Source organism: Duganella levis, assembly GCF_009857605.1.
GTDB lineage: Bacteria > Pseudomonadota > Gammaproteobacteria > Burkholderiales > Burkholderiaceae_D > Rugamonas > Rugamonas levis.
The window spans coordinates 56,764-110,807 of the sequence record NZ_WWCT01000009.1; the positions used below are offsets into that span (position 1 = coordinate 56,764).

Consider the following 54,044-nt stretch of genomic DNA (forward strand, 5'->3'; position numbering starts at 1 on the left):
CGCCCCAGGCGCCGTTTTAACCAATTGCGGAGAAGGCTACACGCCGCGTCCGCTAATCAGGCGCAGCAGCACCATGATGATGGCAACCACCAGCAGAATGTGGATGAAGCCGCCGATGGTGTACGAAGTAACCAGGCCCAGCAGCCACAGGATAAGCAGAACTACAGCGATGGTATAAAGCATGATTAATCTCCTCGGGTTGTGTTGAATTCATTATCAACAATACAGCGCCGGTCTTCTGTACGTTGCCGTACTAAAATGCTTAGTCCAGCGGACGCAGTTGCCCTTTGACGATGCGCACGGCGTCGCCGTTGCGCCAGTCTGGCTGGTGCGAGGTGTGGATCACGCGGCGGCTGCCGTTGTCCATGCGCACGCTGACATCCCAGCTGGTGGTTTTCTTCATATTGCCTTCGATCTGGTTGCCGGCCACTGCGCCGCCGACCGCACCGGCCACCGTTGCCAGTTGACGGCCATGGCCGCTGCCGACCTGGTTGCCCAGCAAGCCGCCCAGCACTGCACCGCCGACGGCGCCGGCGCCGCTGCCCTGGGCGCGATGTTCGATGGCGCGCACCGATTCGACCACGCCACAATTGCTGCATGGGGCGTTACGCGCTTCTTGTTCCGGTACTTGGCCCTGGCCTTGTGACATGGCCGGCGCCACGGCGGACGAACCGGCTGGCGGCGCATCGTTGTATGCCAGTTGCTGCGCCTGTTGCGGCGCCGGCGGCATGCCGCTCACTTGGGTTGGCACGGTGGCGTTCGAGGTTGGCAGCCAACCCAGGATCGCGGCGCTGCCGACGCCACAGAACAGCACTACCGCCACGGCGGCGATGACCATGATCGGATGAGTCTTTGGTTTATTTTGGGTGTCCATGTGGAGTGTCCTTTGTTATTGGTTGAGGTAATGCATTGCAGTCGATATTCTGCTTGAGTGCATCTATTACTTCCGTGCGTCACCGTACATACAGAGTGATTTATTGCCTTTACTCTGGTCCCATGCATACCTCTATCTCACATTCTCCCGACGACGACCGTGGCCAGCTTCGACTGGCCAATAATCGCTTGCTGGCCAGCTTGCCAGACGACGATCAACAGCAACTCGCGGCCAAGTGCGAGACGGTGCGGGTGGATAATGGCCAGATCTTGTCCGAGCCGGGACAGGAGGTGCGCTACATCTATTTCCCCATCGATTGCCTGGTGTCCCTGCTCGGCGTCGCCGAAGGGCGCATGACGCTGGAAGTGGGTTCGATCGGCCGCGAAGGCATGCTCGGCGCGGCCGTGGTGCTGGGTCATGAGCTGGCGCAGGTCAGGGCGGTGGTGCAGCGCTCCGGCCGCACCTATCGCATGGTGGCCGGCGATTTCGTCACCGAGTTCCATCGCATGGACTCCTTGCAGCGCCTGCTTCACCGTTATACCGACGTCCAGCTGGCGCAGGCGATCCAGATCGCCGTGTGCAGCCGCTTCCATGTGCTGGAGGCGCGGCTGGCGCGTTCGCTGCTGATTACGCGCGACCGCTTGCAGTCGGAAAAATTCCACCTGACGCACGAATTCCTGGCGCATGCGCTGGGCGTGCGGCGGGTCGGCGTGACCAAGGCCGCCAGCGCCTTGCAGAACCAGCGCTTGATTACCTACAGCCGCGGCAATATCGAGATCCTCGATTCGGCCGGCCTGGAATCGGCTTCCTGCCATTGCTACGAAATGTTCAAGGACAAATAAGCGCAATATACGAAGCAGGGAGGCATAAAAAAACAGACCCGAAGGTCTGTTTTTTTATGCCGGCGTTAGATTAACGCGGTGGCTTTTGCACTTGGTTACCGATCACGCCACCGACGGCTGCACCGCCTACGGCGCCAACTGCGCTACCGCCGGTCAGTACCGAGCCAGCCACTGCGCCGACGCCGGCGCCGACTGCGGTGTTACGGTCTTGGTTGGTCATACCAGCGCAGGCGCTCAGGCCCAGGGTGGCCGCCAGGACAGCGGCGGTTGCTGCGATTCGTTTAACGTTGTTCATGATTTTCTCCTCTGGCAGGCAAGACGCGGTATTGCGCCTTCACCGATGGGTACAGATTACGAAAATCCGCAATGTGCTTCCGTTCGTCAGCACACATTAACGCTGAATCAACGCCTGGCAGCCGCTGGTCTCGCCGGGGCCGGTGCTGACCAGCGGCACGATCGCCGCTACCGGGGCCACCACTGCCAAGGCCAGCGCGCTGCCGGCGCGCAAGGCCAGCGTGCCCTTGTCGACGCTGACATCCGGATCTTTAAAGCTGCCGCGCACATAAATCGGTGCGCGCAGCGAAATCACCCGCACCGACTTGGCGTCCGGCTTCAGCGTCAGGTCCAGCTTCTCGTTGCCAAGGTTGACCGTGCCGTTGATGTCGATCCGCGCTTCCGAGGTGTCTACCACGAACAGCCGCGACTTCATCACGCCATTGCTGACGGCGAAATCGGTCACCATGCAATTCAGCTTGACCTGCTTGTCGCCAACCAGCTTGGTCAGCACCACGCTGCCAATATTCAGGCCCATGGTTTCCAGCATCAGCTTGCTGACGCTGCCCTGTGTGACCGCGCCTTTGAGTTCGCCATTGGACGACCCCAGCAAGCTGGCCACCGAGTTGCCATCGGCGGCCAGCGCCACATTCGCATTGATTTCGCCCACCGTGGCCTGCATGCCGTCGATCGACGGGAACAGCTGCTTTAACTGGAGATGGCTGGCGGCGGCCTTCAGCGTGGCGCGGATGGCGTGCGGATTGACCTTGCCGCTGCCGTCCAGTAAGACGGTGGAGGTGAAGCGGCCGCCGGCGATGTCGAAGTTCATCGGCGTCAGCGACAGCACGCCGTCCTTCAGGTGGATTTGCGTTTCCAGATTTTGGATCGGCAGGTTCTTGTCACGCGTGATTTGTGCCGCCTTGAAGTTGACGTCGGCATCAATGGCGGTCCAACGGTCGGTACGGAAGGTTTCGACCGGCAGCACCTTGTTGCCCGGCTGGCGCTCCTCGGCGCCGCGCGCCTGCTTGCTGGCATTGGAATCGGCGCCGATCAGCGGGCCGAGGTCGGACACTTGCAACAGCTTCGATTGCACCGTGCCGCTCAGGCGCGAGCGCGGCTGGCCAGTCTGGAAATCCAGCTTGCCGGCGATATCGCTCTGCCCGACCTTGCCGGTGAACTGATCGTAGACCCAGTGGCTGGCGTTGGCGCCGAGGTTGGCGGTCAGGTGGCCCTCGGTGGAGAAGGGCGGCGTTTCCGGCAGCAGCACCCCGGTCAGCGCGTACAGTCGCTCCATGCTGGAGCCGGACAACTTGAGCCGCAGGTCGAGCGCAGTCAGCGACGCCGGCTTGGTCAGCGTGCCTTCAAACACGATGTGGGTGCCGCCGAGATCGAGGTCGGCCGACAGCGGGAACGGCGCCGTCTGCTGCTGCAGGGACAGCACCGCGCCGGCCTTGCCGCTACCGCTGACGTTCTGGTTATTCCACTTGCCGCGCAGCTGCCAGGCGACGCCGTAGCGCGGATCGTTCAAGGTATCGACGTTGGCGCTGGCATCCACATGCGTCATGGCGTCGATGTAGCGCACCGTGCCTTTGGAGAACACCACGCGCTGCACGTCCAGCTTCCACGCCGACGGCTGGTCGTCGTGACCGAAGGTCCAGTTGTTCTTGCCGTCGGCGTCGCGTTGCAGCAGCAGCTTGGGACTATCGAAACGCAGTTCGGGAACCGCGATGCGCTGGCGCAGCAGCGGCAGCAGTTCGATGGCAAAGGCGAACTGGCTGACGCTGACCATCTCGCTCGGCGCGTGCATCGTGCTTGGATTGCCAATGTGGACGTCTTTCGCCACCAGGTGCGGCGTCGGCAGGATGCTGCCCTGTTGGCGCCACGCCAGCGCCACGTCGCCGCGAATCTCGAACGGCCGCTCGATGGCTGCGCTGATGCGCTCATTCAGCCACGGCCGTGCGCGGTTCCAGTCGATGCTGGCGAGGGCGATGGCCCCGATGACGGGAACGGCAACGACGACACTGCCAACGGCGATGGCGATGCGGGTGCGGCGGGGAAGGGGCATGGCGGACCTGTTGTCTTGTAGTTGCTTCATTTTACACACTCCGGCTTTTGTGCGTCACCGTACTGATGCCGGCGCGCCGCCGGTTTATAAAGTCACATCGCTTTCATATTTCGAGGAGAACAATAATGATGAACATGAATAAGCAATGGCTGATTGGTGCCGCACTGTTGGCAGGACTGGCTGGCTGCGCCAGCCAAAAAACCCCGGCGACCGCCGATGTTGCCGTGTCGCGTGAAGCGGTGTCCGCCGCGACCGCCGCCGGCGCCGCCGACCTGGCGCCAGCCGAAATGACCTCAGCCCGCGAGAAACTGATGCGCGCCAACCAGGCGCTGGCCGCCAAGGATTACAAAACCGCGCAAGACCTGGCGACCCAGGCTTCGGCCGATGCCCAGCTGGCGCAGAGCAAGGCCAACTCGGCCAAGGCGACCGCCGCCTCGGATGAGCTGCAACAGAATATCCGCCTGCTGCGCGAAGAACTGGCGCGCGCCAACGCCAACAACCAACAATAAACGGAGAACCCATCATGAAAAAATTCATTCTGTTGCCAGCCGCGTTTGCCGTGTCCGTGATGTTTGCCGCGTGCAGCAGCACGCCGACCACCACCAGCCAGCTCGATCAAGCGCGCGGCGATTTCCAGGCCGCCCAAAGCAACCCATCGGTAGCCGCCAATGCGCCGCTGGAATTCAAAGCCGCGTCTGATGCGCTGGACCGTGCCAACGCTGCCGCCGCCAAACGCGAGAGCCTGGACGAGATCGACAAGCTGGCCTATATCGCCAAGCAGAAAGTCGCCACCGCACAGGAAGCCGCCAAGGCCAAGCAGGCTGAAGGCGACGTCGCCAACGCCGCCCGTCAGCGTGACGAGATCCGCCTGCAGGCGCGCACCGCCGAAGCCAACCAGGCCCGCAACGCGGCCGACCGCGCCAAGACCCAGGCTGAGCAGGCCAAGGCTGATGCCGACGCTGCCCGTGCCCAGGCTGACGCCGCTGCCGGTTCGGCACGCGAAGAGCAAGCCAAGAACGCCGCGTTGCAACAGCAGCTGGCCGACCTGCAAGCCAAGCAAACCGAGCGTGGCCTGATCATCACCCTGAACGATGTGCTGTTCAATGTTGACCGCGCCGAACTGAGCCCGGAAGGCATGCGCACCGCGCAAAAACTGGCCGACGTGCTGATGCAGGAACCGCAAAGCGTGGTGCTGGTAGAGGGCTTTACCGATAGCACCGGTACCTCGTCGCACAACCTGGACCTGTCGCAACGCCGCGCCGAATCGGTACGCAATGCGCTGATCGGCCTGGGTGTGCCGGCCGCCAAGATCGCCAGCCGCGGCTACGGTGAAGCCTATCCGGTGGCTAGCAATAGCGATGCCGGCAGCCGCCAGCTGAACCGCCGCGTGGAAATCGTGCTGTCGCAAAACGGCGCACCGATCGCGAATCGTCGTTAATTCGCATCGCTAAATTACATCGTTTTATTTGTACCTCTTACTTAGGAAGGAAAGACTCATGGCTGAATCCAATCCCACCCAACCGGCAGGCATCGATAAAGAAGCGATTCGTGCTGCCGCCCGCAATCTGGAAGACGGCCCGGTCACCGCAGGCTACCAAGGCAACCGCGCCGAAGTCATCAAGATGCTGAACGATGCGCTGGCTACCGAGCTGGTCTGCATCGCCCGCTACAAGCGCCATTACTACACGGTGAGCGGGCGCGAGAACGCAGCCATCAAGGCCGAGTTCCTGGAGCACGCCAACGAGGAAGCGGAACACGCCGACTGGCTGGCCGAACGCATCGTTCAGCTGAATGGCGATCCTGATTTCAATCCAGCAACGTTGCTTGAGCGCAGCCATGCCGAGTATGATGCATCAGACGACGTCCAATCGATGGTGCGCGCCAACCTGATCGCGGAGCGCGTGGCGATCGAGTCGTACCGCCAGATGATTGAAAAAATCGGCGATAGCGACCCGACCACGCGTCATCTGTTGATCAAGATCATGGCGGTCGAAGAAGAGCACGCGGACGATATGCGTGACATGATGACCGAACACGGTTGACACAGTCTTTTGCAATTTGCTGTACAGTTTTCACATCGACAACCAAAACAGGAGCTTAATCATGCTGGAACAAAATATCAGTACCGTAAATAATGACGTGAAAACTCTGGTGAAAGATGCCCAGGCTCTGTTCACCGCCGCCACCGCCCTGACCGGCGAAAAGGCTGATGAACTGCGCGGCCGCGGCATGCGCGCGCTGGACACCGCACTGGCCAAGGCCCATGAAGCCCAGGTCAGCGCGCTGGCTGCCACCAAGGAAGCCGCCAAGCACGCCGATGAATACGTCAAGGAAAACCCATGGCGTTCGATCGCAGCAGCAGCCAGCATTGGCCTGCTGATCGGCGTGATCATCGGCCGCAAGTAAGCTACCGTGTCGCACGACGAAAGCAATCGTCCGCCAGGGCTGATCGCATCGCTGGGTCTGGTGACCCGCAATGCGATCGCCCTGTTGCTCAACCGGCTGGAACTGGCCGCGCTGGAGCTGGCCGAGGTGCGCAACCACCTGCTGCAACTGGTGCTGGTGTTCGCACTGGCCGTGCTGTTGGGCGGCTTTGCGTTGATTTATGCGTCGATCACCGTGGTCTACCTGGCGTGGGCGGCGATTGGCTGGGTTATCCTGCCGATCATCACCGGCGTGTTCCTGGTGGTCGCCATCGGCCTGATCCTGTATGCGCGCGCACTGATCCGTAGTGGCAAGCTGGCGTTGCCGTCCACCATGGCGGAACTCAAGTCCGACCGCGATATGCTGTTGTAAGGAGAGGCTGTGAGCAAGCACGAAGATGAGGCCGCACTGGCGGCCGAGAAGCTAAGAATCATACGTGAAGGCGAGTTGTGGCGCATTAAGCTGGTCCACTCGAAAGCGCTGGTTGGCCAGGCGCTGCAACCGGATGCCCTGATGCACGGCGCCATCGACCATGCGGTCGGCCTGGCGCAGGCACGGCTGGGCGGCTTGCTGCACTCGGATGGCGGCGGCTTCAGCCTCAAGTCCCTGGCCTCGCTGGGGACGCTGAAATCGCTGATGCCGTATGCGCTGACGGTGGGTTCGTTCATCGCCCGCCGCAAGCTGATCAAGCCAGCACTGATACTGGCCACTGCGGCCGGTGTCGGCGTCGCATGGCTGATGCGCCGCAAAACCTCACCGCAACAAGAGCAGCTTTGAGCACCGCGCCCAATCCGCTGAACCCCGCAGGCATGCGCGTAGTGCTGGTCCTGCAAGGGGGCGGCGCATTGGGGGCTTATCAGGCCGGCGTGTTCCAGGCACTGCACGAACACCAACTGGCGCCGGACTGGATCGTCGGCACCTCCATCGGCGCCATCAACGCGGCCATCCTGGCCGGCAATCCCTTTGAAGACCGCCTGACCCGGCTGCGCCAGTTCTGGCAAGGCATCGCCCATCGCGACAGCTACGACATGCGACGCGTGCCGGATGCGCAGCGCCGCTCGAATATCCTGCTGCAAACCTGGGACACGCTGCTGCGCGGCGTGCCAGGCTTCTTTACGCCGCGCCTGTTCAGCGCCTTTGCCTCCGGCGCGCCGGTCGATCCGGAACAGGCCAGCTTCTACGACACTACCGACCTGCACAACACGCTCAACGACCTGATCGACTTCGATTACCTCAACGCGCCGGGTGGCATCCGCCTGACCGTGAATGCGCTCAAGGTCACCAGCGGCACCTTGCGCAGCTTCGACAACCGCGACCTGACCATCAACGCCGACCACGTGCGCGCCAGCGGTGCGCTGCCGCCGGGCTTTCCGCCGGTGCGCATCGATGGCGATCTGTACTGGGACGGCGGGCTGTATTCGAATACGCCGCTGGAAACCGTTCTGGACGAGAGAAAGCAGGTCGATACGCTGTGTTTCATGGTCGACCTGTGGAGCGCCGACGGCGAAGAGCCGAAGACGCTGGACGAGGTGCAAACGCGCCAGAAAGACGTCACCTTCGCCTCGCGTTCGCGGCGTCACCTGGACGATTACGTCGCCACCCACCAGATGCGGCAAAAGCTGCGCGAGCTGTACGCGGCGCTGCCGGCCGACAAGCGCACGCCTGCGCAGACCGCCGAGCTGGAAGCGTTGGGCTGCGGTAGTACGCTGCACGTGGTGCGTCTGCCGTATGCCGGCCGCGACTGGAACATGGCCGCCAAGGACATCAATTTTTCGCAGGGCTCGATCGACTGGCGCTGGGACCAGGGCTATCAGGATGCGCTGCGCGCCATCAAGGCCGCGGGCTGGCTCAGCTTCGTCTCGGAAGACACGCCGCTGGTGGTGCACGAGTTGCCGCCGCTGGAGGTGGCGCCTCATGCAGAACGGGCCGCCTGAGCGACCCGTTTTGATTTACTTCTGTGCCACCAGCTGCGGCACCTTGGCCATATCGTCCTGGTAGGTCTGCTGCGCCTCCTTGAGGCAGGCGCTGCGTTCACTGGCCGGGACTTGCTTGCAGCCTTGCTTGGCTTCCGCCAGTGCGGCGCCGATTTCCTTGCGCAGGATGCGCGTGCGTTCGGCGGTGCTCTGGTCTCCTTCGGTCCAGCGGGCAGGTTCGCCGCGGGCGATTTCCTGGTGTTGCAGCTGGACGTTTTGCGGTGGCGTGGTATCGGTTTGCTGGGCGTGTGCGGCCAGCGCCACGCCCACCATCATCACGCCGGTAACGATGCGATGAATCATGATGTCCTCCTTTAGAGTCGACCGGTCAGCAGCATGATCAGCAGGATGACCACGATCAGGCCGGTGATGCCGCTAGGCGCGTAGCCCCAGTTGCGGCTGTGCGGCCAGGTTGGCAGTGCGCCGATCAGGGCCAGAACCAGAATAATCAGAATGATGGTACCCATGTAATTCTCCTTGTTTTAGTGTGTGGGGATTGCTTAATAGCGATACAGGCGGCCGTCGATAAGGCGCACGCGGTTGCCTACGCGCAGGTCGACGATGCTGTCTTGCTGGATGATACGGGTGTCGCCGTTATCCATGCGCACGCTGATCTGGTATTCCTCTTTGCCGGCATTGCGATTGCTTTCGACGTTGTTGCCCACCACTGCGCCGCCGACTGCGCCGGCCACCGTGGCGACTGCACGGCCGGAGCCGCCGCCGACCTGGTTACCCAGCAGGCCACCGATCAGGCCGCCGGTCACGGCGCCGACGCCGGAACTACGTTGGGCTTGCATGATCTGGATCGAGTCGATGGTGCCGTAAGTGGACGAGTCGTTGCTGATATAGCCGATCTGTTGCGGCTGCTGGTTGCTGGCGCAGCCGCTCAATGCAGCGACGCCGGCAAAGATAGCGGCGGCAAGCGTAGTTGAGCGTTTCATGTTGTTTCTCCTGAAAAAGTGTGAGTTCAGAATAAACAGCGGTGCGCGCCGGGTCTGTGCGCTTACGCACGATGCCGCGCCGTGCCGAGTTTAGTACGCTAACGTACAGAGGCGGCGCCGGAACCAGCGTTTAATGGTGACATCGGTAGCAGAGACGCCCTCAAACGTCCCGCTGGCTGACAAACTCATTTAATTACTCTAAGGAGAATCGCCATGAAAATCGCACATAAAATCGCTACTGCCCTGTTCACCGTATCGCTGCTGGGCGCCATGACCGGCTGCGCATCGACCTCGACCAAAGAAGGCACCGGCGAGTATGTCGACGATTCCGTGATCACCACCAAAGTCAAAGCCAGCATCTTCAACGAGCCTAGCCTGAAAACGACTGAAATCAACGTCGAAACCTTCAAAGGCACTGTGCAGTTGAGCGGCTTTGTGGCCCAGCCTGAAGATATCGCCAAAGCTGCCCAGGTGGCACGTGGCGTCAAAGGCGTGACTGCAGTGAAAAACGACCTGCACGTCAAGTAATTCCCCCGGCCGGCGCGCATCAGGCGCGCCGGCGCTTCACCCTGTGAGTCATCATGAACCAGCCTGTCGATCTTCCTCGGACTCACGCACAGGCGGGCACCGCCGAAGGCGCGATTCCTCACGAGCCTTCCCGCGAAATTCCCCGCGAACCCTCCCGAATTCCTCTGCATGTCAACGCGCGCGGCCTGGCGCTGGGCGTGATTGCGACCGTGGCCTTTGTCTGGGCGCTGCAATGGTCGCGCAATTTCCTCGTTCCTTTATTACTCGGCATACTGATCACCTATACCCTGAGTCCGCTCGTGTGTTGGCTGGAACGCATCCGCATTCCGCGCGTGATCGGCGCGACGCTGATTACCGCCGCCATTCTCGGCGGTTCGGTGGTGGTGGCGGAAAAACTGCAAGGCGAGTTCCAGGCCATTGTGGAAGAGTTGCCGACCGCCGGACACAAGCTGTCCAAACTGGTGTCGGAACATCTGCACAGCGGTGGACCGAGCGCCTTGCAGCGCATCCAGGACGTCGCTACCGAACTCCAGCAAGCCACCGCCGGCGCGCAGGAAAAACGCGCCGCCCGCCGGGCGACTTCCGCATCGCCGCCCGATACCTTGCCGGTGATGGACTGGCTGTGGGCCGGCTCGATGGGCGTGATGGGTTTCGTCAGCCAGGCCACCATGGTGATTTTCCTGGTGTTCTTCCTGCTGCTGTCGGGCGATACCTTCAAGCGCAAGCTGGTCAAGCTGACCGGGCCGTCGCTGACCAAGAAAAAAATCACTGTCCACATCCTGGAAGACATCAACAGCTCGATCCAGAAGTACATGCTGATGCTGCTGGTGACCAATGGCGCGCTGGCGCTGCTGATGTGGGTCGCCTTGCGCTGGATCGGGCTGGAGAATGCCGGCGCCTGGGCCATCGTCGCCGGACTGCTGCACCTGATGCCTTATTTCGGCCCGCTGCTGATCATGATGGCGACAGGCATCGTCGCCTTCCTGCAGTTTGAGTCCTTGCAGATGAGCTTTTTGGTGATGGGCGCTTCGCTGGCCATCGCCACGCTGATCGGCACCGTGGTGGCGACCTGGATGACCGGCCGCTTCGCCCGCATGAACGCGGCGGCGGTGTTTGTCAGCCTACTGTTCTGGGGCTGGCTGTGGGGCGTGTGGGGCTTGTTGCTCGGCGTTCCCGTGATCGTCATCATCAAGGTGGTCGCCGAGCGGGTGGAAGGCATGGAAGTGGTGGCCGAGCTACTCGGCGAGTGAGGTTTTGCGCAGGCTGCCCAGCTGTAGCGCATACTGTCTTGCAAACTCGGCGCCGAGGAAGAAAATCTGCGCCGAGTAATACACCCACAGCAGCACGGCAATCATCGACCCCGCCGCGCCGTAGCTGCTGGCCACGCCGCTGTTGCCGATGTAGGCGCCAATCGCATATTTCCCTATCGTGAACAAGGCTGCGGTGCCGACGGCGCCGATGGTGACGTCATGCCATGACAGTTTCACGCGCGGCAGCATCTTGAAGATCACGCCGAATAGCGCAGCAATCACAAGAAAGCTGATCGCCATATTGATCCCGGTGAGCGCGACGCCGGCGTCGGTCCAGTAACTGCCCCAGAATTTCTCCAGCAGCGTCAGCGCAGCGCTGACCACCAGCGACACCATCAGCAGGAAGGCCAGCACCAGCACCATGCCGAACGACAGCAGGCGGGTGCGGATGGTATCCCATACCGTACCCTTGGTCAGCGGCGGCACTTGCCAGATGGCGTCCAGGCTGGCCTTGAGTTCGGCAAACACGGTGGTCGCGCCGAACAGCAGCAGGGCGCCGGCCACCATGGTGGCGAGCCGGCCTTCTTCCTTGTTGCGCGCGCCGGCCAACACCGCCTGAATGGCTTCCGCGCCTTGCGCGCCGACCAGGCCGCGTAGTTGGGCGAATAGCTCGCCCTGGGCCGCCTGCGGGCCATAGAACCAGCCGGCCACAGCCAGTACCAGCACCAGGATCGGCGCCATGGAAAACAGCGTATAGAACGCCAGCGCGGCTCCCATGCTGCTGCCGCGATGCTCGAACCATTCCAGCACGGTGCATTTCAGCACCGAGAAGATATTTTTTTTGTTCATAAAAAAAAGCCCCGCAACTTTCATTGCGGGGCTGTTAGTTGCGGGGGTTTATTGCACGCGGCGTTCGATGGTGATCTGTTCCACCTCGACGCGGCGGTTAGGCTCCAGGCACTTGATCAGATCGGCGCGTTTCTTGTCGTTGCATTCCACGACAGGATTCGATTCGCCTTTGCCGACAGCGTTCAGACGATTGGCGGCGACGCCTTTGCCGACCAGGTATTCCTTGACCGAATTAGCGCGGCGCTCGGACAGTTTCTGGTTGTACTTGTCGCTGCCCAGACGGTCGGCGTAGCCGGTGATGACCACGTTGTCGATACTGCTGTTGTTGTTCAGCACGTTAGCGATATCGTCCAGCTTAGGCTGGTTCGAATTCAGCTTGGCGCTGTCGAACGAGAACAGTTCGGTCGCAGACATCGTCACTTTTTCGAAGCGCGCTGGCGGTGGTGGTGGCGGTGGCAGCGGTGCTGGTGGTGGCGGTGGTGGTTCCGACACTTGCGGTGCTGGCGGTGGTGCGGCCGGGGCTGGACGCGGTGGCGCGTTGAACGCGAAGTTCAGGCCGACGGTCAGCAGGTAGTTGTTGCTCTTGCTGTTCGGGAATTCGTCACCGCGGATGAAGCCATGCACGTCACGGATGTCGGCCTGGAAGGTGGTGCGGTCGTTGATGTCGGCCTGGAAGCCCAGGCCGGCGCTGACGTACGGCGAGTTTTTCTTGCGCTCGATGTAGTTAGGCAGGTTGGCCTTGTCGCGCTCGGCGCCGACACCGATCAGCAGGAACGGACGGAACGATTTACGCGAGAACATGTACAGGCCGTCTACGCCCAGCGTGTCTTGCTGGTAGCGGTTGACGCCGTCACGGGAGCGGCTGTAGGTGTAACCACCTTGCACATCCCAGTTTTCGTTGACGGCTTTGCCGAATTTCAGGCCAGCGCCGTAACCGCGCTTGCTGGTGGCGCCAAAGTCCGAGTCAGGCTTGATGCCGTTGACGCTCGGTTGGATGTACCACGAAGGGTTGATGACCGGATCTTGTTGGGCCATTGCGGAGAACGACGCGCAGAGTGCTGCTACGGCGAAGGCGATTTTCTTGGATTTATTCACAGGGTGGCTCCCGATTAGTTTAAAAGTTTCATCGTCAGCAATGTTGTTGCATCGCTGTTGGACCGAAGATTAGGCGACAAGGTGCGGTCTTTCCGTTCGCTACCGCACCAAAGTTTGCGCTGTCTCAAATTTGTCACAAATCGCAGAACTAACGCGCCTCCCGTTTGTCCCAACGTAAAGCAATAGATGCTTCGCTAATGTTCGTTGACGCACAGACTGAAACCCTACAAACCGGCATTCTTGCGTCAAAGCCGTACCAATCCAGTTTAAAGGAGCGTTCCCATGCATGCAGTCAGCAAACAACAAACCATGGTTCAAAACGAGATGAAAGCCTCGCCGGAGATGCATTCCACCACGGCGCGCTTGACCTCGTTACTGGACCGGTCGACGCCGGCACCGCTGGATCGCAAACCAAGCCTGTCGATGGCGTCCATCGAACGCGTGCGTTCGACCTCGGCCACGCTGCGCCGCATCGAAAACATGCAAAAACTGATCGGCGAACTGTCGCTGCACGAAATGCTGGCCGACGAAATCGCCTGGTTCCTGAAGTTTTCGCCGTCCGGCGCCCGCAAATACATCCGCGACCTGCGTGAAGCCGGCGTGATCGAACTGGCGCGCTATGTCGAAGGCACCGCCACCTACCTGGGCAAAGCGGTCTACCAGCTGACTCCTGATCCAGAGCGCATCGCCGCCTTCCTGGCCGCCATCGCCCAGCCGAAGCGCGAAGGCGTGGCCCCACGCAAGGAGCGTCCAGGCCTGCGCGAGCAAGCCATGGCCGGCAGCGGTCGCCACTTCCACATTCTGGCCGACGACACCCATTACGCCATTCGCGTCAACCGTGGTCCGGTGATGCGTGATCCGCTGGTCGCCGCCTTGTTCGGCAGCGCGCCGTCGCAGCAAAAAGCAGAATAAACCGCGTCGCAGCGGGAGTATGATGAACAGCCGGCGCTTGCGTCGGCTGTTTTCGTATTGAAATGTTGATATGCAGCCCCACCTAGCTGGCATCACATCTCACGGACCTGCGGCACATGGAAGCTTTGACCTGGATCGGCCTGACGGCGCTGGCGATCGCGCTGCCCTTCATTTACCCGCGCTGGCGCCTGCAGCGGGTGCTGGCCCGGCCGTTGCCGCCCGAGGCGGTTGCCGTTCTGCAACGTAATATCCCCGTCTATCGCAATATGCCGGCGGACTTGCAGCAGCAGTTGCGCAAGCTGGTCGTGCAGTTCCTGCATCAGAAGAAGTTTGTCGGCTGCGCCGGGCTGGAGGTGACCGACGAAATGGCCGTTACCATCGCCGGTCAGGCCTGCTTGCTGCTGCTGAACCGTCCCAGCAAGGTGTATCCGGCCTTGCACACCATCCTGGTTTATCCTTCCGAATTCGTGGCGCAGCGCGCCGAAGTAGGGCCGGGCGGCGTGATTACGCCGGGCCGGCAGAGCATGCTGGGCGAGTCATGGGACGATGGCCGTGTGGTGCTGTCGTGGGACGACGTGCAGCGTGGCGCCGGCGACTGGACCGACGGCCACAATGTGGTGCTGCACGAGTTTGCGCATCAGCTGGACAGCGAATCGGGCCGCGCCAACGGCGCGCCGTATCTCGGCAATCCGGCCAGCTACCGCGAATGGTCGGAAGTGTTGTCGCGTAATTTCCAGAGCCTGCGCATGCATGCCATGCACCGCATGGAGACGGTGATGGACCCGTACGGCGCCACCAATCCGGCCGAATTCTTCGCCGTGGCCACCGAAACCTTCTTTGAAAAACCGTACCAGATGGCCGAGCATCACGCCGAGCTGTACGAGGAATTCCTCAAGTATTACCGGGTCGATCCGCGTGGCTGGATGTCGCCGCCGCCACCGCCTGCACCGCCGGAGCCGCCGCCTGTATCGTTCGCCTACAGCTGGTGATCAAAGAATGATGGAGCCGTCGTCGGTGCGCTTGACGTGCAGCAGGCCCGGTTCCTCTTCCTCCAGCCGCTGTGCTTCCTGATCCGCCGCGCTCGGCGTCTTGCCGGCCTCGGCAAGCAGACGCTGGCGCTCCTCCAGCCCCTGCAAGATGTTCTGTTCCAGCTCCGACTGCTGCCACGGCTTGGAAATGAAGCGGAATACATGCGCCTCGTTGATGGCCGTCATCGCCGTCTTGAAGTCGGTGGAGGCGGTCAGCATGATGCGCACGGTGGTCGGCGCCACGTCCTTCAGCGCCTGCAGGAAGTCGCCGCCGGTCATTTCCGGCATCATGAAATCGGACACCACCAGGTCGAATTCGCACACGCAGATCCGGTTCAGGGCGTCGAACGGATTGGTGAAAGTCTCGATCTGCGCGCCGGCCAGCGCCTTGCTTTGGCGTAGCGCCCGTTGCAGCGCGCTCAGCATGTTCGGTTCGTCGTCCACCAGCAGTATGCGGCTCATGATAATTCCTCGGAATGGCGCACCGGCAGCAGCACGCGGAAGCAGGTGCCGCGGCCCAGTTCGGTATCGACTTCGATGCGGCCCTTATGTTTTTGCACGATGCCATACGCCAGCGACAGGCCCAGCCCGGTGCCTTTGCCGACTGCCTTGGTGGTGAAGAAGGGGTCGAAGATGCGTGACAGCGTGTCGGGCGCGATGCCGTTGCCGGTGTCTTCCACCTCCAGCTTGACGGTGTCGGCGTCGGCCATGCCGGTGCGCAGCGTGATGGTGCCGCGCTGCTCGCCCATGGCCTGGGCGGCGTTGACCACCAAATTCAGCACCACCTGGTTGATTTGCAGCGGCAGGCATTCGATGGCCGGGATGTCGCCGTAGGCCTTGACCACGTCGGCGTGATACTTGACCTCGTTGGCGACGATATTCAGCGTCGAATCGATGCTTTGGTGCAGGTCGGCGCGGCTCCATTCCTGGTTGTTGTCGGCACGCGAGAAATCCTTCAGGTCTTCGACGATATGCCGTACCCGCACCAGTCCCTCGCCCGACTCGCGCATCAGCGCCGGAATATCCTCGCGCAGGAAATCCAGGTCGATGCGCTCGCGCATGGCGCGCAACTTGGTGATCACGGCCGGCTGGGCGATGCTGGCTTCGGCGGCCTGGTAGGCGTCCAGCATCTCGAACAACTGCTCCAGGTAGTTCTGCAGGGTGCCGACATTGGAGAAGATATAGCCGATCGGGTTGTTGATTTCATGCGCCACGCCGGCCGCCAGCTGGCCGATCGAGGCCATTTTCTCGGCCTGCACCAGCTGCTGCTGGGCCGCCGACAGCAGATCGTTCAGTTCGGTTAGCTGGCGGATATCGTCTTCCAGCCGGTCGTTGGCTTGCGCCAGCTGGGCGGTGCGCTTCTCGACGATATGCTCCAGGCTGTCGCGCGACTGGCGCAGCGCGTTTTCCGCGACGCGGCGCTCGGTGACGTCGCGCATGGTCTCGATGGCGCCCACTATCTGGCCTTCGGCATCGCGCAGCGGCGCGGCCGTGAAGTGCAGCCAGTGGCCGCTGGCGCCGATGTTGGGGAAGAAGTCTTCCGACTCGTAGGCGCCGGGTATCAGCGTCGACGGGTGGCTGTGGCCGGGATAATGGTCGGCGATATTGTCATCGCCGGCGACGATCAGGTCGCACAGCAGCGGCCGCTCCTTGATGTAGAACGGCTGCCACTGGTTGCGGGTGCCGACCATGCAAGCGCGGGTCCAGCCCAGCAGCTGCTCGCAAGCCTTGTTCCAGTGGGTGATGACGTGGTGGCGGTTGATGGCGAAGGTGGCGACCGGATGGCCGTCAAAGAATTCGTCCAGCGCTACTTCGGCCTGGGTGGGGAGTTTCATCGTGGAGTCCTAACTTACCAGTATCTGGCACATGTCGTTGACCATCAGCGGGCATTTTTCGCTCAGCTGCTGGCGTTGCTCGTCGTCGAACGCGAGGGTGGTCCAGGCTTGCTCGCGCTGTTCCTCGCTGGCGTCGGACGGCTCGGCCAGCAGGTGCGCCATGCCGACCGCCAGCGCCAGGCCGGTGGCGTTGGCGCGGTGCTGGTGGCAGATGGCGTCCTGGATCGCCGGCGGGAATTTCCAGTGCGCCGCCAGCGCGCTGCCGGCCTGCGCATGGTCGACGCCGAATACGGCCAGCTCGGCGTCGGCCACGCTGGCGTCGGCATGCTCGGCGCGCCACAGCGGCACCGCCGCGTATTCGTCGGGAAAACGGGTGGCCAGCACCAGCGTGCCGAGGTTGTGCAGCAGGCCGGCGGTGAAGGCGGTGTCGGGACTTTGGCGCAGGTGGCGCGCCAGCGCCCGCGCCCAGACGGCGGTGGCGATGGCGTGGCGCCAGAACAGGCCGAAGTCCAGCGCCGGCCCGGCCGAGGCCGGTACGGTGCCGATCACGCCGCAGGCAGTCACCAGCGTGCGCACGCTGTGCAGGCCCAGCACCGACATCGCCTGCTGGATGCTGGTGACCTTGGACGGCATGCCGTAGAAGGAGGAATTGGCCAGCCGCAGCGTCTTGGCGGTCAGCGCCTGGTCGAGCGCGATGCGGCCGGCCAGGTAGTGCAGGTCGATATCGTCTTCTTCCATGCTGGTCAGCAACTCGGCCACCACCGCCGGCAGCGACGGCAGGTCGTGCACGCGGCGTATCACTTCATCCAGGGCGATGTGGCTCATGACGGCTCTCCCAGGCTGAGCGTGATCAGGCTGCCGCGCGAGGCCGAGTGCAAGCCCATCGGATAGGCGGTGACGGTGTAGCGCACGCCGCCGATGTCAGCCAGGTGGCCGGCCGGCGGCAAACAGCCGTCGCCGGCGAACAGCTCCGGCAACCTGGTGCAGGCTTCGTTGCCCAGCAACGCGCCGGCGTGCTGGAACACGCGGCCGGCAGCGCCGTTGACGAAGGCAATCATGCCGTTGTCATCCATGCCGATCACCGGCAGCGGCAATTGTTGCAGGATGTCGCGGGCGACGCCGAGACTGATCTCGTCGCGGTCGATCTGGCGCTGCATCTGGTGCAGCAGTTGCTCCATGCGGCGGTTGGCGCTGGCCAGCTCGTGGTTGGCGTTGCGCACTTCCATGTTGAGGCGGTGGTTGTCGTCGGCGATTTCCTTGAGGCGGAAAGCGTCGCGCAAATGGTCGCGCAGTTGCTCGTCGTTCCATGGCTTGGTGAGGAATTTGTAAATCGCGCCCTCGTTGACGGCATCGGTGACCGATTGCAGCTCGGTGTAGCCAGACAGCATGATGCGGATGGTGTCCGGCCGCAGCTTGCGTGCCTGGCGCAGGAAGTCGGCGCCGTTCAGGCCGGGCATGCGCTGGTCGGAGATGATCACGTCGACCGGCTGCTGCGCCAGCACTTCCAGTCCCTGTTCGCCGGAATTGGCGGTCAAAATTTGGTAGCCGTCCGGCCGCAGCAGGCGCTTCAGCGCCGATACGATGTTGACCTCGTCATCCACCAGCAGCAGGCTGCGGTTGCGCGCCTGTACCCGCAGCAACTGCGGCGGCAGGCGGCGGTCCTCGCGCAGCAGGGCGCCGATATCGGCCGGCAGCAGCGGTGCGGCGTACAGCTCACCCTGGATCAGGTCGCACAGATTGTCGCGCAGGAAGGCGCACTGGGCTTCGGTCTGCACGCCGTCGGCGGCGACGCGGATGCCGAGATGCAGCGCCATCGCCATCAACGCCTGGCATTGGGCGGCAGCGGCGTCGCTGTCGCTATCATTCAGCGCGCGCACCACGGCGCTGTCGAGCTTGATGTAATCGAAGGGATAGCGTTGCAGATTGCTGAGGCAGGCCGGGCCGGCGCCGAACTGGTCCAGCGTCAGGCTCACGCCCAGTTGCTTGAACCAGTCCAGCGCGGTGTCGGCGGCGGCCGGATCGAGCATCAGCACCGCTTCTTCCAGCTCCAGCGTCAGCGCCGCCGGCGCAATGTCATATTGTTCCAGCAGCGCCGCCACGCCGGCGCCGAAGCGTGGATCGTGCAGCTGGCGCGCGGTCAGGTTGAGGGCCACCTGGATATCGCTGCCATGCAGCGCGCCGCCTTGCCACAGCTGGCGATCTTCGCAACTGCGGCGCAGCAGGTCCAAAGTGTCGCCGCGCGCGGGCCATGCTTCGACGGCGGCGACGGCGCCATTGCGCAAATCGACCAGCGGTTGGTAGCGCGGCGGCGAATCATCGAACTCCATCAGGCGTTCCTATCGATATGGAAGCTTGTTGCTCGAAAATACTATCGACTGATTATTACGGATAAGCATGCGGCATTCAACCTTTTTCATGGTGCGCGCGCTAACGGAAGCCACTGGCCATGCGGGGCACACTGGGGCCACGTTAATCCAGGAGAACACCAATGAGCACGATTATTGCGGGCCATTTTCAGTTGCAGGACGAAATCGCCGATGCGCGTCTGGCGTTGCTGAGCGCCGGTTTTGCGGCGGCACGGATCAGCGCCTTCTACGTCAATCCGGCCGGGCAGCATGATGTGCACGAACTGGGCGGCGACCATGACAAGTCGCCCGGCGCCAAGGAGAGCGACGAGGGCGTGGTCAAGGGCGGCGCCACCGGCGCCATCGCCGGCGCGGTGGTGGGCAGCGCCACCATCCCGATTGCCGGGCCGGTGGGACCGGTGGTGGGCGCGCTGGTCGGCGCCCACGTCGGTTCGCTGTACAGTCTGCACAAGATGAAGGAAGCCGGCGTACCGGACGAGGACGGCAGCAACGTGCGGCCGCCGCGCAAATCCGGCATGCTGATCGCGGTGGCGGTGGACGACACGGCGCAGGAGGACAAGGCGCTGGACATCCTGCGGCGTTTGCACGCGACCGATATCGAACGCGCCGACGGCACCATCAGCGGCGGCGACTGGCGCGATTTCAATCCGAATTCCTTGCCGGTACCGGTTTGAGGAACGACCGGCTAGCGCAACAGTGTCAGCTTGTTATCTGCCATTCGGCTGGCGCTGTTGCTTATCTGAGACGATGGCGGCGCAGCAGGCAATTTTCGGTATGATAGTCTGCACAGATCAACCGAAGAGCGGAGGCTGCAATGACGCAGGCATGGCTAGTGCTCACTCGTCCGGACGGACGCGACGTTGCCGCGCCGTCCGAGGCCCAACTGGCGGCGGCCTTGTCCGACGTCTATGGCGGTAACACGATCAGTCCCGATGGCGGCCCCGGCAGCGCGGTGCTGCGCTTCGGCTACGATGACGGCCTGATGTACGAAATGGAAGTATCGAGCGGCGGCGCGGTGCGCTTTGCCGAATGGTCGGACCGCGATTGCGAAATCGCGCTGGCCTCGCCGCGCACCATGACCGTCAAGCAGCAGGCCGACGCCTTGCAGCTGTGGCGCTTGATGGCGCAGCGGCAGGTGGCCAAGATCCGCAGCCAGCCTTGGCTGAATGACGATTAACGCCTGCCGTATTGTTCCAGCCGCGTCTGGCAGTTGATGCACAGGCGCGCTTCCGGACGCGCCTCGAGCCGCGAATAGCCGATCACTTCGCCGCAGTTTTCACACAAGCCGTAGCTTTGGTCCATGAACTTGACCAGCGCGTGGCGCACGATGCCCAGTTGCAGCGACGTCAGCGTGGCGGCGTCGTGCACGGCCGCGTGCAGCAGGCGCTGGCTGGCGTTGTCGGCCGGCGAGGCTTCCGCCACATGCGGCTGCGGCAGGCGCAAGTCGGTGCTGCGGTCGAGGTCGTCCGCGAGTTGACTGAGCAGCGCGGCACTGGCGTGTTCCAGCCGCGCCTGTAAGGTCTGCCATTGGTGATCGTCCAGTCCGTTCATAGCGCGACCTCCTTACGGCTTGGACTTGTGCGGGCACGATTGGTTCTATAGCGCCTCGATGTGCTGCTTGAGTTTTTCCAGCGGCTTCAGCACTTGCTCCGGCTTGCCGGCGGCCACCGCCGCGCCGAGCGACAGCAGTTCGCCGGCCAGGTCGACCAGATCCTTGAGACGGTCGATTTTGTCGATCTTTTCCTGCGCGCGCGCGGTCAGGTCCAGCAACTGCTGCTGTTGCGAACCGAGGCCGGACGCGGCCAGCACCGCCGCCTCCAGATACAGGCCGTTGGCGCGCTGGCGCAGCGCCACCTCGTTTTCAAACAGCGCCTGCGCCACGCCTTGCGAAATGCCGGGCAGGGCGCCGTCGGCCGCCGGCTGGCGGATGGCGCGCATCAGGCGCCGGTGCAGCGCGTCGGCGTTGGCCGACAGATGATCGGCCAGCAGCTCGATCTGGGCTTGTTGGGTCGGATTTGCCATGGCCACTCCTTACTGTTTGGTCGGAAGCTGTTCGACCAGCGCGCGGTGGCGCTGTTCGATCAGGTCCAGGTTCTTGCGCGCCAGCGTGTAGCGCAGGCCGATCAGGCGATACTCGGCCTGCTTCTCCTGCTGCTGCGACTTGGCGAGCGCCAGCAGCAGGCGTTCGCGCTGGGGATCGACAAACGGGATGGCGGATTCCAGCATGCCGAGGACGATTTTCTGCTCGTTGTCATTGCTCTTATCGTACAAGCGCAACAGCGTGCGCATGGCGTCCAGTACGTCCTGCACCGGTTGCTGGCCGTCGCGCAGGATGTCGTTGACGGCGTTCTCCTGCAGTGGCCGCGTGAGGCCGCGCGCGACCAGCCGCGTCAGGCCGGCGAAGGCGTTGACGTGGCGGCTGTTCAGGCCCGAATCCGGCCATTCCTTGATGCCGCTGCCGACCACCTTGACCTGGTCCTCCAGATCGTACTGGTTGTCGCCGGCCAGCTTGCCCAGCGTTTGCATATAGGCTTGCAGGCCGTATTGCAGCTTGACGAAATCGTCGCAGGCCTGCTGGCGGTTGGCGTCGAGCTGGCGTTCGCGGGCGTCGGCTTCGGGTGACAGGTAGGGCTGCTCGCGCTGGTAGGTGTTGCGGTAGCGCTCGGTCAATTCATGGTAGGCGCCGAGCTTGGGCGAATCGGCGGCAAAGGCGCGCACCTCGGCCATGCGCGGTGTGCTGCTGGCGCAGCCGGTGAGAATGGCCAACAGGCCCAGCATCAGGAATAGACGGGACAGTTTCATAGGCACTCCGCAGTTGGTGGGACGATTGTTGCCGTTAGTGAATATCTCCGTGTTGCGCGGGCGCAGACTACGTGGTCAGCGCCTGCCGCCAGCCGAGGCCGGCGTTGGTGTCGCCGGCCGGGATATATTCGCAGCCGAGCCAGCCGTCATAGCCGAGCTGGTCGATGTGGGCGAACAGGTGGCGGTAATTGATCTCGCCGGTGCCGGGCTCGTGGCGGCCGGGCGTGTCGGCCACTTGCATGTGCTTGATGAAGGGCAGGTTGGCGGCGATGGTGTTGGACAGCTCGCCTTCCATGCGCTGCATATGATAGATGTCGTATTGCAGGAACAGATTTGGCGCGGCGACCTCGGCGATGATTTGCAGCGCCTGGCTGCTGTGGGTCAGCAGGTAGCCGGGCATATCGTAATGATTGATCGGCTCGATCAGCAGATTGATGCCGGACGGCTGCAATTGCTGGGCAGCGTAGCGCAGGTTGTCGAGATAGGTGGCGCGCGCGAGTTCGAGGGGCGTGTCGGGCGGCAGCTTGCCGGCCATGCAGTGGACCTGCGTCACGCCAAGCGCGGTGGCGTAGGCGAGGGCGCTGGCCACGCCCTGGCGGAACTCGTCAACGCGGTGCGGATCGCAGGCCATGCCGCGGTCGCCGGCGTTCCAGTCGCCTGCAGGCAGATTGAACAGCACCAGCTTGAGCTGATAGCGTTGCAGCAGCTCGGCGATGTGCGTCGCTTCGTAGGGATAGGGAAACAGGAACTCGACCGCCTCAAAGCCGGCCTGGTGGGCGAGGGCGAAACGGTCGGGGAACGGCGTGTCGGTGTACAGCATCGACAGATTGGCGGCGAATTTTGGCATGATGGAAAGCGCGTTGACAGATTCGCTATCCTAATCCAAATCCGGGGTCAGGTCCGGCAATTGGACACGGCCCCAGCCGTAGCGTGCTGCTACAGCTGGGGCCGTGTCTAAGTGCCGGACCTGACCCCGGAGTTTTAGCGGCCGCGGCCGCCGGAGCGGTGCTGGGCTGCGGAGCGTGGGGCGCCGGCATTGCCGCCGCCGTTGCCGCGCGGAGCGCCACCACCACCGTTGCCGCCACCAGCCGAACGCGGTTTGTTGCCACCGCCGTTACCGCCGCCATTGCCGGTGCCCGGCTTGCGCGCTGCGCCGCCTTGACCTTGACGGCCGCCGTTGCGATGACCTGGATTGCCGCTGCGCAGCTGAATCGGCTGTGCACGCGCAGTCGGATCCGGCTCGAAGCCTGGAATCACTTCACGCGGCAAGGTCTGCTTGATCAGCTTTTCGATGTCTTTCAACATGTCGTTCTCATCCACGCACACCAGCGATACCGCTTCGCCCGTCGCGCCGGCGCGGCCGGTACGGCCAATCCGGTGCACATAGTCTTCCGGCACATTCGGCAGGTCGTAGTTGACCACGTGCGGCAGCTGGTCGATGTCGATACCGCGCGCAGCGATGTCGGTGGCGACCAGCACCTGCAGCTTGCTGTCCTTGAACTCCGACAGCGCCTTGGTGCGCGCCGACTGGCTCTTGTTGCCGTGGATCGCCATGGCTTTGATGCCGTCTTTGTCCAGCTGTTCCACCAGCTTGTTGGCGCCGTGCTTGGTGCGGGTGAATACCAGCACCTGGGTCCAGTTGTTGGACTTGATCAGGTGGGCCAGCATCGGGTGTTTCTTGTCGCGGTCCACCGGGTGGATTTTCTGCGCGATGATTTCCACCGTCGAATTGCGGCGCGCCACTTCAATCGTCGCCGGGTTGGTCAGCAGGCCGTTGGCCAGCGCCTTGATTTCGTCCGAGAAGGTGGCCGAGAACAGCAGGTTCTGACGCTTCGGCGGCAGCTTGGCCAGCACTTTGCGGATGTCACGGATGAAGCCCATGTCGAGCATGCGGTCGGCTTCGTCCAGCACCAGGATTTCGATCTTCGACAGATCGACCGTGCCCTGGTCCATGTGGTCCAGCAGGCGGCCTGGGGTGGCGACCAGGATGTCGACGCCGTGTTTCAGTTGCTTGATCTGCGGGTTGATGCCCACGCCGCCGAAGATCACGGCGGAATTCAGCTTGGTGTACTTGCCGTAGATGCGCACGCTTTCCTCAACCTGGGCCGCCAGTTCGCGGGTCGGGGTCAGGATCAGGGCGCGAATCGCGCGGGTCGAGGTGTTGCTGGTCAGTTTGGCGCCAACAGCGTCAGTCGACAAGCGGTGCAGCAGTGGCAGCGTGAAGCCGGCAGTCTTGCCGGTGCCGGTTTGTGCGCCGGCCAGCAGGTCGCCGCCATTCAGCACGGCAGGAATGGCCTGCTGCTGGATCGGGGTCGGCGAGGTATAGCCAGTGTCGGCAACTGCGCGCATCAGCGCATCGGACAAACCGAGGGAGGAAAATGACATATTAACTTTTTGTTATGATCGACCTGTCGCCACGGTGGGCGTCAGTCGCAGGCAATCGGTTGTTCTTGAGCTTGCGGTACAGGACTGGGCGTAGGCCGCAGCTTTCAGTATAACAGCTAAGTGCGGCTTATGTTTCGCTAAGGAAATAAAAAAAGGCCCTGTGCGCTAAGACGGCCAAGGCCGCCTTACGGCCACAGGGCCCTTTTTTTTGTAACAAATTGTCGTCGGGGAATTACGCGAACGGCGTCAGCAGACCAATCATCTGGCCGAACACTTTCGGGCTGCCGGCCACGATGTCGCCTTTGAACAGGTAGTCCGACTCGCCGTTGAATTCGGCGACGATGCCGCCGGCTTCGGTAACCAGCAGGGTGCCGGCTGCGATATCCCACGGTTTCAGGCCTTTTTCATAGAAGCCGTCCAGACGGCCGCAGGCGACGTAGGCCAGGTCCAGCGCGGCGCTGCCGGCGCGGCGGATGCCTTGGCTGCGTTCAGCCATGATGCCGTACATTTCCAGGTATTCTTTCAGCGCTTTCGGGCTGCCGGTTTTGTAGCCGGTGGCCAGCAGGGCGTTGGCGATGCGGTCCAGCTTGCCCACGCGGATGCGCTTTTCGTTCAGGTAGGCGCCGGCGCCCTTGGTGGCGGTGAACAGGTCGTTGTGGACCGGGTCGTAGATCACGGCTTGCGTGATGATGCCGCGGTGCGACAGCGCGATCGAGATCGAGTATTGCGGGAAGCCGTGCAGGAAGTTGGTGGTGCCATCGATCGGATCGATGATCCAGGTGTATTCTGCCTCGTCGTGCGCATTGGCGGAAGCGCCACTTTCTTCGCCCAGGAAGGCGTGGTCAGGGTAGGCTTTGGACAGCACTTCGATGATGGCTTGCTCGGCAGCCTGGTCAACGTCGGTGACGTAGTCCTTGTGGTCCTTCTCGGTCACGATGACGCGGTCGAGGTCGAAGGAAGCGCGGTTGATGACGGCGGCGGCGCGACGAGCGGCCTTCACGGCCGTGTTAATCATTGGAGATTGCATGGACTATTCCGTAATAAAAATGCTAACGCCCACCGGAAGAATTTCCATCCGGCGGCACGACAGGAGACAAAATGACAAAGAGCGGAGCGGCTTCAACAAGGTAGAATTCTGCATGAATTCCTGTTTTGACACCGCGTAATTCCGCTATTTTAAATGAACCTGTCCCAAATCAACACGAATCTTTTCAAACAACTGCGATTTATTCTGGTCGAAACCAGCCGCGCCGGTAACATCGGGGCGGTCGCGCGCGCCATGAAAACCATGGGTTACAGCGACCTGGTGCTGGTGACGCCGCGCTTCGAGAATGCGCTGCAAGATCCGGAAGCGGTGGCGTTTGCCAGCGGTGCGCAGGACATCCTGGCCAGTGCGCGGGTGGTCGGCAGCATCGCCGAGGCGCTGGAGGGGATTAATTTTGCGGCAGCGGTGTCGGCGCGGCTGCGCGAGTTTTCGCCGCCGGTGTTGTCGCCGCGTCAACTGGCCGGCCAGCTGGTGGCGCAGCCAGAACTGCACGCGGCGCTGATCTTCGGCAACGAGCGCTTCGGCCTGCCGAACGAGCTGGTGGAAAAATGTAATGTTTTGATTAACATTCCCGCCAATCCCGAGTATTCGTCGCTGAACCTGTCGCAGGCGGCCCAGGTGCTGGCCTACGAATGCCGCATGGCGCTGCTGGACGGCGCCGGCGTCACCCACACGCCGCGCTTGCCGGTGGGGGAGGCGAGCGAAGTCGGCTTCCACGGCGAGGCCGCCAGCATCGAACAGATCGAGGGCATGTACGCGCACCTGGAGCAGGCGCTGGTGACGATTGGTTTCCTCGACGCCAGCAATCCGCGCAAGCTGATGCCGCGCCTGAAGCGGCTGTTCTCCCGCGCCCAGCTGGAGACGGAAGAAGTCAACATCCTGCGCGGCATCGCCCGCCACATGACGGGCCGCCACGGCAAGGATAAGCAATGAACTGGGATCATCCGCAACCGTACACGCTGGAACTGTCGCCGTCGTCCGCCGATATCGATGGGCTGGACCACACCAACAATGCGGTCTACGTGCAGTGGTGCGAAAAGGCCGGATGGGCCCATTCGGAAGCACTGGGTCTGAGCCTGGCCGACTACCGCCGGCTGGACCGGGCGATGGCGATCCGCCACGCCGCATACGATTACATTCTGCCCACCGCCGCCGGCGAAGCGCTGCTGCTGGGCACCTGGCTGTACAGTACCGATGGCAAGCTCAATATGGAACGCCGCTTCCAGCTGCTGCGCGCCAGCGATGGCGCCACCGTGCTGCGCGGACGCTGGCAACTGGTATGCATCGAGATCAGTAGCGGCCGCGCGCGGCGCATGCCGCAGGAATTCTGCGACGGCTATCTGCCGGCCGTGGTCGCCGACGGCTTGCCGGACTAGACGCCTTCCTCTATTTTTGCCCGCTACACTAGCCGCAAAACCATAAAAATGGACGGAGACAATGCAAGTATCCCGCAGATCTTTTCTGAAGATCGGCGTGGCCGGCGCGTGCACACTCGCAGCCGGCGGCGCCATCTATCGCCTGACCAACCCGGCCAGTTCCCCGCACCGCTTCGCTCTTGACGGCCCCGCCCAGGCGGTGCTGGACGCGGTCATCCCGGCCATGCTGGGACCGGCGTTGCCGGAAGCGGCCGCAGCGCGCGCAGCGGCTGTGAACGCCGCCAGCCAGCGCGTGCGCGACGCCGTGCTCGGCCTGCCGCTGGCCACGCAAAAAGAAGTGCAGGATCTGTTTGGTCTGCTGGCGCTGGGACCGGCGCGGCGCTTGCTGGCCGGTGTGGCGGGCGGCTGGGAGCAGGCCGATCCGCAGCAGGTGGCGGCCTTTCTGACCAGCTGGCGCACGCACAGTTTGCAGACGCTGCAAGTTGGCTATCACGCGCTGCATGACCTGATCATGGGCGCCTGGTATGCCGATCCGTCCACCTGGGAGTCGATCGGCTATCCAGGCCCGATGAAGGAGTTGCTGGCATGAGCGTGATTCCCGATCCAATCGCCGCCGGCCTGGCTGCCGGCTGGCAGGTGACCGACGGCGCGCAACTGCAAGCCGACCAGGCGCTGGAAGCCGACGTGGTGATCGTCGGCAGCGGCGCCGGCGGCGGCGTTACGGCCGAGATCCTGGCGCTGTCCGGCCTGAAAGTCATCATCGTTGAAGAAGGCGCGCTGAAGTCGTCGAAGGATTTCAAGATGCGCGAGGCCGAGGCCTATCCCACTCTGTACCAGGAGTCGGCCGCGCGCAAGACCAAGGACAAGGGCATCACCATCCTGCAAGGCCGCACTGTGGGCGGCAGCACCACCATCAACTGGACCAGCAGCTTCCGCACGCCGGACATCACGCTGCGGTACTGGAACCAGCACTTCGGTCTCAGCGACTACACGCCGGCGACGCTGGCGCCGTGGTTCGGCATGATGGAAGAGCGCCTGCATATCAGCGACTGGCCGACGCCGCCCAACGAGAACAACGACCTGCTGCGGCGCGGCGCGGCCAAGCTGAATATTCCGACCGGGCTGATACGCCGCAACGTCAACGGCTGCTGGAATCTCGGCTACTGCGGCATGGGCTGTCCGACCAACGCCAAGCAGTCGATGCTGGTGACCACGATCCCGTCCGCCTTGCAGCACGGCGCGCATCTGCTGACGCGCACGCGCGCCGAGCAGCTGGTGATCAAGAACGACCGCGTGACCGAGCTGAGCTGCGTGGCGCTGTCGGCGGATGGCCTTAGCCCTAGTGGCCGTCGCCTCACGCTGCGCGCCAAACACTTCGTGCTGGCCGGCGGCGCCATCAACACGCCGGCCTTGCTGATGCGCTCGACCGCGCCCGATCCGCATGGCCTGCTGGGCAAGCGTACTTTCCTGCATCCGACCGTGGTCTCGGCCGGCTTGTTTGAGCAGCGCGTGGATGGTTACGCCGGCGCGCCGCAAACTGTTTATTCGGACCACTTCCTGCACACCGAGCGCATCGACGGTCCGGTCGGCTACAAGCTGGAAGCGCCGCCGCTGCATCCGCTGCTGTTTGCCACCACCATGCCCGGCTTCGGCACGCAGCATGCGGGAGTGATGCGGCAGTTCCCGCATGTGCATGCCTTGCTGGCGCTGCTGCGCGATGGCTTCCACGCCGATGCGCCGGGCGGCAGCGTGGCACTGGTACACGGCGCGCCGGTGCTCGATTATCCGATCAGCGATTTCCTATGGGATGGCGCGCGGCGCGCGCTGCTGACCATGGCCGAAATCCAGTTTGCCGCCGGCGCGCAATCGGTCACGCCGGTGCACGAACGTGGAGAGGCATATCGCACCTGGGCCCAGGCGCAGGCCGGCATCAACGCGCTGCCGTACAAGCTGTTGCAGGCCAAGGTGGTGTCGGCCCATGTGATGGGCGGCTGCGGCATGTCGGACGACGAACGGCTGGGCGTCACCAGTTCGCATGGTCGCTATCATGGGCTGACGAATCTGTCAGTGCACGATGGCTCGCTGTTCCCGACCTCGATCGGCGCCAATCCGCAGCTGTCGATCTACGGCATCGTGGCGCGCCTGGCCAGCGGGCTGGCGCAGCAGCTCACCGGCCAGCCGGCGGTTCGCCCCACAGCTTCCTGAACGCGCTATCATGCAGTCATGATTAAACGACTGCTGATACTGCTGCTGGTGGTGCAAGCGGCCTGCATGGCGCTGCTGGGCGCCGGCCTCTATTATTGGTGGCGCCCGGCTTGGGAGGCGCAACTGAGCGCGTCGGCGACGGTGCTGTTTTACCTGGCGTGCGGCCTGCTGGCGGTGCTGCTGGTGCGGCTGCTGATCTCGGCCAACAACTTCTATCTGAGCTGGCGCGCTGGCAGCGTCACGCCGCCCGATCATGCGCTGAATCCGTTCAGCGCCGCCAACCTGTTCTGGCATGAATTCAACTCCTCGATGCTGACCTCCTCGTACTACATGCTGCGGCCGGTCGGCATGCAATTGCAGCCGCCGGATGAGCAGCAAGGCTTGCCGGTGCTGCTGATCCACGGCTATGCCTGCAACAGCGGCTACTGGCTACCGATGAGCAAGCTGCTGAAGCAGGCGCGCATCAGCCATTACGGCATCGATCTCGAACCGCCCGGCGCGTCGATCGACGATTTCGTGCCGCAGGTGCAGGCAGCGGTGGAGCGCCTACGCCGCGAGACTGGCAGTCCGCAAGTGATCATCCTGGCGCACAGCATGGGTGGGCTGGTGGCGCGCGCTTATCTCCGGCGCCATGCCGATGCGCCGGTGGCGCGCGTGATCACCCTCGGCACGCCCCATCACGGCACCGCGCTGGCGTCGTTTGGACCGGGCAGCAACGCGCTGCAAATGCGGCGCGACAGTCCGTGGCTGGGCGCGCTGGCGGCATCTGAGGCAAATACGCAACGGATGTTGTTCAGTTCCATCTACTCTGTCCACGATAACATTATCGCTCCACAAGACTCCAGCGAACTGCCGGGCGCGCGCAATCTGGTGTTCGGCGCCATAGGCCACGTGGCGCTGGGACGGCATCCGGACATCATGCGCTGCGCATTGCAGGAAATCACCGCCGCCGCGCCAGTGTGATTTTGTGTGAGGATCTTGCGCCCGCCTTGCTGTATGGTGGATCTGTGTACACGTGGCAAGGAAGGCGATGCAATGACGGTCGATTTCGGCACTCTGATCCTGAACCAGATTCCCGATGCCGTGGTGGTGACCACCACCGGCGGCGAGGTGGTGTGCTGGACCAATGGCGCGCAAGCCGTGTTCGGCTATACCAGCGCCGAAGCGGTGGGCCGCCAGCTGGACGCGCTGATCGTGCCGCCTGCATTGATGGGGCAGGGCGCCAGCCTGTCGCAGCAGGCCCAGGTGCAGGGCGTGGCCAGCTATGAATCGATGCGCCGCGCCAAGGACGGCACGCTGATTTACATCGACAGTTCCTGCAAGCTGGTGCGCGGCGTCGATGGCCTGCCTGACTATCTATTATGGAGTAAGAAAGACGTCACCGGACTCAAGGTGCTGCGCGACGCCAAGCTGGTCGAGGCGCGCTACGACGGCATCCTGGAGTCGATGCCGGATGCCATCATCATGGCCAACGCGGCCGGCCGCATCGTGCTGGCCAACGGCCAGGCGGAGCGGCTGTTCGGCTACCCGCGCCACGCACTGCGCGGCATGGTGCTGGAGACGCTGATGCCGCAACGCTTCCGCACTGCCCATATCGACTACCGCGCCGGCTTTGCCAGCGAGCCGCAGGTGCGCCCCATGGGCTGCGGCCGCGACCTTTACGGCCTGCGCAGCGACGGCGTCGAGTTCCCGGTCGAGATTAGCCTCAGTCCGATCAGCACCGAGGAGGGCACGCTGGTCATGAGTGCTATCCGCGATATCACGGAACGTAAACAAAGTGAAGTCGCGCTGCAGGAAAAAAATGTCGAACTGGCAAAGGCGATTGCCGCCAAGGACCGCTTCCTGGCCGGCATGTCGCACGAATTGCGCACGCCGTTGAACGCGATCATCGGTTTTACAGGTACTATGCTGATGAAGTTGCCTGGACCCATCAATGACGAGCAAGGCAAGCAGCTGCGGATGGTGCAAAGCAGTGCCCGCCACCTGCTGTCGCTGATCAATGACTTGCTGGATCTAACCCGCATCGACTCGGGCAGGGTCGAGCTGGAACTGGGGCCGCTGCCGTGCCGCGCGCTGATCGATGAGGTGCTCAGTTCGTTCAAGCCGCAGGCGCGCAGCAAGGGACTGGCGCTGGAATTCGATCCGGCGCCGGACGATGTGACGGTGTCCAGCGACCGCCGGGCGGTGCAGCAGATACTGATGAACCTGGTGCACAACGCCATCAAGTTTACCAACAACGGCACGGTGCTGGTGCGGCTGGCCAGGTCGATGGTGGGGCAGCGGCCCTGCGCCACCATCAGCGTCAGCGATACCGGCATCGGCATCGGCGATGAACAGCGCGGCACGCTGTTCCAGGCGTTCTCGCAGTTGGACGGCAATGCGCTGCGCCAGTTCGAGGGCACCGGGCTGGGCTTGCATCTGAGCCGCAAGCTGGCGGCGCTGCTGAACGGTGAGATTTTATTTGACAGCGAATACGGCAAAGGCAGCGTGTTTACGCTGGCGCTGCCATTGGAAGAGTAACGAGGAAAGGGAGACCAAACGTGTCGGCACGGATTCTGATCATAGAAGACAACGCCACCAACATGGAGTTGATGGTGTATTTGCTGCGGGCTTTCGGTTACGAGCCGCTGTCAGCCAGCGATGGCGAGGCGGGCGTGGCGGCAGCCAGGCGCGAACGGCCTGACCTGATCATCTGCGATGTGCACCTGCCCAAGCTGGACGGCTACGGCGTGGTGGCGGCGCTGAAAGCCGACCCCGAGGTGCGGCACATCCCGGCGCTGGCGGTGACGGCGCTGGCGATGGTGGGCGACCGCGAGAAACTGCTGGAGGCCGGCTTTGATGGCTACATCGGCAAGCCGATCGAGCCGGACACGTTTGTCGCGCAAATCGAGTCTTTCTTGCAAGGGGTGGTGTCGTCCCCGGGTAATAAAAACGATACCGCCACGATCTTGATCGTGGACGATCACGTACTCAATCGTGAATTCCTGATGACGCTGCTGAGCTACGGCGGTCATCGGTTGCTGGAGGCCGCCAACGGCGCCGAAGGCTTGAAAATGGTGATGGCGGAAAAGCCGGACCTGGTCATCTCCGACATTCTGATGCCGAATATGGATGGCTATGAATTCGTCACCCGCATGCATGAGCACGCGGAGACGGCCGATGTGCCGGTGATTTTCTACACCGCCACCTACCGCGAACGCGAGGCGATGGCGGTGGCCCAGTCGTGCGGCGTGCGCTGGGTGCTGCCGAAACCGTCCGACCCGGAAGTGATCCTGGCGACGGTGCATGAGGCGCTCGGCATGGTGGACAACATCACCCCGGTCGAATCGCGGCCATCCTTCACGCCGGAGCCGCCGCAGGAAGGCCGCCTGCATGATATCGACCACAAGGTGGCCGAGTACCTGGACGAGCTGGAATCCAGCAGCCAGTTGATGAGCTTGATGGCGGCCGATAACACCGATTCGACGCCGGAAAACCTGACCCACATGACGCAGCGGCTGTCGCAGTCGCTGTCCAGCCTGCAAGCGGTGAGCCTGCGCCTGACCGCGCTGATCGAACTCGGCATCGAGTTGGGCGCCGAGCGCGATCCGCAGGCGCTGGTCGACATCGGCTGCCGCGTGGCGCAAAACATCTGCGTGTCGAAATACGCCTGCATCGGCGTGCTGGAGCCGGGCTCCACTGAACTGAGTTATTTCTCCAGTTGCGGCGCCGGCATGCCGACCCGGCAGATCGCGCAGACGCCGCGCGCCGGTGTGCTGCGCGGCCTGCTGGACCAGCGCCTGCCGTGCCGCATCAACGACCTCAACGGCGACCCCGCCACCATCGGCTTGCCGCCGACCCATCCGCCGGTGCACTCCTTCCTCGGCGTGCCGATCGCCTCGGGCGAGCGCACCCACGGCTGGCTATACCTGGTCGACAAGCTGGGCGCCGACGGGTTCTCCGAGGTCGACGAACGGGTGGCCGCCACAGTGGCGGCGCAAGTCGCGGTGGCCTTCGAAAACTTGCTGCTGTACGACGAAATCAAGCGCCACCACGCGCAGCTGACCCTGGACATGAACGCCCGCATCCGGCTGGACGAAGACCTGCGCCGCTTCCGGCTGGCGATGGACGCCACCGCCGACGCCATTTTCCTGGTCGACCGCGCCGGCATGTGCTTTGTCGACGTCAACGCCACCGCCTGCCGCATGCTCGGCTTCGAACGCGAGGACTTCCTCAAGGTCGGCCCGAACCGCTCGCTGGAAGGCGACCTGCACAAGCTGGAAGAACTGTACGACAAGCTGCTGGCCGGCGACCAGAGCGGCGCCATGACCGAACTGCTGTTGCATTGCAAGGACGGCGCGCCGCTGGCGGTGGAAGTGCAGCGCCGCACGCTGCGTTCGGGCAGCAGCTGGATCCTGGTGGCGGTGGCGCGTGACATCACCGAGCGCAAGGAGGCCGAACAACGCCTGCTGAAGCTGGCCCACTTCGACACGCTGACCGGCTTGCCCAACCGTAGCCAGTTCTACGATTCGTTGGTGCATTCGGTGCGCCAGGCGGAAGAGCATAAATGGTCGCTGGCTGTGCTGTTCCTCGACGTCGACCGCTTCAAGAACGTCAACGACACGCTGGGCCATACCATCGGCGACGAGCTGCTGCGGCAGTTTTCGAGCCGCTTGGTGGATTGTTTGCGCGTGCGCGACACCATCGGCCGCTTCGGCGGCGATGAATTCGCCGCCATCCTGATGCTGCCGGAAGGCGCGCAGAACGCCATCGCCGTGGTCGACAAGATCCGCGAAACGCTGCGCCGGCCATTTGACCTGAAAGGTCACGAGGCCACCGTCACCGCCAGCATCGGCATCGCCGTCTATCCGGACGACAGCGTCGAGCCCGATACGCTGATCCAGTACGCCGACACCGCCATGTACCGCGCCAAGGAAGCCGGCCGCGACGCCTTCCGCTTTTTCACCGCCGAGATGAACGCGCAATCGCTGGCGCGGCTGGACCTGGAAAACGCCTTACGGCGCGCCATCGATAACCAGGAATTCGTGCTGCACTTCCAGCCCAAGGTGCACATCAGCAGCGGCCGCATCAGCGGCGCCGAGGTGCTGATCCGCTGGAAGCGGCCGGGTCACGGCATGGTGTCGCCGGCGCTGTTCATTCCGCTGCTGGAAGAGACCGGGCTGATCGTGCGGGTCGGCAGCTGGGTGATCAACGAGGCGTGCCGCAAGATCGCCGAATGGCAGAAGACCGGCGCCGGTGCGGTGCATTTGTCGGTCAACGTATCCGGCATCCAGTTCTTTGTCGGCGGACTGGAAGAAGAGGTGCTGAAAGCGATTCGCGAACACGATATCGCGCCCGAGTTGCTGGAACTGGAACTGACCGAAAGTTCGCTGATGTCCAACGCCGAGGAAACCATCAGCGTGCTGCAAAACCTGAAGGCGCTGGGGATCCAGATTTCGATCGATGACTTCGGCACGGGCTATTCGTCGCTGGCTTACCTGAAGCGCTTCCCGATCGACAAGCTGAAGATCGATATCGCCTTCGTGCGCGAAGTCACGAGCAATCCGGACGATGCGGCGATCGTGCTGGCCATCATCAACATGGCGCACAGCCTGAAACTGAACGTGATTGCGGAAGGGGTGGAGAAAGAGGCGCAACTGGCCTATCTGCACCGCCACAACTGCGACGAGATGCAGGGCTATTACTTCAGCCGGCCGCTGCCGGAGGAAGAGTTCGAAGCCATGCTGCGCGAAGGCCGCCGCCTGCAAGCGCCGAGCGAAGCGCATATCGTCGACCAGCAGACCCTGCTGATCGTGGATGACGACGCCTTCATGCTGGATGTGCTGACCGATTTCCTGTCGCAGGACGGCTACCGCATCCTGACCGCGCAGACCGCCGCCGAAGGCTTCGACATCCTGGCGCGGCATCGGGTGCAGGTAATCCTGTGCGACCAGTGCATGCCGCTGATGAGCGGCACCGAGTTCATGGAGCGGGTCAAGAACCTGTGCCCGGACACCTTCCGCATCATGCTGTCGGCGTATGCCGACCTGACGCCGATCATGGCCGCCATCAACCACGGTGCGATCGACCGCTTCTACACCAAGCCGTGGAAAGGCGCGGTGCTGCGCGAGAATATCCGCGAGGGCTTCCGCCTGCATGCACAGGCGCATGGGCCGCTGGCTGCAATCGGTTCAACGGCCGATACTGAAACCGTCAAGGAGTAGCGTTGGGATTTTTAGATTTCTTCCGTTCCACCCCCACCATAGAACAATTCGCGCAACGGGCCATGCAGGCCTTTGCCGATGCGGGTAATCCCTCCCAACTGCGCTACGACGCCGATGAATGCCGGCTGCTGGGCAGCGGCGAAGGCGCGCAAATCATCAACCTGGACAACGGCTACCTCGCCTATTGCGCTGCGCCGCGCAAGGAGCGCGCCCAGGCGCTGGCGAATTTCGTCCAGGGCATGATGGCGCCGCCGCTGCCGGCCAGCTTCGCCGAAGCGCGCCCCAGCCTGCGGCCGGTGATACGCGGGCGCGGCACGCTGGAATATTTGCGGCTGATGCCGGCGACGCTGGCGGACTCTGCCGTCAAGCCGCTGATCGACGCCTATGCGCCGTTCAGCAGCGACAGCGTGATCATGTTGGCCTGCGATAGCGCGCATTCGATCCAGACGCTGACCGGCGACACGCTGATCGAGTGGGGCGTTTCGTTCGACGAGGTGCTGGCGGTGGCCATCGATAATCTGCGCGACATGACGGTGTCCAACTTCGAGCAGGTGGCGCCCGGCATTTTCCTCGGCGGCTGGAACGATGCCTATGAAAGCTCGCGTCTGTTGTTTGCCGATCTGTTCTATCGCATGGAACTGGGCGGCGAGCCGGTGGTCATGGCGCCGTCGCGGCACAAGCTGTTGGTGGCGTCCGCCAACAAGCCGGAAGCGCTGCTCGGCATGCTGGCGCTGGCGCGCATGATGGCCGAGGAGGAGGGGCGGCAGGTGTCGGCACTGATGTACTGCTTCGAGAACGGCAAGCCGGTCGAATACCTGCCCGGCGACGCGCAGGTGGCGCAACAGGCGGCCGAGTTGAAAAAGCTGTTCCTGCTGGAGGATTACCAGTCGCAAAAGCAAATGCTGGACAAGCTGAACGACAAAGCCAGTCTGGACCTGTTCGTCGCCAGCTACACGCTGGTGCAATCGGAGGCAACCGGCCGTATCCACAGCTACGGCGTCTGGACCGACCAGGTCGATACTTTGCTGCCGGAAGTCGACAAGGTGGCGCTGGTGCGCTATCACGAGGAAAGCGGCGAGCCGGACATGCGGGTGGTGGACTGGGCCGAACTGCGCGCGCACATCAAGGAGTTGCACCACAGCGTCCCAGGCTACCCGGCGCGCTACCGGCTGCAAAGTTTCCCCAGCCGGGAACTGCTCGACCGGCTAACCGTCACTGATCTGGGCAGCTGAAAAAACGCATGCTGCACCGTCAAACATTGCCAAATAAGAATGCTTAGAATATAATTTTCCTCAAGTCAACATTCTTACAGTAGCCCATGCGATTTCATTTTGCCGCCGCGCTGCTAGCGGTTGTTGTTGCGCTCGGCGCGCGGGCCGCGCCACTCACCATTGCGCAGGCGGTACAGCCGGATGGCGCTAGTAGCGTCAGCCTGTCGCCGGACGGCAAGCTGGTGGCCGTCATTTTTTTCGACGGCCTCGGCTACGAGCTGCAAGTGTATGACCTGGCGACCCGCACCACCAAGGTGCTGTATTCCAGCCGCCGCGTGGTGGAGGGATATTGGAGCTTCGTCAAGTCGCCGCGCGGTGTCGTCTGGGCTGGCAACGATCTGCTGGCAGTAAATTTCGGCATCGAAGCCGAATCCATGAACCTGGACGGCAAGAAGGTCGCCGACCTGGGGCAGGCGGTGATCGGCCCGGCCGAGCGCGGCAAGCCGGACTCGCCGTGGATGCTGGTGTACACCGATGTGGAGGACGGCGACATCGCCCGCATCAATGCCCGCACTGGTGAACGGCAACGCTACAGCTACCCGCGCGGCAAGGTGATCAACTGGGCGCTGGACCGCCAAGGCGAATTGCGCGCAGTCACGCTGCTCAACTCGGCCTTCTGGCGCGATGTTTCTACCGTCTCCAACTGGTATCGGCCGGCGCCCGGCGCCGAGTGGGAGAAGCTGGCGGAGTTCGGCATCGCCGACGATTACTGGATGCCGGTGTATGTACCGGATGAGCCGCATACGGTGGTGATGTGGTCGCGCAAGGAGCGCGATACCTACGCCATGTTCAGCTACGACACCGAGCGCCACGCCATCGGTGAACTGATGGCCGGCCATCCCACGCAAGATATCCTGGCGGCCAGTGGCATTGATCAGGCGGCCTTTGAGCACGTCACCACGCGCGGCATGCGTACCGAGGAATTCTGGTTCGAGCCGGTATGGGGCGGCGTCAAGCAGGTGATCGACCAAGCGCTGCCGAACCGGATCAACCATCTCAGCGGCAATCCGCGCGGTAACGTGCTGGTGTATTCCTATAGCGACGTCGAGCCCGGCGAGTGGTATGTGCTGGATACCACCAAGGGCGCCTTGCACCGCATCGCCGGGCGCTCGATCGCTACCGAAGGCGCCGACATGCGGCCGATGGAAATCATGCAGTATGCGGTGGCCGACGGCCTGACCGTGCCGGCGTTTCTGACGCGGCCGGCGGATGGCGCGCGCAACTTGCCGCTGGTGGTGCTGATACACGGTGGTCCCACGGCGCGCGACTATTGGCAGTGGAATCCGGAAGTGCAGTTGCTGGCCGCGCATGGCTACGCGGTGTTCCAGCCGCAGTTTCGCGGTTCCAGCGGCTTCGGCAAGCGGTTCGAACAGGCGGGCTATGGCCAGTGGGGGCTGGCGATGCAGGACGATATCACCGCCGGCGTGCACCACCTGATCGCCCAGGGGATTGCCGATCCCAAGCGGATCTGCATCGTGGGCGCCAGCTATGGCGGCTACGCGGCCTTGTGGGGACTGGTCAAGACGCCGGAGCTGTATCAGTGCGGCGTCAGCTTTGCCGGCGTGAGCGATATCGAATACATGCGGCACGACAGCTCCGATTCGAGTGGCGACAAGGCTACGCGTGAGTTGATGTTGACGCGCGTCGGCGACGCTGGCGTCAACCGCGACAAGTTCGATCAGGTCTCGCCGCTGAAGCAGGCCAGCCGCATTATGGCGCCGGTGTTGCTGCTGCATGGCAAGGAGGACCAGCGGGTGCCGATTGTCCATGGGGAAAAAATGAAGAAGGCGCTGGAAGCCAATGGCAAGCAAGTCACCTGGGTGACGTATGAGAAGGAGGGCCATGGTCTGTCGTATGTGGCCAACCAGGTGTCGTACTATGAAACGCTGTTGGCATTCCTCGACAAATATCTCGGCAAGCCTTAACGTTAAAAACGTAACTTAGGTTACCATGGCGCATGAACCTGATACGTCTCGTTTGCGCGCTGAGTTGGCTTCTGGCAGGCATGGCTGCGGCTGCGCCGTTGAAAATCTACGGCATGGACAGTGCCCCGGTCAGCTTCATGAACCACGGGCAGGCCGATGGCTTCGTGGTCGAACTGGCGGCTGCCATCCAGCAGCGGCTGGGGCAGCACGATCCGATTGAGATCGTGCCCTGGGCGCGTGCCAATACGCTGGCGCTGACCGAGCCTGGCGTGCTGCTGCTGTCCATCGTGCGCACCCGCGAGCGCGAGCACACCATGCACTTTGTCGGACCGCTGTTCAATACATGGGTGACGGCGTTTGCGCTGAAGGGCAAGACTGCCGAGTGGCAGCGCGACCATACCGACCTGCACAAGTTGCGCGCCGGCGCGCGGCGCGGCAGCATTTTCGTCAGCCTGCCAATTGCGCAAGGCTACAACGTGGTCGATCAGACCAATACTTCCATCACCGCCGCCAAGATGCTGATGAACCAGCGGTTCGACCTGTGGTTCGACGGCGAGGAACTGTATGACGATGCGTTACGGCGCGCCGGCTATCAGCCGGGTGATGTCGAGGTGGCGTTCCGGCTGGATCCGATGCAGGTCTATTTTGCCTTTTCTAGCGGCACGCCAGCGGCCACCGTGCAGGCCTGGGACAGTGCGCTGGGCGAGATGAAGCGCGATGGCAGCTTCCTGAAAATCTACCGCAAGTGGCTGCCCGCGCATCAGTTGCCGGCCGATGCAGCCCTGAGCCATTAGTAACCATTCTCTAGTCCCGTTGGCATAGAATAAAATACCGGCAAACAGCACTCACGGGATGGAAATGGCTAAGAAGTTGAAAAAGAACGACGACCAGTTGGCGGACGCAGTGCGCATGTCGTCACAGGAGATCTGGCAGGCCGGTCTGGCTGCCTTCGCCAAGGCGCAGGACGAGGAGGGCAAGTTCTTCTCGATGCAGCTGTTCGAGGAGCGCGTGCTGCGCGCGCTGAGCTCGATCGGCGTGCCGAGCCGCCAGGAAGTCGACGCGCTGCATCTGCGCATCGATCAGCTGAGCGCGCAGCTGGCGGCGCTGACCGACCCACCAGCCACCGCGAAAAAAGCCGCCCCCAAGGCGGAAAAACCTGCCGTCAAGAAGCCGGCCGCGAAGAAGGCTGCGACGAAAAAGCCTGCTGCCAAGAAAGCGAAATAGCTAACTGGCGGCATCTGGCTGCTATGTGCGCCTAAAAGCGTGCGCGGGTGTTCCTCTGTGACGTGCATCGGTGTTATGCTTGCGCGAGAATAAACAGAGGTTCCTTGCTATGCTACAAAAAGCCCCCCGCCGCACCCGCGAACGCATCCTTGAGCTGTCCTTGCGCTTGTTTAACGAGTTCGGCGAGCCCAACATCACCACCACCGTGATCGCCGAAGAGATGAATATCTCGCCGGGGAACCTGTACTACCATTTTCGTAACAAGGACGACATCGTCAACTCGATCTTCGTCCAGTTCGAAGCCGAGATTGAGCGCATCCTGACCGTGCCCAACGGCCGCCGTTCCAATATCGAGGACGTCTGGCTGTATCTGCACCTGATGTTCGAGCTGATCTGGCGCTACCGCTTTTTCTACCGCGACCTGAACGACCTGCTGTCGCGCAACCGCAAGCTGGAGCTGCATTTCAAGCAGATCCTGGCGCACAAGATCAAGGTCGCCAAGCAGTTGTGCGAAGACCTGCGCAGCGAGAAGTCGCTGGAAGCATCCGACAATGCCATCGACGCCATGGCCACCAATATGGTGGTGGTGGCGACTTATTGGTTATCCTACGAATACGTGCGCAATCCGCGCAAATACAGCGAGCAGCAATCGATGGCCGACGCACTGGCGCGCGGCTGCTACCAGGTGCTGTCGCAGATCGGCCCGTATTTGCGCAATGAGACGGCGCTGCTGTTCCAGAAATTGTCCGAAGAATACCTGAAGAAACTCAAGTGAGCTGAAGGAGGCTTTGATGGCGTGGACCGCTTTTCCGTACCCTGATCCGGCGTTTCGTTACACGCCGGAGACCTTGCAGGCGGCCTGGCCGCAGCTGCATGGCGGCGACCGCGAAGCGTTTCCCACTCATCCGGCGCTGGTGCAGGCCTGGATCGCCTTTCACGCCGGTGAGTTCGAGCGCGCCGCGCGGCTGGGGCTGGATGTGGGCGTCAATGGCTATGCGGTCGCGCACAAGGCGATCTGCATGTACGCCAATTATCTGGAACCGAACGACAAGCGCCGGCTGGCCACATTTGAATGCGTGGCCGAGCGCTGCGAGCGGCAGCAGCTGGAACAACCGGGCAATCCGGCCGGCTACTACTGGCATGCGTATGCGCTGGGCCAGTATTCGCAAGGCATTTCGGTGGTGAAGGCGCTCTCGCGCGGCCTGGGCACCAAAATTAAGCGCAGCCTGGAGATCGCCATCAAGCTGGAACCGCAGCGCGCCGATGCGCACGTCGCACTGGGCGTGTATCACACCGAGATCCTGGACAAGGTGGGCGTGGTGCTGGCCGGCCTCAGTTACGGCGTCAAGAAAGATGAGGCGTATCGCCAGTTTGAACTGGGCATGCAGCTGAATCCCGACTCGGCCATCGCCCGCATCCAGTATGCGCGCGCGCTGCTGATGCTGGACAAGAAAAGCAAACTGGCGCAAGCCATGGATTTATACAAGCAGGCCGCCTGCTGCAACGTGCGCGACGCAACCGAGCGGCTGGATCAGGACGCGGCGCAAAAAGAACTGGAAGAGGAAAAGTTTAGTGGTTAAAAATATTTGCGTGTACTGCGGCGCCAATGCCGGCATCACTCCTCAATACGCAGAGGCGGCGCGGGCGCTAGGCCAGGCGCTGGTGGCGCGCAACCTGTCGCTGGTCTACGGCGGCGGCAATGTCGGCCTGATGGGCATTATCGCCGACGAAGTGCTGCGCCTGGGTGGCGAAGTCACCGGCGTGATCCCGACTGCGCTGGTCGAACGCGAAGTGGGCCATACGGGCCTGACACGCCAGTTCATCGTCAAGGACATGCATGAGCGCAAGGCCATGATGGCGCAGCTGGCCGACGGCTTCATCGCCATGCCGGGCGGCATGGGCACGCTGGAAGAGTTGTTCGAGATGCTGACCTGGTCGCAGCTCGGCATTCACGCCAAGCCGATCGGGCTGCTGAATGTGGACGGCTTCTACGACAGCCTCAACGATTTCATCCACCACGCCGGTGAACAGGGCTTCATCCGTCCACATCATGTGGCGCTGATGAATGTCGAGAGCGAACCGGAAGCGCTGCTCAGCCGCCTGACCAGCATCTGAACCATGCTTATTTAAGCGTAGCGTCCAGCTTCTTGGCCATCTCGCCATGATGGGCGACGGTTGGCTCCAGCTTGCTTGCCAGCGCTTTGACATCGGCATCTTTCGCGTTGGCGATATCCTTCTTCAGCGCGGCGAGGACTTTGGTGTGGTCGGCAACGCCGGCTTTGCTGACATATTGCTTGTCAAAAGCGGCGCCGGACAGTTTCTCCAGGTCAGCCGCCATCTTTTTGTGCGCGGCATCCGTTTCGGTCGGCAGCGTCACGTTCTTCGCGGCGGCGACTTTTTTGGTCTCATCCAGACCTTTGCCATGGTCGTCAATCATCATTTGCGCAAATGATTTGACGTCGGCGTTGCTGCTTTTATCGAGCGCCATCTTGCCGGCAGCGACTTCCGCGATGTTGGCCTGGGCGATGGCAACCAGGCGGTCGCTGTCGGCTTTGGCGATCGGGGTTTGTGCGGATGCAATATTGGCGATGGCAAAGCTGGCGGCCAGAGCAGCGAATAAACGAGTGTGGGACATAGGTCTTCTCCAGTGTGAGCAGGAATCGCGATTCAGTGGGAAATGAAATGCACATTAAAGGCGAGGCGCTTTTAATATGTTCATTGCATCTTTCTCGGTTTCCTGCAGATAGACTGTGCGCCAGCAAACACCCAGACATCAGCCCCAGAGACGTTCTCCGCCTACGTCGAGTGAGGTCAGGTAGAGACGCAAGTCGAATTCATACTGGTGATAGTTGGGCTCCATATAGGTGCACAGCTTGTAGAACGGCTTGTCGTGCTGCTTTTCCTTGATGTGCGCCAGCTCGTGGACGGCAATCATGCGCAGGAATTCCAGCGGCACTTCCTTGAACATGGTCGCCACGCGGATTTCATGCTTGGCCTTGAGCTTGCCGCCCTGTACGCGCGAGATCGACGTGTGCAACCCCAGCGCGTGGTTGATCACATGGATCTTGCTGTCGTATTCGACCTTGTTGATCGGATCGGCGTTGCGCAGGAATTCCGTCTTCAGATCCTGCACATACTGGTACAGCGCGCGGTCGGTACGCAGATCGTGCGGCTTGTTGTAGCGCTTGAGCAGCACTTCGCCCAGCTGGTTCTTGGCGATCAGCTGCGCGACTTGCTGCTGGGTCTGTTCGGAGTAGGCGCTGAGGTACTTCAGGTGGGACATGACGGCTGCAGAAAAATGGCGAACCGGGAATGTACCACAGCGCGGCTGCGGGTCAGGCTTTTGCGGCGTCGGCCAGCATCGCATCGGCGCGGGCGATGGCGCGCTGCACGGCCGGCCGGGCCGCCACCAGCGCGTACCAGCGTTCGACATGCGGCGTGGCGCTGAAATCGATATTGGCGAAGGCGCGCCGCCACAGCCAGCCGAAGTGGGCGATGTCGGCAATGGAATAGCTGTCGCCCGCCACATAGTCCTGCGTGGCCAGCACGCGATCCAGCAGCGCGAGCGTGTGTCTGGCTTCGCCATCAAAGCGTGCAATCGCGGCCGGAATGGCTTCCGGCGCGGCCTTCTGGAAATAGCCCGACTGGCCAAACGCCGGCCCCAGCCCCGACGCGTGAAAGAACAGCTGCTCAAACACGCGTGCGCGCGCCACGCCTGTGGTTGGTAGCAGTTGCCCATACCGCTCGGCCAGATACACCAGGATGGCCGCCGATTCCGTCAGCACCAGCTTGTCGGCTGGCGATATCAGTACCGGTACTTTGGCGTTTGGGTTGAGCAGCGTGAAGGCCTCGGTCTTTTGCTGGCCCTGGCGCACGTTGATGGCGTGCAGCTGGTAGTCCTGCGCAAGTTCTTCCAGGGCGATGATGGCTTTGATGCTGTTGGGCGTGGCGAAGGCATAGAGCTGGTACATGATGAAGTCCTGTTGTCGGTGGTGATGGCGCTACTGTGCCGTCTGCCGGGCCGTGGCGGAAGAACGCTTCAGCCCATATCTCTCATTCCTTCGGGGAATAGAATGACAGCTCAGTCATGCTTGGTTAAGATGAGGTAGAGGAGGAGTGCCGTGGATCGTTTAACGTTGATGGAAATTTTTGTATGCGTGGTGGAGGCCGGGTCGTTCTCCGCCGCCGCGCGACGGCTGCATACCGGCCAGCCTGCCGTGTCGAAGGCGGTGGCGCAGTTGGAGGCGCGGCTGGGCACGCGGCTGTTGTCGCGCACCACGCGCGGCCTGACCACCACCGACGCCGGCCATCGCTACTACGAAGGCGCGCGCAAAACCATCAGCCAGGCCGATGAGACCGAACTGGAAACGCGCGGCGCCGGCGCCAGTCTGAGCGGGCGCTTGCGCGTCTGCGCCGGCCTGACCTTCGGCCGGCTGCATGTGGTGCCCAAGTTGGGTGCGTGGCTGCGGGAACATCCGGCGCTGGAGCTGGACGTGGTGCTGGATGACCGTCAAATCGATTTGCTGGAGCATGGCATCGACGTCGCGTTGCGTATGGGAGCGCTGAGCGATTCGTCAATGACGGCGCGCCGTATCGCGCAGGGACGGCGGCTGGTGGTCGGCACGCCGGCATATTTCGCACAGCATGGCGTGCCGCAATCGCCGGCCGATCTGGCACAGCACAGCGCAGTGCCATATGTGCAGGACGCGGGCGGCAGCGGCAACTGGGTGTTTGAACGCGATGGCGAGCGCCAGCCGGTCACGCTGCAAGGACGGTTGCGGGTGTCGGCGGCGGAGGGCTTGCGCGCGGCAGTGCTGTCCGATCAGGGATTGGCGGTGGCATCCGAATGGATGTTTGCCCCGGAACTGGCCAGCGGTGAAGTCCAGGCGGTGCTGACCGACTGGACCTTGCCGGCGATGGATGTGTGGGCGGTTTATCCATCGGGCCGGCTGGCGAGCGCCAAGGCGCGCGCGTTTGTCGACTTTGTGCAGGCGTCGCTGACGCCTGCGTGAGCGATCAGATCGCCGGCGCGGCTGGGAAGTCGACCGGCACCCGTGTCAACGCGTGCAGGTAGTTGGTAATGATCTTGTCGCCGATGACCATGACCGTATCGACCAGTTGCCCTTTGCTGTAGCCAGCCGCCAGGAAGGCTGCCAGCAACGCCGGTTCGGCATGGCCGCGGTTCAGCGTGGCGCTCTTGACCAGTTTGGCCAACGCATCCAGTTTGGTGTCGAACGCGGCGCCGCCTTTGCGGATCTCGATGATCTGCTCCGGCGTGAAGCCGACCATGCCGCCCAACGCGGTGTGCGCGGCCAGGCAATATTCGCACTGGTTGACCTGGCTGACCACCAGGTTGATGACTTCGCGCTCCTTGGCGCTCAGCGCGCTTTTGCCGTTTTGCAGCGTCAGGTAGTTGCCCAGCGCGGTGTCCGAATACGCCAGCGTGGCGTACAGGTTGGGCACCATGCCCAAGCCTTTTTTCAGTTGTTCAAAGATGGCCTGGTTGGCTGGCGTGACGCTGGCTGCGGTCGGCACGGCAAAGCGCGTCAGCGCCTGTTGCAGCGATGGCAGCAGCAGCGCGGTTTCCGGACGGCTGGTGTAGTCGGGATCGACTTCGGCGTAGAGGATCACGCCGTTGGTGTCAATGACGAAGCGGCCCGGCAGCGGCAAGGTCCAGCTGTCGTCGCCGTTGAACGAGGGCAGGTCATTCTTCAGCGATTTGTACAGTTCGATCAGGTAATCAGGCATCTGGTAGCGGATGCCGAACGCGGCGGCGACGTCGTTGCCGCTGTCGTTCAACACCGGGAATGACAGGTCATTCTGGCGCATCGCCTTGCGGCTGTTGGATGCGGTCTGCGGCGAGATGGCGACCAGGCTGGCGCCGAGCGCCTTGAGTTGCGGCAGTTCGGCCTGCAATGCTTGCAGGTCCAGGTTGCAGTACGGGCACCAGACGCCACGGTAGAAGCTGACCACCAGCGGACCTTGCTTCAGCAGGTCGGCGGAGCTGACCAGGTTGCCGTCGGCATCGCTCAGGGTGAAGGCTGGTGCGCTGTCGCCCACCTTGAGCGCGCCGTCGGCCAGGCCGGATGCGCGCAGTTCGGCGGTGGCGCGGTGCATGGTTTCGATCACCGAGTAAGGGACGTTGTAGGGCGGTTTGCCTGCTTCGAAGTCGGCTTTGAAGGCGTCCAGTTTGGCTTTGAGGGTCATGATGGTTTCCTGTCTGAGTGAGTTGGCCAGGCGCTGTGTGGCTGGCATGGAACTCAGTATGGAAGCGCATCGGTATTCCGTTAAGACAGGTGGAAGCTATATGACTTATTCCTCGCAAGAATGGGCTGTCAGGAATCCGGATCTGCAAAGATGCGTCCGCCCAGATAGGTGAAATACACCCGTTGCTGGCTGTTGGCCAGCAGTACCCGGTGGCTCTTGAGGAAGTCGCGGCCCAGCACCAGGTCGTAGCTCAGCTTGCGCTGCCCGCCGTTTTCATCGGTGCGGTTGACGATGGTCAGCCTCGGGTGCTGTACCTGCTCGTCGCCGATGGCGAAGCTGTCGAAGCTGGCGCGCCACATGGGGCGCTTGGCGCTGCCGACGCCGCTGGTGTAGCCGGCTTGGGTAATGCCGGCGGTCGCCGGCGTGACGCCGAGGCGCTCGGCAGCCTGTTGGTCGAGGATCGTGATGGTGGCGCCGGTGTCAATGACTGCCAGCATTTTCTGGCCATTGACGCTGACCTCAACCAGCGGCACCTTGCTGTCGGGAGCATGCTGCATGGCCACCTGTTCGGCGTGCGGCGACCAGTAGGCCAGCGTGTGGTTGCCGCACTCATGGAAGCGCAGGAACTTGACGCGGTTTTCCGACAGCACCAGTTCCAGATCGGCCTGCGACAGGAAGTCGGAACCGACCAGCGCACCAAAGCCGGACCACTCCAGCGCATCGAGCACGGCAAAGTCGGCCCGTTTGACGCGCGCCGGGCCTACCGCCACTTCCTTCAGCGTGGCCATGTAGACCGACGCCTGGCCACCGATGCCGGCGGCCCTGTAGACGTGCACCATCGCCACATGCTGCCGTTCCATCTCCGAGCGCAGCATGAAGGTGCGGTAGGAGCCGGTATCGAACGCCATGTTGACCTGCTTGCCATTGATTTCGCCCTGGATGGCTGGCAGGTTACCGTTGTCTGGGTAGCTGACCTCCATGGCGGCCAGTTCGGTGTATTCGCAGCCAGCGTGGGCGGTGGCCAGCAGGGCGGTGGACAGCAGCAGGCCGAGGCCGGCGTGAAGGGAGCGGGTGAATGTGGTCATCAGGTGGTGTCAGTCGGTAATGGTGATAACGCGGGCCGGGCAGGCCAGGCCCAGCCGTACGAGCAGGCCGAGACGGCTTAAAACGGTGTTGCGTGGTGGTGTGGGCATATTGACCTCGATCGGTTAAAGGGCTGTTGCTGGCCGCGTCGATGACACGCAGTGTTTGACTGGACCTTTGTGACTGTCTCGCGCGTAGCAGACGGACCAGATTTCCCATGGCTGGTCAGCCTGCGGCTTGAGCACGACGTAGCTGGTGGTATCGCTACGCCAGCTGCAGCCATAACTGTTGCCGTCCTGCTGGCAGCTGCCGCCGAGTGTGCTGATGGCGATCGCGGCCGGTGGTGGCGATGGGGGCAGGCGGGCCAGTACGGCGTCCAGCGCCTGCCGGTGCGGGATCAGCGTGATGCTGTAGCCGGCGTTGTGCAGTAGCGTGATCAGGCCTGGCCCGGTCGGCCCATCGGCAAAATGCCGGGCGCCCAGCGCGTAGAAGGGCAGCCGTTCACGCGCCAGGATGGCTGGCAGCGCCGCCACCCACTGGCGGTTGCGCTCGCGCAGCAGATACTGTTCCAGCAGCAATTCGTCGGCTGGCAGCTTGCCGCTGCGGTCCGTATTACCGGCGTGCGTACCCGGCAGATCAGCCCGCAGCTCGGCCAGCGCTTGCCAATACTCGGCATCGGTATCGCGATAGAGACGGGCGCGGCGTACGGCCGCCGGCCGCAGGTCCGCTGGCGCCGCCAGTTGTTCTGCGCTTTTGCGTACCAGGGTGGCGATCAGCGATAGCCGTTGCGGCGAAGTCAGACCGCAGTAGTCCGCCAGCCAGATATCCAGATTGTCGACCGAGATGGCGCGGCGCGGCGCCAAGGCCATCAACACGGAAGACTGGGCGCTGCGCGCGGTGAAAACGGTAACCGGCTTGCCGGCGGGATGGGCGTCACCCCACAGACCGTGGCCGACCAGTCGCATCAGCAAGGTCTGGGTGCGGATAAAACGGCCCATGGTCACCGGCGCATCGGCCGCTGCGATGTCGCGCAGCAGCGCCGGCGCCTGGGATGGGTAGCGGCTAAGGGCGGCGTTCAGCGCCGGGTCCAGCGTTGCTTCTGCCGGGTCTTCGTCGGGGCACGCGGCGTTGAAATACGCGCGGTCGAACAACGAGACGCTGGACAGCTCAGCCAGCATGGCGCTGCTGGCGGCAAACGCTGGCCGGATTACCTGGCGGAAGTAGTTGTCATCCTGCGCCGGACTGCCGAAATGTTCCTCTGGCAAGAACAGCGCCATGCGGCCCTCTTTCTCAACCAGCAGAAGGCGAGCGCCGATATCGGCGTTGGCCCAGCCCGCCATAAACAACAGGCATGCCACCAGCATGCAGCGATGACGCATGGCCCCTCCTTTGCAAAGATGCTTCATGGTAGGGTTTTTTAATATGAAAGCCAATTTATTAATCATTACAATTTGGTAATTTTTAAAAATGTCTCGTTCTTCTGGCCATTACCTGGATTGCGCTACCGCTATATAATTGAGTTTATTGCGGTTTTAATCACGGGAGTTGATATGTTGAAAGCAGGGGTAGTAATCGTATTGGCAGCGCTGGGCGCTTCGGCGTCGGCGGCGGACATCACGGTCTCGGCAGCAGCCAGCCTGACCAACGCCTTCAAGGAAATCGGCACCGCGTTCGAGAAGGAACACGCGGGCGACAAGGTGCAGTTCAACTTCGCCGCTTCCGATCCGCTGGTGCAGCAGATCAGCAAAGGCGCCCCGGTCGACGTGTTTGCTTCCGCCGACCAGGATGCCATGGACAAGGCCGACAACCTGAAATTGCTGGCGCCAGGCACGCGCAAGAATTTCGCCAGTAACAGCTTGGTGCTGATCGCGCCGCAGGGCGGCAAGGTGCCGGTCAAGAGCCTGGCCGATGTGACGCAGCCTGCCGTGGCGCGCATCACCATCGGCAATCCAGCCAGCGTGCCGGTCGGCCGCTACACCAAGGCCGCGCTGGAGAACGCCAAGCTGTGGGCTTCGGTTGAGCCGAAGCTGATCCTCGGCACCTCGGTACGCCAGTGCCTGGACTACGTGGCGCGCGGTGAAGTCGATGCAGGTTTCGTCTACGCCACCGATGCGGCGATTGTCAAAGACAAGGTCACCGTGGTGGCCACGGTGCCGACTGAAACGCCAGTCACTTACCCCATCGCCGTAATCGCCGCTGGTCCGCAAGCCGCCGCCGGCCGCAAGTTTGCCGACTATGTGCAGTCGCCAGCCGGCCAGGCCATTCTTGCCAAGTACGGTTTCGGCCGTCCGTAAGCGTGGAGTCGTTTGATCCGGCCTGGGTAGCGCTGCGGTTGTCGCTGAAGGTGGCCTGCTGGGCCACGCTGATTGATCTGGTGTTCGGCGTGGCGCTCGGCTACCTGCTGGCGCGCAAGCGTTTTCCCGGCCGGGAATTGCTGGACGCGGTGCTGACCCTGCCGATGGTGATGCCGCCGACGGTGCTGGGCTACTACATGCTGGTGATCATCGGCCGCAACGGCGTTGTCGGTGCATGGTTGCAGCAGCACTTCGGCATCAACCTGATTTTCACCTGGCAGGCGGCGGTGATCGCGGCGGCCGTGGTGGCGTTTCCGCTGGTGCTGAAGGGCGCGCGCGCCGCGTTCGAAGCCGTCGATACGCAGTTCGAGCAGGCGGCGCGGGTGTTGGGTGTGTCGTCGTTCGGCGTGTTTTTGCGCGTGACCTTGCCGCTGGCCTGGCGCGGCGTGCTGGGCGGCACCTTGCTGGCGTTTGCCCGCTCGATGGGCGAGTTCGGCGCGACGCTGATGGTGGCCGGCAGCATTCCCGGCAAGACGCAGACGCTGTCGATTGCCGTGTACGAGGCCGTGCAGGCGGGCCAGGACGACCACGCCAACCTGCTGGTCATCATTACTTCCGTGGTGTGCGTGACCGTGCTGGTCGTCGCCAACAAATTGACGCCTAACCGCAATCCGCAAGCATGAGCACGCAATTCAAAGTCGATATCCACAAAACCCTGCGCTCCGGCGACCGCGTGTTCCAGTTGCAGGCGGCGTTTGAATCGTCCAGCCAGCGGGTGGTGGTGTATGGCTCGTCCGGCGCCGGCAAGAGCCAGATGATGAAGGCGGTGGCGGGCCTGATGACGCCGGACAGCGGCCGCATCGAACTGGCCGGACGCTGCCTGTACGACAGTGCCAGCGGCGTCAACCTGCCGGCGCAACAGCGCAAGGTGGCCTATCTGTTTCAGGACTACGCGCTGTTTCCGCATCTGAACGTGCGACAGAACATCGGCTTCGGCTTGCAGCGCGGCTGGCGCAATCCGCTGGCGCGCGTGGACGGCGAGGCGATCCGCTACTGGATGGAAGCTTTCGAACTGGACCATGTGGCGCACCAGTATCCGCACCAGTTGTCCGGAGGGCAGCGGCAGCGGGTGGCGCTGGCGCGCGCGCTGGCGCCGCAACCGGCGGCGCTGCTGCTGGATGAACCGTTTGCCGCACTCGATCCGGGCCTGCGCGATCGCATGCGCGCCGAACTGGGCGCCTTGCAGCGCCGCCTGGATATCCCGATGCTGATGATTACCCACGATCCGGAAGACGTGCGCGCCTTCGGCGATCACGTGCTGCGCATGGAAAATGGTAGCATCTTCCGCGTGGAGGAAAATGCGGCATGAGCATGGAATTACAAGGCAATGTATGGATGACCATCGACGGCCAGAAGCTGGGCGGGCAAGACCGCGTGGCGCTGCTGTCGGCGGTGGCGTCGGAAGGGTCGATCACGGCGGCCGCCAAGGCGGTCGGCATGAGCTATAAAGGCGCGTGGGATGCGATCGAGGCGATGAATAACCTGGCTGGCGAGCCACTGGTGGAGCGCGTGGCCGGCGGCAAGGGCGGCGGCGGCACGCGGCTGACGGCGCGTGGTGCGCAACTGGTGGAGAATTTCCGCAAGGTCGATGCGGCGCACCGCGAGTTTGTCGCGCATCTGAGCGCACAATCGCATACACTGGCGGACGATTTTTTACTTATTCAAAGGATGAAGATGAAAACCAGTGCGCGCAATCAGTTCAGTGGCAAGGTCGTGGCGTTGAAGCAAGGCGCCGTCAATGATGAAGTGGTATTGGAGATCGTCGGCGGCCAGCAAGTGGTGGCTACCATCACGCGCGACAGCAGCGAGAGCCTGGGACTGGCCGTGGGCGTGGAGGCGTTCGCGCTGATCAAGGCGTCGTCGGTGATCGTGGCGACTGAGCTGGGCGACGTCAAGCTGTCGGCGCGCAACCGCCTGACGGGCAAGGTCAGCCGCGTGCAGCCGGGTGCGGTGAATACCGAAGTCAGCATTGAGCTGCCGGGCGGCGGCACCATCGCCGCCATCGTCACCAAGGATAGCGGCGAGGCGCTGGCGCTGGAAGTCGGCGTTGACGCCAGCGCCATCTTCAAGGCCTCCAGCGTCATCATCGGCACGCCGGCCTAAGCGTCGGTCGAGCGGGTCAGCGCTTCCATGGCGCTGATGTCGCTTTCCATCTGCGCCAGCTTGCCGCGCACCAGGCCCAGCGCATCGCTGCCCAACAGCAGGTGCGCTGGCGGCTCGGTCATTTCCGTCAGCATCAGGATAGCCTGCGCGGCCTTGGCCGGATCGCCGGGTTGCTTGCCGCTGCGTTCGGCGCGGGTGGCGCGGATGGGATCGAACAGCTGGTCGTAGTCGGCGATGCTGCGCTGCGACCGCACCATCGAACGGCCCGCCCAGTCGGTGCGGAACGAGCCCGGCGCCACGGCCGTCACATGCACGCCAAACTGCCGTACTTCCTTGCCTGCCACCTCCGAGATGCCTTCCAGCGCGAACTTGCTGCCGGCGTAGTAGGCGATGCCCGGCATGGTGATAAAGCCGCCCATCGACGTGATGTTGATGATGTGGCCGCGCCGGCGGCTGCGGAAGGAGGGCAGGAAGGCTTTCATCATGGCCACCGCGCCGAACACGTTGACGTCGAACTGCCGGCGCATTTCTTCCAGCGGCGATTCCTCCAGAATGCCTTCGTGGCCGTAGCCGGCATTGTTGACCAGCACGTCCACCGGTCCGACTTCGGCCTGTGCCTGCGCCACTACGCCGTCAATGGCGTCGAACTGCGTCACATCCAGCAGGTAGGCGTGCGAGCGGCCGGGTTGCAATGCGGCGAAGGCGTCGCGCGCCTGTTCATTGCGTACTGTGCCGATGACCGTGTGGCCGGCGTCCAGCGCCGCCTGGGCCAGCGCCTGGCCGAACCCGCTGCTGACGCCGGTAATGAAAAAGAGCTTGCTCATGGTCTGTCCTTTCAGTGAGAGCAGCCATGGTAGTGACGCCGGCGCCACGCGCCTATGTCGGAAGCTCTGCATCATTTGCCTGATTCTCTGAGCTGTATTCCTGCGCCGGCATTCGGGCTTACAATCGCTGCATGAAAAATCGCATGGTGACATTGATGGAGCGGCTGGCGCCGGTCGAGGGCTACAACCTCACCGTGCTGCCGGATGTGCGCTTCCTGCGCTCCGACCGTCCGCTGAGCCGCACGCCGGTGCTGTACGAGCCGGGTATCGTAATCGTCTGCCAGGGACGCAAGCGGGGCTTTCTCGGCGAGCAGGAATTCGTCTACGACGCCCAGCATTGCCTTGCAGTCGCGGTGCCGGTGCCGTTTTCGATGGAGACCGAGGCCAGTGCCGAACAGCCGCTGCTGGCGGTCTACCTGCGGCTGGATTTCCAGCTGACCGCCGACCTGCTGCTGGAGCTGGAAGAGCAGGGCCACGCGGTGACGGCGGAGCCGAAGGGACTGTACTCGACGCCGATGGATGAACGGCTGTCAGCCTCGGTGGAACGCTTGCTCGAAGCGCTGGCCGATCCGCTCGACGCTGCGCTGCTGGGGCCGGCGCTCGTGCGCGAAATCTACTACCGCGTGCTGACCAGCGTGCAGGGCGCCAGCATGCGCGCAGCCTTGATGCAGCAGGGCCGCTTTGCCACCATCGCCCGCGCGCTACGCAAGATTCATGCGTCGTTCAGCGAGGAACTGGATGTCGGCCAACTGGCGGCCGAGGCCCACATGAGCGTGGCGACGTTTCATCATCACTTCAAGGCCGTCACCAGTACGTCGCCGATGCAGTATCTGAAGTCGACCCGGCTGCATCAGGCGCGGCTGCTGATGCTGCGCCAGGAGATGTCGGTGGCGGCGGCCAGTGCGCGCGTCGGCTACGAGAGTTCGTCGCAGTTCAGCCGCGAATTCAAGCGCCTGTTCGGCCGCAGTCCGGTGGAAGAGGTGGAGCACATGCGCAAGACCTTTGCCACGCCGGACCCGCAGCCGTCACCGTGGTATGTGGCGGCGCACTAACCGACCCCACGCTAAGCGGCAAAGCGCGCCGGCGTGGTGCCGAGGATGCGGCGGAATAGCGCGATGAAGCTGCTGACGCTGTCATAGCCCAGGCTCAGCGCCACCGTGGTGACGGAGGCGCCGCCGTTCAGCAGCGCCATGCCTTTTTGCAGGCGCGCCACCTGCCGCCATTCCACCACCGACATGCCGGTCTCGTTGCGGAAGTGGCGGGTCAGGCTGCGCCGCGACCAGCCTAGTTGCTCGGCCCAAGCGTCAAGATCGGTTTCGTCGGCCGGATCCTGGGCAATCGTGGCCGCCATTGCCAGCAGACGCGGATGGCGCGGCATGGTCAGGTGCAGCGGATCGGGTTCGGCCGAACGGATTTCGTCGAGGAAGACATCCATCAGGCGCAGGCCGGCGGCGTCGCTCGGCGAACCGTTCGGCCAGCGGCACATGCGCTCCAGCAGCGACACCGCCAGCGGCGACATGCGCAGCGCCAGCGATTGATCGGGAAAACCCACGCATAGCGACGGCGTAATATGGATGGTGTGGCCGGCCAGTCCCGGCTTGAGCGTATTGCCGTGCACGCTGGCGGCGTGCGGCATATAGGGCGGAATCCAGCCCAGTCGTCCGGGCGGCAGCACCTGGCGGTTGCCGCCAGCCTCGACCAGAATCACTCCTTGCGCCGGGATGTACATCTGGCCTTCCGGATGGTGATGCATCAGCTTACCCCTGCCGCCGCAACCGTCGG

The 54,044-nt window shown here is 63.0% G+C and carries 61 protein-coding genes (1 of these 61 running past the window's edge); 34 read left to right on the forward strand and 27 right to left on the reverse strand.

Annotated features, from left to right (window positions below; genetic code table 11):
• Positions 1-36: 36 nt before the first annotated feature.
• Both GTP69_RS12995 and GTP69_RS13000 read right to left on the reverse strand, forming a co-directional pair.
• Entirely contained in the window at positions 37-183 is a 147-nt protein-coding gene (locus GTP69_RS12995) for a lmo0937 family membrane protein (protein ID WP_008446864.1), read from the reverse strand.
• 79 nt (positions 184-262) lie between these two features.
• Positions 263-874, reverse strand: a complete 612-nt coding sequence (locus GTP69_RS13000) for a glycine zipper 2TM domain-containing protein (RefSeq protein WP_229260926.1) — start codon at positions 872-874, stop codon at positions 263-265.
• Positions 875-996: 122 nt separating this feature from the next.
• On the opposite strand from GTP69_RS13000, the gene GTP69_RS13005 reads away from it, so the two are divergent.
• Positions 997-1,716, forward strand: a complete 720-nt coding sequence (locus GTP69_RS13005) for a Crp/Fnr family transcriptional regulator (RefSeq protein ID WP_110848622.1) — start codon at positions 997-999, stop codon at positions 1,714-1,716.
• Positions 1,717-1,786: 70 nt separating this feature from the next.
• Here the strand turns inward: GTP69_RS13005 and GTP69_RS13010 are convergent, their stop codons facing one another.
• Positions 1,787-2,011 (reverse strand): YMGG-like glycine zipper-containing protein, encoded by a 225-nt coding sequence (locus GTP69_RS13010; protein WP_161055300.1) that lies wholly within the window; start codon positions 2,009-2,011, stop codon positions 1,787-1,789.
• A 96-nt stretch (positions 2,012-2,107) separates the two neighbouring features.
• On the reverse strand, positions 2,108-4,054 hold the full coding sequence (locus GTP69_RS13015; protein WP_161055301.1) for an AsmA family protein: 1,947 nt from the start codon (positions 4,052-4,054) through the stop codon (positions 2,108-2,110).
• 125 nt (positions 4,055-4,179) lie between these two features.
• Here GTP69_RS13015 and GTP69_RS13020 point away from each other — a divergent pair, with 125 nt between their 5' ends.
• The 7 genes from GTP69_RS13020 (at position 4,180) to GTP69_RS13050 (ending at position 8,412) form a co-directional block, all read left to right on the forward strand.
• Positions 4,180-4,563, forward strand: coding sequence for a DUF4398 domain-containing protein (locus GTP69_RS13020; RefSeq protein ID WP_371867922.1), 384 nt, complete (start codon positions 4,180-4,182; stop codon positions 4,561-4,563).
• A 14-nt stretch (positions 4,564-4,577) separates the two neighbouring features.
• Positions 4,578-5,492: an OmpA family protein gene (locus GTP69_RS13025; protein WP_161055302.1), complete on the forward strand. Its 915-nt coding sequence runs from the start codon at positions 4,578-4,580 to the stop codon at positions 5,490-5,492.
• A gap of 58 nt (positions 5,493-5,550) precedes the next feature.
• Entirely contained in the window at positions 5,551-6,096 is a 546-nt protein-coding gene (locus GTP69_RS13030; RefSeq protein WP_161046864.1) for a ferritin-like domain-containing protein, read from the forward strand.
• Positions 6,097-6,157: 61 nt separating this feature from the next.
• Complete coding sequence (locus GTP69_RS13035; RefSeq protein WP_161055303.1) at positions 6,158-6,460, forward strand: ElaB/YgaM/YqjD family protein; 303 nt, start codon at positions 6,158-6,160, stop codon at positions 6,458-6,460.
• A gap of 6 nt (positions 6,461-6,466) precedes the next feature.
• Positions 6,467-6,850: a phage holin family protein gene (locus tag GTP69_RS13040; RefSeq protein ID WP_371867923.1), complete on the forward strand. Its 384-nt coding sequence runs from the start codon at positions 6,467-6,469 to the stop codon at positions 6,848-6,850.
• 9 nt (positions 6,851-6,859) lie between these two features.
• Positions 6,860-7,255 carry a hypothetical protein gene (locus GTP69_RS13045; protein ID WP_161055304.1) on the forward strand — a complete coding sequence of 132 codons (396 nt, stop codon included), beginning with the start codon at positions 6,860-6,862 and terminating at the stop codon, positions 7,253-7,255.
• Positions 7,210-8,412 carry a patatin-like phospholipase family protein gene (locus GTP69_RS13050; protein WP_371867924.1) on the forward strand — a complete coding sequence of 401 codons (1,203 nt, stop codon included), beginning with the start codon at positions 7,210-7,212 and terminating at the stop codon, positions 8,410-8,412. Before GTP69_RS13045 ends, GTP69_RS13050 begins: the two co-directional genes overlap by 46 nt.
• A 15-nt stretch (positions 8,413-8,427) precedes the next feature.
• On the opposite strand, the gene GTP69_RS13055 is transcribed toward GTP69_RS13050, so the two are convergent.
• The 3 genes from GTP69_RS13055 to GTP69_RS13065 are packed head-to-tail and all read right to left on the reverse strand — an operon-like array spanning position 8,428 to position 9,392.
• Entirely contained in the window at positions 8,428-8,754 is a 327-nt protein-coding gene (locus GTP69_RS13055; RefSeq protein ID WP_161055305.1) for a hypothetical protein, read from the reverse strand.
• 11 nt (positions 8,755-8,765) lie between these two features.
• Complete coding sequence (locus GTP69_RS13060; protein WP_090192273.1) at positions 8,766-8,918, reverse strand: DUF3309 domain-containing protein; 153 nt, start codon at positions 8,916-8,918, stop codon at positions 8,766-8,768.
• A 33-nt stretch (positions 8,919-8,951) separates the two neighbouring features.
• Positions 8,952-9,392, reverse strand: coding sequence for a glycine zipper 2TM domain-containing protein (locus GTP69_RS13065; protein ID WP_161055306.1), 441 nt, complete (start codon positions 9,390-9,392; stop codon positions 8,952-8,954).
• 213 nt (positions 9,393-9,605) lie between these two features.
• Here GTP69_RS13065 and GTP69_RS13070 point away from each other — a divergent pair, with 213 nt between their 5' ends.
• Both GTP69_RS13070 and GTP69_RS13075 read left to right on the forward strand, forming a co-directional pair.
• The gene (locus GTP69_RS13070) at positions 9,606-9,920 is read left to right on the forward strand and encodes a BON domain-containing protein (protein ID WP_110848613.1); all 315 of its coding nucleotides are present in this window, start codon (positions 9,606-9,608) and stop codon (positions 9,918-9,920) included.
• 53 nt (positions 9,921-9,973) lie between these two features.
• A complete protein-coding gene (locus tag GTP69_RS13075) occupies positions 9,974-11,170 on the forward strand; it encodes an AI-2E family transporter (RefSeq protein ID WP_161055307.1) in 1,197 nt (398 codons plus the stop codon).
• On the opposite strand, the gene GTP69_RS13080 is transcribed toward GTP69_RS13075, so the two are convergent.
• Together GTP69_RS13080 and GTP69_RS13085 are read right to left on the reverse strand one after the other, a co-directional pair.
• Positions 11,156-12,019, reverse strand: a complete 864-nt coding sequence (locus GTP69_RS13080; protein WP_161055308.1) for a YihY/virulence factor BrkB family protein — start codon at positions 12,017-12,019, stop codon at positions 11,156-11,158. The two genes, GTP69_RS13075 and GTP69_RS13080, sit on opposite strands and share 15 nt — an antisense overlap.
• A 48-nt stretch (positions 12,020-12,067) precedes the next feature.
• Positions 12,068-13,114 (reverse strand): OmpA family protein, encoded by a 1,047-nt coding sequence (locus tag GTP69_RS13085; protein WP_161055309.1) that lies wholly within the window; start codon positions 13,112-13,114, stop codon positions 12,068-12,070.
• Between the two features lie 282 nt (positions 13,115-13,396).
• On the opposite strand from GTP69_RS13085, the gene GTP69_RS13090 reads away from it, so the two are divergent.
• Together GTP69_RS13090 and GTP69_RS13095 are read left to right on the forward strand one after the other, a co-directional pair.
• The gene (locus GTP69_RS13090; protein ID WP_229260927.1) at positions 13,397-14,026 is read left to right on the forward strand and encodes a winged helix-turn-helix domain-containing protein; all 630 of its coding nucleotides are present in this window, start codon (positions 13,397-13,399) and stop codon (positions 14,024-14,026) included.
• Between the two features lie 116 nt (positions 14,027-14,142).
• The gene (locus tag GTP69_RS13095; protein ID WP_161055310.1) at positions 14,143-15,015 is read left to right on the forward strand and encodes a M90 family metallopeptidase; all 873 of its coding nucleotides are present in this window, start codon (positions 14,143-14,145) and stop codon (positions 15,013-15,015) included.
• Here the strand turns inward: GTP69_RS13095 and GTP69_RS13100 are convergent, their stop codons facing one another.
• The 4 genes from GTP69_RS13100 to GTP69_RS13115 are packed head-to-tail and all read right to left on the reverse strand — an operon-like array spanning position 15,016 to position 19,216.
• On the reverse strand, positions 15,016-15,516 hold the full coding sequence (locus tag GTP69_RS13100; protein WP_161055311.1) for a response regulator: 501 nt from the start codon (positions 15,514-15,516) through the stop codon (positions 15,016-15,018). It lies immediately after the preceding gene.
• On the reverse strand, positions 15,513-16,889 hold the full coding sequence (locus tag GTP69_RS13105; RefSeq protein ID WP_161055312.1) for a PAS domain-containing sensor histidine kinase: 1,377 nt from the start codon (positions 16,887-16,889) through the stop codon (positions 15,513-15,515). The genes GTP69_RS13100 and GTP69_RS13105 overlap by 4 nt, the downstream gene beginning before the upstream one ends.
• Positions 16,890-16,898: 9 nt before the next feature.
• A complete protein-coding gene (locus GTP69_RS13110) occupies positions 16,899-17,714 on the reverse strand; it encodes an HDOD domain-containing protein (RefSeq protein ID WP_161055313.1) in 816 nt (271 codons plus the stop codon).
• Complete coding sequence (locus tag GTP69_RS13115; protein WP_161055314.1) at positions 17,711-19,216, reverse strand: EAL domain-containing protein; 1,506 nt, start codon at positions 19,214-19,216, stop codon at positions 17,711-17,713. The genes GTP69_RS13110 and GTP69_RS13115 overlap by 4 nt, the downstream gene beginning before the upstream one ends.
• A gap of 161 nt (positions 19,217-19,377) precedes the next feature.
• Between GTP69_RS13115 and GTP69_RS13120 the strand changes: the two genes are divergently transcribed.
• Together GTP69_RS13120 and GTP69_RS13125 are read left to right on the forward strand one after the other, a co-directional pair.
• The gene (locus tag GTP69_RS13120) at positions 19,378-19,929 is read left to right on the forward strand and encodes a glycine zipper domain-containing protein (RefSeq protein ID WP_161055315.1); all 552 of its coding nucleotides are present in this window, start codon (positions 19,378-19,380) and stop codon (positions 19,927-19,929) included.
• Between the two features lie 140 nt (positions 19,930-20,069).
• Positions 20,070-20,432, forward strand: a complete 363-nt coding sequence (locus GTP69_RS13125) for a hypothetical protein (protein WP_110848603.1) — start codon at positions 20,070-20,072, stop codon at positions 20,430-20,432.
• On the opposite strand, the gene GTP69_RS13130 is transcribed toward GTP69_RS13125, so the two are convergent.
• The 6 genes from GTP69_RS13130 to GTP69_RS13155 all read right to left on the reverse strand — a co-directional run bounded on the left by GTP69_RS13130 (position 20,429) and on the right by GTP69_RS13155 (position 25,457).
• The gene (locus tag GTP69_RS13130; protein WP_161055316.1) at positions 20,429-20,806 is read right to left on the reverse strand and encodes a TraR/DksA family transcriptional regulator; all 378 of its coding nucleotides are present in this window, start codon (positions 20,804-20,806) and stop codon (positions 20,429-20,431) included. The two genes, GTP69_RS13125 and GTP69_RS13130, sit on opposite strands and share 4 nt — an antisense overlap.
• A gap of 45 nt (positions 20,807-20,851) precedes the next feature.
• Complete coding sequence (locus GTP69_RS13135) at positions 20,852-21,277, reverse strand: hypothetical protein (RefSeq protein ID WP_161055317.1); 426 nt, start codon at positions 21,275-21,277, stop codon at positions 20,852-20,854.
• 9 nt (positions 21,278-21,286) lie between these two features.
• Positions 21,287-22,057, reverse strand: a complete 771-nt coding sequence (locus GTP69_RS13140) for a hypothetical protein (RefSeq protein ID WP_161055318.1) — start codon at positions 22,055-22,057, stop codon at positions 21,287-21,289.
• A gap of 67 nt (positions 22,058-22,124) precedes the next feature.
• Positions 22,125-22,904: a 2-oxo-tetronate isomerase gene (gene otnI, locus GTP69_RS13145; protein ID WP_161055319.1), complete on the reverse strand. Its 780-nt coding sequence runs from the start codon at positions 22,902-22,904 to the stop codon at positions 22,125-22,127.
• 134 nt (positions 22,905-23,038) lie between these two features.
• On the reverse strand, positions 23,039-24,442 hold the full coding sequence (locus GTP69_RS13150) for a DEAD/DEAH box helicase (RefSeq protein ID WP_161055320.1): 1,404 nt from the start codon (positions 24,440-24,442) through the stop codon (positions 23,039-23,041).
• A 232-nt stretch (positions 24,443-24,674) separates the two neighbouring features.
• On the reverse strand, positions 24,675-25,457 hold the full coding sequence (locus GTP69_RS13155; RefSeq protein ID WP_110848597.1) for an inositol monophosphatase family protein: 783 nt from the start codon (positions 25,455-25,457) through the stop codon (positions 24,675-24,677).
• 165 nt (positions 25,458-25,622) lie between these two features.
• Between GTP69_RS13155 and GTP69_RS13160 the strand changes: the two genes are divergently transcribed.
• From GTP69_RS13160 to GTP69_RS13225, 14 genes are all read left to right on the forward strand, one after another.
• Positions 25,623-26,420 carry an RNA methyltransferase gene (locus tag GTP69_RS13160; protein ID WP_161055321.1) on the forward strand — a complete coding sequence of 266 codons (798 nt, stop codon included), beginning with the start codon at positions 25,623-25,625 and terminating at the stop codon, positions 26,418-26,420.
• Positions 26,417-26,863 carry an acyl-CoA thioesterase gene (locus GTP69_RS13165; RefSeq protein ID WP_161055322.1) on the forward strand — a complete coding sequence of 149 codons (447 nt, stop codon included), beginning with the start codon at positions 26,417-26,419 and terminating at the stop codon, positions 26,861-26,863. The genes GTP69_RS13160 and GTP69_RS13165 overlap by 4 nt, the downstream gene beginning before the upstream one ends.
• A gap of 61 nt (positions 26,864-26,924) precedes the next feature.
• The gene (locus tag GTP69_RS13170; RefSeq protein WP_161055323.1) at positions 26,925-27,452 is read left to right on the forward strand and encodes a hypothetical protein; all 528 of its coding nucleotides are present in this window, start codon (positions 26,925-26,927) and stop codon (positions 27,450-27,452) included.
• Positions 27,449-29,068, forward strand: coding sequence for a GMC family oxidoreductase (locus tag GTP69_RS13175; protein WP_161055324.1), 1,620 nt, complete (start codon positions 27,449-27,451; stop codon positions 29,066-29,068). The genes GTP69_RS13170 and GTP69_RS13175 overlap by 4 nt, the downstream gene beginning before the upstream one ends.
• 18 nt (positions 29,069-29,086) lie before the next feature.
• Positions 29,087-30,031, forward strand: coding sequence for an esterase/lipase family protein (locus GTP69_RS13180; protein ID WP_161055325.1), 945 nt, complete (start codon positions 29,087-29,089; stop codon positions 30,029-30,031).
• Positions 30,032-30,103: 72 nt separating this feature from the next.
• Complete coding sequence (locus tag GTP69_RS13185) at positions 30,104-31,588, forward strand: PAS domain-containing sensor histidine kinase (protein ID WP_161055326.1); 1,485 nt, start codon at positions 30,104-30,106, stop codon at positions 31,586-31,588.
• Positions 31,589-31,608: 20 nt separating this feature from the next.
• Positions 31,609-35,271, forward strand: coding sequence for an EAL domain-containing protein (locus tag GTP69_RS13190; protein WP_161055327.1), 3,663 nt, complete (start codon positions 31,609-31,611; stop codon positions 35,269-35,271).
• A gap of 2 nt (positions 35,272-35,273) precedes the next feature.
• Entirely contained in the window at positions 35,274-36,503 is a 1,230-nt protein-coding gene (locus GTP69_RS13195; RefSeq protein ID WP_161055328.1) for a DUF1444 domain-containing protein, read from the forward strand.
• Between the two features lie 86 nt (positions 36,504-36,589).
• Complete coding sequence (locus GTP69_RS13200; protein ID WP_161055329.1) at positions 36,590-38,467, forward strand: alpha/beta hydrolase family protein; 1,878 nt, start codon at positions 36,590-36,592, stop codon at positions 38,465-38,467.
• A 32-nt stretch (positions 38,468-38,499) separates the two neighbouring features.
• Complete coding sequence (locus GTP69_RS13205; protein ID WP_229260928.1) at positions 38,500-39,261, forward strand: substrate-binding periplasmic protein; 762 nt, start codon at positions 38,500-38,502, stop codon at positions 39,259-39,261.
• Positions 39,262-39,325: 64 nt separating this feature from the next.
• The gene (locus tag GTP69_RS13210) at positions 39,326-39,691 is read left to right on the forward strand and encodes a phasin family protein (RefSeq protein WP_161055330.1); all 366 of its coding nucleotides are present in this window, start codon (positions 39,326-39,328) and stop codon (positions 39,689-39,691) included.
• A gap of 109 nt (positions 39,692-39,800) precedes the next feature.
• The gene (locus tag GTP69_RS13215; RefSeq protein ID WP_110848588.1) at positions 39,801-40,466 is read left to right on the forward strand and encodes a TetR/AcrR family transcriptional regulator; all 666 of its coding nucleotides are present in this window, start codon (positions 39,801-39,803) and stop codon (positions 40,464-40,466) included.
• Positions 40,467-40,482: 16 nt separating this feature from the next.
• Entirely contained in the window at positions 40,483-41,271 is a 789-nt protein-coding gene (locus tag GTP69_RS13220; RefSeq protein WP_161055331.1) for a tetratricopeptide repeat protein, read from the forward strand.
• Entirely contained in the window at positions 41,264-41,806 is a 543-nt protein-coding gene (locus tag GTP69_RS13225; protein WP_161055332.1) for an LOG family protein, read from the forward strand. Before GTP69_RS13220 ends, GTP69_RS13225 begins: the two co-directional genes overlap by 8 nt.
• A 7-nt stretch (positions 41,807-41,813) precedes the next feature.
• On the opposite strand, the gene GTP69_RS13230 is transcribed toward GTP69_RS13225, so the two are convergent.
• From GTP69_RS13230 to GTP69_RS13240, 3 genes are all read right to left on the reverse strand, one after another.
• Positions 41,814-42,326, reverse strand: a complete 513-nt coding sequence (locus GTP69_RS13230; RefSeq protein ID WP_161055333.1) for a DUF4142 domain-containing protein — start codon at positions 42,324-42,326, stop codon at positions 41,814-41,816.
• A 138-nt stretch (positions 42,327-42,464) separates the two neighbouring features.
• Entirely contained in the window at positions 42,465-42,974 is a 510-nt protein-coding gene (locus tag GTP69_RS13235; RefSeq protein ID WP_161055334.1) for a YgjP-like metallopeptidase domain-containing protein, read from the reverse strand.
• A 52-nt stretch (positions 42,975-43,026) separates the two neighbouring features.
• Positions 43,027-43,662, reverse strand: a complete 636-nt coding sequence (locus tag GTP69_RS13240) for a glutathione S-transferase family protein (protein WP_161055335.1) — start codon at positions 43,660-43,662, stop codon at positions 43,027-43,029.
• Between the two features lie 150 nt (positions 43,663-43,812).
• Here GTP69_RS13240 and GTP69_RS13245 point away from each other — a divergent pair, with 150 nt between their 5' ends.
• Complete coding sequence (locus GTP69_RS13245) at positions 43,813-44,703, forward strand: LysR family transcriptional regulator (RefSeq protein ID WP_161055336.1); 891 nt, start codon at positions 43,813-43,815, stop codon at positions 44,701-44,703.
• 4 nt (positions 44,704-44,707) lie between these two features.
• On the opposite strand, the gene GTP69_RS31720 is transcribed toward GTP69_RS13245, so the two are convergent.
• From GTP69_RS31720 to GTP69_RS13260, 3 genes are all read right to left on the reverse strand, one after another.
• The gene (locus GTP69_RS31720; RefSeq protein ID WP_161055337.1) at positions 44,708-45,898 is read right to left on the reverse strand and encodes a redoxin domain-containing protein; all 1,191 of its coding nucleotides are present in this window, start codon (positions 45,896-45,898) and stop codon (positions 44,708-44,710) included.
• Positions 45,899-46,026: 128 nt separating this feature from the next.
• A complete protein-coding gene (locus tag GTP69_RS13255; protein WP_161055338.1) occupies positions 46,027-46,983 on the reverse strand; it encodes a retroviral-like aspartic protease family protein in 957 nt (318 codons plus the stop codon).
• A gap of 123 nt (positions 46,984-47,106) precedes the next feature.
• Positions 47,107-48,360: a TraB/GumN family protein gene (locus GTP69_RS13260; protein ID WP_161055339.1), complete on the reverse strand. Its 1,254-nt coding sequence runs from the start codon at positions 48,358-48,360 to the stop codon at positions 47,107-47,109.
• A 171-nt stretch (positions 48,361-48,531) separates the two neighbouring features.
• Between GTP69_RS13260 and modA the strand changes: the two genes are divergently transcribed.
• The 4 genes from modA to GTP69_RS13280 are packed head-to-tail and all read left to right on the forward strand — an operon-like array spanning position 48,532 to position 51,438.
• Positions 48,532-49,275, forward strand: a complete 744-nt coding sequence (gene modA / locus GTP69_RS13265; RefSeq protein WP_161055340.1) for a molybdate ABC transporter substrate-binding protein — start codon at positions 48,532-48,534, stop codon at positions 49,273-49,275.
• A gap of 2 nt (positions 49,276-49,277) precedes the next feature.
• On the forward strand, positions 49,278-49,958 hold the full coding sequence (gene modB / locus GTP69_RS13270) for a molybdate ABC transporter permease subunit (protein WP_161055341.1): 681 nt from the start codon (positions 49,278-49,280) through the stop codon (positions 49,956-49,958).
• Entirely contained in the window at positions 49,955-50,644 is a 690-nt protein-coding gene (locus tag GTP69_RS13275; protein WP_161055342.1) for an ATP-binding cassette domain-containing protein, read from the forward strand. Before modB ends, GTP69_RS13275 begins: the two co-directional genes overlap by 4 nt.
• 2 nt (positions 50,645-50,646) lie before the next feature.
• Complete coding sequence (locus tag GTP69_RS13280) at positions 50,647-51,438, forward strand: TOBE domain-containing protein (RefSeq protein ID WP_161055416.1); 792 nt, start codon at positions 50,647-50,649, stop codon at positions 51,436-51,438.
• Here GTP69_RS13280 and GTP69_RS13285 read toward each other — a convergent pair.
• Positions 51,435-52,262, reverse strand: coding sequence for an oxidoreductase (locus GTP69_RS13285; RefSeq protein WP_161055343.1), 828 nt, complete (start codon positions 52,260-52,262; stop codon positions 51,435-51,437). The genes GTP69_RS13280 and GTP69_RS13285 overlap by 4 nt on opposite strands.
• A gap of 131 nt (positions 52,263-52,393) precedes the next feature.
• On the opposite strand from GTP69_RS13285, the gene GTP69_RS13290 reads away from it, so the two are divergent.
• Entirely contained in the window at positions 52,394-53,314 is a 921-nt protein-coding gene (locus GTP69_RS13290) for an AraC family transcriptional regulator (protein ID WP_202424403.1), read from the forward strand.
• An 11-nt stretch (positions 53,315-53,325) separates the two neighbouring features.
• Here GTP69_RS13290 and GTP69_RS13295 read toward each other — a convergent pair whose 3' ends face one another.
• Positions 53,326-54,044 carry the 3' portion of a helix-turn-helix domain-containing protein gene (locus GTP69_RS13295; protein ID WP_161055344.1) on the reverse strand. It continues 67 nt past the right edge of the window, so only the last 719 of its 786 coding nucleotides appear in the window; the start codon falls outside the window, past its right edge; it ends in the stop codon at positions 53,326-53,328.

Bases quoted from the DNA above. Each gene is read 5' to 3' on its own strand.
- GTP69_RS12995 (WP_008446864.1), bottom strand. From the start codon at position 183: ATGCTTTATACCATCGCTGTAGTTCTGCTTATCCTGTGGCTGCTGGGC.
- GTP69_RS13000 (WP_229260926.1), bottom strand. From the start codon at position 874: ATGGACACCCAAAATAAACCAAAGACTCATCCGATCATGGTCATCGCC.
- GTP69_RS13005 (WP_110848622.1), top strand. From the start codon at position 997: ATGCATACCTCTATCTCACATTCTCCCGACGACGACCGTGGCCAGCTT.
- GTP69_RS13010 (WP_161055300.1), bottom strand. From the start codon at position 2,011: ATGAACAACGTTAAACGAATCGCAGCAACCGCCGCTGTCCTGGCGGCC.
- GTP69_RS13015 (WP_161055301.1), bottom strand. From the start codon at position 4,054: ATGCCCCTTCCCCGCCGCACCCGCATCGCCATCGCCGTTGGCAGTGTC.
- GTP69_RS13020 (WP_371867922.1), top strand. From the start codon at position 4,180: ATGATGAACATGAATAAGCAATGGCTGATTGGTGCCGCACTGTTGGCA.
- GTP69_RS13025 (WP_161055302.1), top strand. From the start codon at position 4,578: ATGAAAAAATTCATTCTGTTGCCAGCCGCGTTTGCCGTGTCCGTGATG.
- GTP69_RS13030 (WP_161046864.1), top strand. From the start codon at position 5,551: ATGGCTGAATCCAATCCCACCCAACCGGCAGGCATCGATAAAGAAGCG.
- GTP69_RS13035 (WP_161055303.1), top strand. From the start codon at position 6,158: ATGCTGGAACAAAATATCAGTACCGTAAATAATGACGTGAAAACTCTG.
- GTP69_RS13050 (WP_371867924.1), top strand. From the start codon at position 7,210: ATGGCTGATGCGCCGCAAAACCTCACCGCAACAAGAGCAGCTTTGAGC.
- GTP69_RS13055 (WP_161055305.1), bottom strand. From the start codon at position 8,754: ATGATTCATCGCATCGTTACCGGCGTGATGATGGTGGGCGTGGCGCTG.
- GTP69_RS13060 (WP_090192273.1), bottom strand. From the start codon at position 8,918: ATGGGTACCATCATTCTGATTATTCTGGTTCTGGCCCTGATCGGCGCA.
- GTP69_RS13065 (WP_161055306.1), bottom strand. From the start codon at position 9,392: ATGAAACGCTCAACTACGCTTGCCGCCGCTATCTTTGCCGGCGTCGCT.
- GTP69_RS13070 (WP_110848613.1), top strand. From the start codon at position 9,606: ATGAAAATCGCACATAAAATCGCTACTGCCCTGTTCACCGTATCGCTG.
- GTP69_RS13075 (WP_161055307.1), top strand. From the start codon at position 9,974: ATGAACCAGCCTGTCGATCTTCCTCGGACTCACGCACAGGCGGGCACC.
- GTP69_RS13080 (WP_161055308.1), bottom strand. From the start codon at position 12,019: ATGAACAAAAAAAATATCTTCTCGGTGCTGAAATGCACCGTGCTGGAA.
- GTP69_RS13090 (WP_229260927.1), top strand. From the start codon at position 13,397: ATGCATGCAGTCAGCAAACAACAAACCATGGTTCAAAACGAGATGAAA.
- GTP69_RS13095 (WP_161055310.1), top strand. From the start codon at position 14,143: ATGGAAGCTTTGACCTGGATCGGCCTGACGGCGCTGGCGATCGCGCTG.
- GTP69_RS13100 (WP_161055311.1), bottom strand. From the start codon at position 15,516: ATGAGCCGCATACTGCTGGTGGACGACGAACCGAACATGCTGAGCGCG.
- GTP69_RS13105 (WP_161055312.1), bottom strand. From the start codon at position 16,889: ATGAAACTCCCCACCCAGGCCGAAGTAGCGCTGGACGAATTCTTTGAC.
- GTP69_RS13110 (WP_161055313.1), bottom strand. From the start codon at position 17,714: ATGAGCCACATCGCCCTGGATGAAGTGATACGCCGCGTGCACGACCTG.
- GTP69_RS13115 (WP_161055314.1), bottom strand. From the start codon at position 19,216: ATGGAGTTCGATGATTCGCCGCCGCGCTACCAACCGCTGGTCGATTTG.
- GTP69_RS13120 (WP_161055315.1), top strand. From the start codon at position 19,378: ATGAGCACGATTATTGCGGGCCATTTTCAGTTGCAGGACGAAATCGCC.
- GTP69_RS13125 (WP_110848603.1), top strand. From the start codon at position 20,070: ATGACGCAGGCATGGCTAGTGCTCACTCGTCCGGACGGACGCGACGTT.
- GTP69_RS13130 (WP_161055316.1), bottom strand. From the start codon at position 20,806: ATGAACGGACTGGACGATCACCAATGGCAGACCTTACAGGCGCGGCTG.
- GTP69_RS13135 (WP_161055317.1), bottom strand. From the start codon at position 21,277: ATGGCAAATCCGACCCAACAAGCCCAGATCGAGCTGCTGGCCGATCAT.
- GTP69_RS13140 (WP_161055318.1), bottom strand. From the start codon at position 22,057: ATGAAACTGTCCCGTCTATTCCTGATGCTGGGCCTGTTGGCCATTCTC.
- otnI (WP_161055319.1), bottom strand. From the start codon at position 22,904: ATGCCAAAATTCGCCGCCAATCTGTCGATGCTGTACACCGACACGCCG.
- GTP69_RS13150 (WP_161055320.1), bottom strand. From the start codon at position 24,442: ATGTCATTTTCCTCCCTCGGTTTGTCCGATGCGCTGATGCGCGCAGTT.
- GTP69_RS13155 (WP_110848597.1), bottom strand. From the start codon at position 25,457: ATGATTAACACGGCCGTGAAGGCCGCTCGTCGCGCCGCCGCCGTCATC.
- GTP69_RS13160 (WP_161055321.1), top strand. From the start codon at position 25,623: ATGAACCTGTCCCAAATCAACACGAATCTTTTCAAACAACTGCGATTT.
- GTP69_RS13165 (WP_161055322.1), top strand. From the start codon at position 26,417: ATGAACTGGGATCATCCGCAACCGTACACGCTGGAACTGTCGCCGTCG.
- GTP69_RS13170 (WP_161055323.1), top strand. From the start codon at position 26,925: ATGCAAGTATCCCGCAGATCTTTTCTGAAGATCGGCGTGGCCGGCGCG.
- GTP69_RS13175 (WP_161055324.1), top strand. From the start codon at position 27,449: ATGAGCGTGATTCCCGATCCAATCGCCGCCGGCCTGGCTGCCGGCTGG.
- GTP69_RS13180 (WP_161055325.1), top strand. From the start codon at position 29,087: ATGATTAAACGACTGCTGATACTGCTGCTGGTGGTGCAAGCGGCCTGC.
- GTP69_RS13185 (WP_161055326.1), top strand. From the start codon at position 30,104: ATGACGGTCGATTTCGGCACTCTGATCCTGAACCAGATTCCCGATGCC.
- GTP69_RS13200 (WP_161055329.1), top strand. From the start codon at position 36,590: ATGCGATTTCATTTTGCCGCCGCGCTGCTAGCGGTTGTTGTTGCGCTC.
- GTP69_RS13205 (WP_229260928.1), top strand. From the start codon at position 38,500: ATGAACCTGATACGTCTCGTTTGCGCGCTGAGTTGGCTTCTGGCAGGC.
- GTP69_RS13210 (WP_161055330.1), top strand. From the start codon at position 39,326: ATGGCTAAGAAGTTGAAAAAGAACGACGACCAGTTGGCGGACGCAGTG.
- GTP69_RS13215 (WP_110848588.1), top strand. From the start codon at position 39,801: ATGCTACAAAAAGCCCCCCGCCGCACCCGCGAACGCATCCTTGAGCTG.
- GTP69_RS13220 (WP_161055331.1), top strand. From the start codon at position 40,483: ATGGCGTGGACCGCTTTTCCGTACCCTGATCCGGCGTTTCGTTACACG.
- GTP69_RS13230 (WP_161055333.1), bottom strand. From the start codon at position 42,326: ATGTCCCACACTCGTTTATTCGCTGCTCTGGCCGCCAGCTTTGCCATC.
- GTP69_RS13235 (WP_161055334.1), bottom strand. From the start codon at position 42,974: ATGTCCCACCTGAAGTACCTCAGCGCCTACTCCGAACAGACCCAGCAG.
- GTP69_RS13240 (WP_161055335.1), bottom strand. From the start codon at position 43,662: ATGTACCAGCTCTATGCCTTCGCCACGCCCAACAGCATCAAAGCCATC.
- GTP69_RS31720 (WP_161055337.1), bottom strand. From the start codon at position 45,898: ATGACCCTCAAAGCCAAACTGGACGCCTTCAAAGCCGACTTCGAAGCA.
- GTP69_RS13255 (WP_161055338.1), bottom strand. From the start codon at position 46,983: ATGACCACATTCACCCGCTCCCTTCACGCCGGCCTCGGCCTGCTGCTG.
- GTP69_RS13260 (WP_161055339.1), bottom strand. From the start codon at position 48,360: ATGCGTCATCGCTGCATGCTGGTGGCATGCCTGTTGTTTATGGCGGGC.
- modA (WP_161055340.1), top strand. From the start codon at position 48,532: ATGTTGAAAGCAGGGGTAGTAATCGTATTGGCAGCGCTGGGCGCTTCG.
- GTP69_RS13275 (WP_161055342.1), top strand. From the start codon at position 49,955: ATGAGCACGCAATTCAAAGTCGATATCCACAAAACCCTGCGCTCCGGC.
- GTP69_RS13280 (WP_161055416.1), top strand. From the start codon at position 50,647: ATGGAATTACAAGGCAATGTATGGATGACCATCGACGGCCAGAAGCTG.
- GTP69_RS13285 (WP_161055343.1), bottom strand. From the start codon at position 52,262: ATGAGCAAGCTCTTTTTCATTACCGGCGTCAGCAGCGGGTTCGGCCAG.
- GTP69_RS13290 (WP_202424403.1), top strand. From the start codon at position 52,394: ATGAAAAATCGCATGGTGACATTGATGGAGCGGCTGGCGCCGGTCGAG.